We start from the raw sequence: 50380 nt of genomic DNA on the forward strand, positions 1-50380 counted from the left end.
AAGGCGTCCATCGAGATCGACCGTAAGGTTCTGGCTGATCTGGCAGTGAACGAAAAAGCGGCGTTTGCTGCGATTGTCGAGAAAGCTAAAGCCGTTCTGGCTTAAGTACCCACGACAATCATTCGCCGCTGAATCCGGCGGCGAATGTTAAACGTCATAAATAGGGGAAGAGCCTGTAAGCTCTTCCCCTATTTCGTATCTGGAGTCTGTACATGGAAAACCTGGATGCGCTGGTCTCTCAAGCCCTGGAGGCTGTGGAGCGCGCCGAAGACATCAATGCCCTGGAGCAGATCCGGGTTCAATTCCTTGGCAAGAAAGGCGAGCTGACCCAGGTGATGAAGACCCTGGGCAACCTGCCTGCTGAAGAGCGTCCGAAAGTCGGCGCCCTGATCAACGATGCCAAGGAACGCGTTACCGAAGTGCTCAATGCGCGCAAGACCGCCTTCGAAGAAGCCGAGCTCAGCGCTCGCCTGGCGGCTGAGTGCATTGACGTGACCTTGCCGGGCCGTGGCCAGACCTCCGGTGGTTTGCACCCGATCACCCGTACCCTCGAGCGCATCGAGCAGTTCTTCACCCATATCGGCTACGGCATTGCCGAAGGCCCTGAGGTCGAAGACGACTATCACAACTTCGAAGCGCTCAACATTCCCGGCCACCACCCGGCGCGGGCAATGCATGACACCTTCTATTTCAATGCGAACATGCTGCTGCGTACCCACACCTCGCCGGTGCAGGTGCGGACCATGGAGTCCTCGCAGCCGCCAATTCGTATCGTCTGCCCGGGCCGCGTCTATCGTTGCGACTCGGACCTGACACACTCGCCGATGTTCCACCAGGTCGAAGGCCTGCTGGTCGATCGCGACATCAATTTCGCCGATCTCAAAGGCACCATCGAAGAGTTCCTGCGGGTGTTCTTCGAAAAAGAACTGGCGGTACGTTTCCGCCCTTCGTTCTTCCCCTTCACCGAGCCTTCGGCTGAAGTCGATATCCAGTGCGTGATGTGCAGTGGCAAAGGCTGCCGCGTCTGCAAGCAGACGGGCTGGCTGGAAGTCATGGGTTGCGGCATGGTTCACCCGAACGTGCTGCGCATGTCTGGCATCGACCCCGAAGAGTTCTCGGGCTTCGCCTTCGGCATGGGCGCCGAGCGCCTGGCCATGCTGCGTTACGGCGTCAATGATTTGCGCCTGTTCTTCGACAACGACTTGCGGTTCCTTGCGCAATTTCGCTAGGTCGCGCACCCGTAACGAATCTTTCAGGAGAGCAGGATGAAATTCAGTGAAAAATGGCTGCGCGGTTGGGTCAACCCGCAGGTTTCCCGTGACGAGCTGGTAGCTCGCCTGTCGATGGCCGGACTTGAGGTCGACAGCGTGACTCCGGCCGCTGGCCAATTCAGCGGTATCGTGGTGGGCGAGGTGCTGAGCACCGAGCAGCACCCGGATGCCGACAAGCTGCGCGTTTGCCAGGTGAGCAACGGCAGTGAAACCTTCCAGGTCGTGTGCGGTGCACCAAACGTGCGCCCAGGCCTGAAAATCCCGTTCGCCATGATCGGCGCCGAACTGCCTGGCGACTTCAAGATCAAGAAGGCCAAACTGCGCGGCGTCGAGTCCAACGGCATGCTGTGCTCGGCTTCCGAACTGCAGATCAGCGACGACAATGACGGTCTACTGGAACTGGCGGCTGAGGCTCCGGTTGGTCAGGACATTCGTGAATACCTGGACCTGGATGACGCCAGCATCGAGGTCGACCTGACCCCGAACCGTGGTGATTGTCTTTCCCTGGCGGGTCTGGCACGTGAAGTTGGCGCGCTGTATGCCGCTCCGGTCACCCGTCCAGTCGTTCCTGTTGTGGCGGCGGTCCATGATGTGGTCCGTCCGGTCGACGTGCTGGCGCCAGCCGCTTGCCCACGTTACCTGGGGCGAGTGATTCGCAACGTCGACCTGTCGCGTCCGACCCCGCTGTGGATGGTTGAACGCCTGCGTCGCGCCGACGTTCGCAGCATCGACGCCGCTGTCGACATCACCAACTACGTGATGCTCGAGCTGGGTCAGCCGCTGCACGCTTTCGATCTCGCCGAAATCAACGGTGGCATTCGCGTGCGCATGGCTGAAGAGGGTGAGAAGCTGGTTCTGCTGGATGGTCAGGAAGTCACCTTGCGTGCCGACACCCTGGTCATCGCAGACCACAGCCGTGCCCTGGCCATCGCGGGTGTGATGGGTGGCGAGCACAGCGGCGTGTCCGCTACAACGCGTGACATTTTCCTGGAAAGTGCGTTCTTCGAGCCGATTTCGGTTGCTGGCAAGGCTCGTTCCTATGGCCTGCACACCGATGCCTCGCACCGTTACGAGCGCGGCGTTGACTCGCAACTGGCTCGCGAAGCCATGGAGCGTGCGACTGGCCTGCTGCTTGAAATCGTCGGTGGTGAAGCCGGCCCGGTCATCGAGACACTGAGCGAGCAGCACCTGCCACAGGTTGCGCCGATCACTCTGCGTGCCGAGCGGGTGACCCAGATGCTGGGCATGGAAATGCCTGATGCTGAAGTTGAGCAACTGCTCAACGCGCTGGGCCTGAAAACCACCGCCGGAGAAGGGCAGTGGCAGGTCGAAGTGCCAAGTCACCGCTTTGATATCAGCCTGGAAGTCGACCTGATCGAAGAGCTGGGTCGCCTGTACGGTTACAACCGCCTGCCGGTTCGCTACCCGCAAGCGCGTCTTGCTCCGCAGGCTCGCGCGGAGTCCCGCAGCGAGCTGCCAATCTTGCGCCGTCTGTTGGTTGCCCGTGGCTATCAAGAAGCGATCACCTATAGCTTCATCGATCCGAAGCTGTTCGAACTTTTCAGCCCTGGCGTCGAGCCGCTGCTGCTGGCCAACCCGATCTCCAACGACATGGCGGCCATGCGTGCGTCCCTGTGGCCGGGTCTGGTCAAGGCGTTGCAGCACAACCTGAACCGCCAGCAGGATCGCGTGCGTCTGTTCGAGAGCGGTCTGCGTTTCGTTGGTCAGCTCGACGGTCTGCAACAGCAGCCGATGCTGGCAGGTGTGGTGTGCGGTAGTCGCCTGCCGGAAGGTTGGGCAAATGGTCGCGATGGCATTGATTTCTTCGACGTGAAAGCGGATGTGGAAGCGCTGCTGAGCTCGTCGGGTTCGTTGGGTGACTTCACCTTCGTTGCCGGCAAGCATCCTGCGCTGCATCCTGGCCAGACCGCACGCATCGAGCGCAATGGTCATGAAGTGGGTTATCTGGGTGCGCTGCATCCTGAGCTGGTCAAGACTCTCGGCCTGGACCGTACTGTCTACGTCTTCGAGCTGGTGCTGGATGAAGTAGTGGAAGGGCGACTGCCGAAATTCCACGAACTGTCCAAGTTCCCGGAAGTGCGTCGTGACTTGGCCCTGGTGGCTGGTCGTGATGTGGCGTCGAATGCCGTCCTGGAAGTTATCCGTGATAACGCGGGTGAGTGGCTCACGGACCTCAGGCTGTTTGATGTCTATCAGGGTAAAGGTATTGATCCTGATAGAAAAAGCCTGGCCGTCGGCTTGACCTGGCAGCATCCATCGCGCACTCTTAACGACGATGAGGTGAATGCCACTACCCAGAATATCCTCACCTCGCTCGAACAAAGGTTGAACACCACGTTAAGGAAATAGCGGATGGGTGCTCTGACGAAAGCTGAGATGGCAGAACGGCTGTACGAGGAGCTGGGCCTGAACAAGCGAGAGGCCAAGGAATTGGTCGAGCTGTTCTTTGAGGAAATCAGGCACGCTCTTGAAGACAACGAGCAGGTCAAATTGTCCGGTTTCGGCAATTTCGACCTGCGCGACAAGCGCCAGCGTCCGGGACGCAACCCCAAAACGGGTGAAGAAATCCCGATCACTGCACGTCGCGTCGTCACCTTTCGTCCAGGGCAGAAGCTGAAGGCCCGGGTTGAGGCTTATGCTGGAACCAAGCCATAACGACGAACTCCCGCCTATCCCGGGAAAACGCTACTTCACCATTGGTGAGGTGAGTGAGCTTTGTGCGGTAAAACCGCACGTGCTGCGTTACTGGGAGCAGGAGTTTCCTCAGCTCAACCCGGTCAAGCGCCGTGGAAACCGTCGCTATTATCAGCGCCAGGATGTGCTGATGATCCGTCAGATCCGCGCCTTGCTGTACGACCAGGGTTTCACCATCGGCGGTGCGCGTTTGCGGCTGTCCAGTGATGAGGCCAAGGACGACACCACCCAATACAAACAACTGATCCGGCAGATGATTGCCGAGCTGGAAGATGTACTGGTGGTTCTGAAGAAGTAATCCTGAGTTGAATGCGGAAGGTGTTGTGAAAAATAATCCTTCCAAAATTCAAAAGCTTAAGGTAGATTCTTCAACGTTCTCAGCAATATCGAGAGCATCGTCGGGGCGTAGCGCAGCCCGGTAGCGCACTTGCATGGGGTGCAAGGGGTCGAGTGTTCGAATCACTCCGTCCCGACCAAAATACCTCAATAAAAAGGCCAGTTCTTATCGAACTGGCCTTTTTGTTTTCAGAGACTTTGTGAGCCTGAGCCGTTTCAGCGTTAGCCAAGAACCTTGACGAATTCTCCGACGACCTTGTAACTCGACAGCAAATCATCCTTCAACTCGATCGTTTCGAACGTCGTGTCGTAAGACCTGGGGATCAACAAGATCCTGCTGTGGCGCCAGCCACTTTCATCCTCTGCTTTGACGCTCTGGTACTCCTTGACGGTGTAGTGAGCGCCACCCGCTTCATCTTGCTGCTCCACCAGGACGATCTTGCCATTGCGGCTTCCGCCACTTTCCAGGCGAAACAGGCAAGTGGCCCCGTCCGCAATGATGGTGTTCATGGACTCGCCAACGACCGTGCAGGCGAAATAGCTGTCGTCTAGTCCGGGTTGTTCAACAACCTCAATCCATTTCTCTGGCTCGGCCTCTTGAGCCTCGCTGAAACCTCCAGCGGCGGCGTGCAGATTGTATAAAGGCACGGCGTTTACATAAGGAACCAGCGTCTCTGGTTTCTTGACCAGTTGGATCGGCTGGTGGGTCGGGACATGTTGTGCCAGGTAGTCGCGCAGGTCCTTATTGCATGCGTAAACGAACGTGCCCCTGATGCCACGGAGCATGATGGTTTTATAGATATTGAGGATGTATTTCTTCAGTGCGGCAGGGTGCTTGATGCCGTTCTTTCCGTTCTTGTCGAAGTACTGTTTTGCATCGATGGTGATTTCGCCGCGTTCTTTGTCGAAGCCGATCTCGTTTCCGAAAATGATTGCTGCGTAGTTCAGGTCATAGCCTTGGGTCGTATGGATGCAACCCACTTCCATTTCGGAGTTCTTGGCGTTGATCCAATCGGTGTTTTTGCTATTCCAGCGCAACTGGAAGCCTTCGATTTCGATATCGAACGCGTTGCTGTCTTTCTTCGACGCCCATGGCCAGGAGTAGCCAGCGATCAGTCGGGAGAGACCGAACTGGCGGTTTCTGTCCTGGGTAACCCGGATCATCTCGGCGATGCTGTCGAACAAGACCAGTTCGTAGTTCTTCGGAGAGAACAGGTTCCCCGCTGGCAGATCGACGTTCAACAGGTTGTTCAGAAACGTTACATACGGATTTCCCGCGCGAACACGGAACTGCGACACCAGTTTCTGAACTTGCGTCGTGCCAAGTGCTTTCAACTGGGCGAAGTCTTCAGCGTTGGCATCCGACGGTTTGACTGACTGGCTTTCGTCGTAGAAGAAGATGGCTTTGCCGGCTTGCTTGCAAACCCAATGCACTTCGCTGCACGTGTGCTTATCGAATCCCAGCGCTTCGGACGCTTTGTCGAATGCACCGAAGTACGAACCCAGATTGACCCGTTTGCGCAGGCGGTGGGACTCATCCACAAGGACAATGTCGTAGGCCTGATTGGCCAGCTCAGACGGGCCAATGACCATCTTGGGATCAAGCCCTGCAACGTTCTTGAAGGCTTTCTTCAGGGTCTGCCTGAACGACGCCATGGGCACGACCAGCGCCATTTTCGGCGTTCCAAAGCGCAGCTTCAGACGCACTAGCAGATCACGTAATTCGGCTTCTTCAGCATCGAAATCATGAAGATTCAGCCTGTCGACATCGGATTGAAGCAGCTTGAACAGGAAAATTGCCAGGATGGATTTTCCGGTTCCCGCGCCGCCCTGAATAATCAGGGTCTTGGTGTTTTCATCCAGCAGGGCATGAAGAATGCCGAGCAGCCCTTGGCGTTGATCGGACGAAAGTGATTTGTAGGGCGAGTATTTGAACAAGTCCGAGTTGTCGATGGACTCCAGGGAGTGTTGCACCAGACCGTCGCCACGCAGCTTGTTCCAGGTCTCCTTGAAGATCTCGGTGTACAGCTCGTTTCGCTGGTAGTAGTTGTGATCCACCAGACCCAGGTTGCTGTTGAGCAGCGAATACTTGCCGTCTGCGGCGATGTATTTGATCAGCGTGGACTCAATGTCGAGGGTCGCGGACTTGTTGAAGCGGTCACTGCTGATCAGGTGAACCGAGCGAAGCAGGTTTTTCTCGTCGTGCTTCAGGTGAGCATTCATTCGCGTGAGCGTATCGGTGGTTTCACCGATATACGCCTGCTTTCTAGCTTCGTCGCTGAGGATGTAGACCAGCGGCCAGTAGCCGGCCGCGTAGGCGTTGCCGCGGATGTCCTGTTCCAGGGCTTTTCGAGAGAAGGTGTAGCGGTGCACTTCAACAAGGTGTTTTGTACTCATAGCTCCGTGTACTTCTTGGCAGTTCCTTTGGCCTTGCTTACCGGGTACTTGCTGTCATTCAGTTTGATCTTGTCCAGGATAATCTGCTGCACGTCCAGGTCATATGCATCGGCCAGCAGCAGGGCATAGGCAAACACATCGGCCAACTCTTCCTTGACCTTCTCGACGTTCGCTTCTTCAGCGGACTTCCACAGGAAAACCTCCAGCAACTCGCTCGACTCGATGCTCAAGGCCAGCGCCAGATCCTTGGGGTTGTGGAATTTCTTCCAGTCCCGCGCATCACGGAACTCCCGCAGTTTTTTCAGTGCCTCTTCCATAATTCAGTCTTGCCGAGAGAGAAATGCGGCCATGATTGCTCACGAAACACAGCGAAACAAGGCTATGGGAAACGCTCGCCAGGATAATCCCGAGTTGACGCGTAGGCTTTTATGAATGAGCCTGTCTCCCGAATCACCCGTTTGCGCACCTTCAGCTTGCCCTCCTGTAATTTAGATAATATGTTAATAAAAAAATAACCCACCGGAGGCACCATGTTCCTGCCATCGAGCGAGCAGATTGGATTCGAACGCTGGTGCCACTCCTTGCGTAGCATCTGCGGCAATTTCAGTACCCTGCCTTCCAGTCTCACCCGTCACTTCATCGGCGAAATCCACAGCCAGACCATTGGCGCACTGGATACCGCGCACATCCGCACGAATGCCCGGTTGATCAGCCGCGAGCTGATCGGCGTCGACAGCGATGACAGTCATTGCTTCCTCATCTACCAACGCAGCGGTCGCCAGCGGATCCGCCAGGCCGGCATGGAAGTGGAACTGGGCCCGGAGGACATCGCGCTGGTGGACTCGGCGCGGTTGTTCGAGATCGAGCCGCTGGGGCTGGTGGAGAATGTCTCGGTGCATCTCTCCCGGGATATCGTCACTCGCCAGTTCAAGGGCGATAACCTCTTCGGAAAACTCTCACGAAATAATGTCTCCAGTCGCATGGTGCGCTCGCTGGTGCAGTCGATCGGCATGCTGGGTGACGGCGCCGCCAATGGTGAGGATGGCCAGGCGATCCAGAGTGCGCTGGTGAGTCTGGTGCTGCCGGCGATGTCGGGCCAGGCAGAAGGGCAGGAGCATCTGCTGCAGAGCAATAGCCTGTTTTCCACCGCCCTGAGACTGGTGGATGAGTCGCTGCAGGATATCGACCTCGGGCCGGCCTATCTTGCCGATCAGTTGCACACCTCGGTGCGCAGCCTTTACCGATTGTTCGAAGAGCACGGTGAAAGTGTGTCGCGCTATATCCTTCGCACGCGCTTGAGCAAAGTGGCCCATGACCTGTGCAGCCATCCCTTGCGCAGCCAGTCGATCACGCAGATCGCCTTCAAGTGGGGCTTTGTCGATGTGGCCCATTTCAGCCGGGCGTTCAAGCGTCAGTTCGATGTTTCGCCCCGCGATTACCGGGCCCATGCCTTTCAGGAGTGAGCCCTTCGTTACTGGCAGAAAATGCCAACTGGATTGGCGGTCACAGTCAAGCGCAGCCCTCCCGCAAAACTTCTAATACTCCTACATAGCGCAAGCTCTGCTATTGCGTGACCCGCGGGGGCGGCCTGCCTCGCGGGTTCATAAAAACAATAATGCGTCGCTGGAGTCCGAAACACATGAAAACCCTCTTTCTGCTGGCGGGTCTCCCGTTATTGCTGTCCTCCTTGCATGCCTCGGCTGTGGACAGCACGCACCCTGCCCAGGTCGATGCGAAACGCCTGACAAACGCCAATCTCGAACCCGGCAACTGGATGAGCCACGGTCGTACCTACGACGAGCAACGCTACAGCCCGCTCAATGCCGTCAACGACAAGAACGTCAGCCAACTCGGCATGGCCTGGACCACGCGCCTGGATATCGACAGCGGCACCGAAGCCACGCCGCTGGTGGTCGACGGAGTCATGTACACCACCGGCGCCTTCAGCATCGTCTATGCGATGAACGCGGCCACCGGCGAAATGCTGTGGAAATACGATCCGAAAGTCCCGCCCGAAAACCTCAGTCAGGGCTGCTGCGGTCCGGTCAACCGCGGTGTTGCGGTGTGGAACGGCAAGGTTTACGTCGGCAGCTTCGACGGTCGATTGATCGCTCTGGATGCAGCCAGCGGCAAGGAAGTCTGGTCGGTGGACACCATCCTCGACCGCTCCAAGAGCTACTCCATCACCGGCGCTCCGCGCATCGTCAAAGGCAAGGTGCTGATCGGCAACGGCGGCGCCGAGTTCGGCGTGCGCGGCTATGTCACCGCCTACGACGCCGAGACCGGCAAGGAAGCCTGGCGTTTCTACACCGTGCCGGGTGATCCGAAGCTGCCGCCGGAAAACCCGGCCATGGCCATGGCCCTCAAGACCTGGACCGGTGACGGCTGGGTGAAGTGGGGCGGTGGTGGCACGGCCTGGGACTCCATGGCCTACGACGCGGACCTCGATCTGCTGTACATCGGCACCGGCAACGGCTCGCCGTGGAACTACCAGTTCCGCAGCCAGGGCAAGGGCGACAACCTGTTCGTTTCGTCGATCCTGGCGCTGCGTCCGGACACCGGCGAATACGTCTGGCACTACCAGGTCACCCCGCAGGATCGCTGGGACTACACCGCGACCCAACACATGATCCTTGCCGACATCAAGGTCGACGGCCAGGTCCGCAAGGTGTTGATGCAGGCGCCGAAGAACGGCTTCTTCTATGTGCTGGACCGTACCAACGGCAAGCTGATCTCGGCGAAAAACTATGTGCCGGTGAACTGGGCCAGCGAGATCGACCTGAAGACCGGCCGCCCGGTGCTGACCGGTGCCGCGGACTACTCCAAGGAGCCGAAAGTCGTACAGCCAAGCTTCCTTGGCGGGCACAACTGGCACCCAATGTCCTATAGTCCCAACACCGGTTATGTCTACATCCCGGCCCAGCACACCCTGGCCGAGCTGAAGGCCGCGAAGGAGCCGATGTTCTTCCCGAACAAGTCGGTCTTGAACTTCGGACTGGACGTACCTGATCTGCCGGAAGATCCGAAGACCTTCAAGCAGATCCGCGATTCCTGGACCGGTGAGCTGATCGCCTGGGACCCGGTGAAGCAAGCGCCAGCCTGGAAGCAGGAATATGCCAGCGCCGGCAACGGCGGCACCTTGGCGACGGGCGGCAACCTGGTGTTCCAGGGCACTGCGGACGGCCGGGTGGTGGCCTACAGCGCCGACAAGGGCGAGAAACTCTGGGAGCATCGCGCCAACTCTGGCGTGATGGCCGGGCCGATTACCTACACCGTGGGCAACGACCAATATGTGGCGTTTTCCGTAGGTTGGGGTGGGATTCTTCCGCTGCTGACGGGCTCGCTGACCAACAAGGCCAAGGTGCAGTCGGAATCGCGGATTATCGCCTTCAAGCTCGGGGCGAAGGGCGAATTGCCGCCGCCGCGTCAGGCGCCGGTGTTCCCCAATGTTGACCTGGAGCTGACGGCGACCCCCGAGCAACTGGTTCAGGCACGCAGCATGTTCAACGGCCTGTGCGCGGGTTGCCATGGCCTCAATGCGGTCGCTGGCGGCGTGGTCCCGGACCTGCGCTACCTGACCAAGGACAAGCACGCGGCCTTCCCGGCGTTCGTCAGCGGTGCGTTGATCCAGCGCGGCATGCCGAACTTCTCCGACATCCTCAAGCGTGAGGACATGGAGTTGATCCGCCAGTACCTGGTCAAGCGCACCCATGACCTGCAGGCCGACCTGAAAGCCAGCGCCGCGCAGTAAACCCACCGTCACCGAACCCGCCTTGGTGGCCCCTGAAAAGGGGCCGCCCGGGACTCTTCACGCCAACAAAAACAACAACGAGAGTTCACCATGAAGATCATCAGCCCCTCGACCCTCACGGCCGGCCTGGCTCTGTTCGGCGTTTCCCTGTTCGCCCAGGCCGACGTCAAGCCTGACCCGGGCGACTACACCGCGCTGCCCAAGGGCACCGACGTGGTCGTGCTCTATCAGCAGAACCCGCGCGGCGACAAGGTCTACTCCGGCGGCAAGAAAGTCGCCGACGACCTCGACCTGGACATGACCGTCGGCGTCCTGCGTCTGATCCACTTCACCGATTTCTTCGGCACCGGATACACCTGGGACCCGCAGATCGTCATCCCCTTCGGCCAGCAGGACATCGGCGCCAGCCACAGCAAAACCTCGGGCCTGGGCGACATCACCTTCGGCGGCACCCTGTGGACCATCGGCGACCTGGAGCGCAACGAGCACCTCGGCTGGTCGGTGTTCTTCACCGCGCCAACCGGCAGCGACAAGAACCAGGGCTTCGCTCTTAGCAACAACCGCTGGGCCGTGGACTTCCAGGTGGGCTACATCAAGGGCCTGACCGACAAGATCAGTTGGGACGTGATCGCCGAAGCCGAGTTCTATGACGACCAGCGCTCCACCGACGCGAAAAAGGACACCCTGCTGCAACTGCACAACCACCTGCGCTACAACTTCACCCAGGACACTTATGCCGCCATCAGCTACCGCCACAACTGGGGCGCGCGCGAAACCCTCGACGGCCAGACCCTGGCCACCAGCCGCAACAACGGCACGGTCGGGTTCACTGTCGCGACCATGGTCGGCAAGCAATTGCAGTTGATGGGGCAGGTGATGCACGACACCACGGTGCGTGAAGGGGTGAAGATCGATAATTCGTTGCAGTTCAGGGCGGCGTATTTCTATTGAGTCGGATTGGGGCCGCTTTGCGGCCTCAATTTCCATCAATCTCCTACTTTCGAGTGACCCACCTTAGTACCGCGCACTTCTAACTCCTGCTTAGTAGCCATATGCCTATCAATTTTCGTATGGTCCGGCCTGACAAGCGTCCAGCCCAGGTGCCAATGCGGAGCCGGCACCCTGGAAAACTTCCTCGCGGGACCCAGTGGAACACTCCATGAAGAACAACGAGCGGCAACGGGCCGCACATCGCCGCGCAGCATTCGGCGCACTCTTGCTGACCACCACCGCCGCCCTGGCGGATTCCTCCGTCGAAGTCGAACCGGTCGAAATCACGGCCACTCGCACCGGTGACCAATGGGCCCAGGCCGCACTGTCGGCCAGCGTCGTCGATGCCGCCGACAGCCGCGGCGACCAGGCACTGACCTTGGGCAACATGCTCTCCGCCGTGCCCGGCGTAGTCGTGCAGAGTCGTTACAACGCCGCCCAGGGCCTGCGCCCGGCGATCCGCGGTTTCGGTTCGCGATCCAGCTTCGGCGTGCGCGGCATTCGCGTGCTGGTGGACGGCGTGCCGCTGACCATGCCCGACGGCCAGACCGAACTCGACGGCCTCGATATCGGCCTGGTGGAGCGCATGGAAGTCCTTCGCGGTCCCGCCGCCGTTCTCTACGGCAACGGTGCTGGCGGCGTGCTGGCGATCAACACCCGTGAACCGGGCGATCATCCGGGCGTTGCCGCTGACTTCAGCCTCGGCAGCTACGGCTATCGCCGGCAAAGCATCGAGGCCAGCGGCACCGAGGGCAATTTCGGTGCCCTGGTGGCCGTCAGTTCGACGACGATGGACGGCTATCGCGACCACGCCACCAGCGAAGCCAACAACCTCACCGGCAAACTGCGCTGGTGGGGCGATACCGGGCGTCTGGCCCTGACCATGCATGCCCTGGACAACCGTTCGGAAGATCCCGGCGGACTGACCCTTGCGCAGGTTCGCGCGGATCGCAATCAGGCGCGTCCGCAAAGCCTGAGCTTCGATTCCGATGAGCGCATCAGGCAACAGCGGCTGTCGCTGGTGTGGGACGGCGAGGCCGTGGGCGAGGATACCTATCAGCTCCGCAGCTACGTCGGTCAGCGCGACTTCACCAACCGCCTGCCGCTGGCCGCCAACGGCCAGACCAGCTACGAGCGCCTGTTCGGCGGGGTAGGCGGGCATTACAGCCATGTCGCCAATTGGTTCGGCCTGAATCACAAGCTGACCTTCGGCGCCGACCTGGAATCCCTGCGTGACGACCGCGACCGCAACAACAACATCATCGGTGGCGAAAAGGGCGCACTGACCTCACGCCAGCGAGAGGAAGCCACCAGCCTCGGCCTGTTCGTGGAAAACCAGACCGAACTGACCGAAAACTGGGTGCTCAGCCTCGGCCTGCGGCATGACGCCGTGCGCCTGAGCGTCGACGACCGCTTCCTGCGTGACGGCGACGACTCCGGTGATCGCACCCTGCGCGACCTCAACTACAGCGCCGGCCTCAGCTATCGCCTTGACCCGAACCACACCGTCTACGCCCGCGTCGCGACCTCGTTCGAGACCCCGACTGTCGCCGAAATGGCCAACCCGAGCGGTGGCGGTTTCAACAGCAGCCTGGAACCCGCCGAAGCACTCAACCAGGAAATCGGCTTCAAAGGCGAGACCGCCCACTGGCGCTACGAGGCGGTGGTCTACCGCATCGACACCCGCGACGAACTGGTGCCCTACGTCGACGGCCGCACCTTCTACCGCAACGCCGGCTCCACCCGTCGCGACGGCCTGGAGCTGAGCGCGCGCTGGCAGCCTGACGAGCACTGGCAACTGAGCACCGCCTACAGCCTCAACGACTACAGCTATCGCAGCTTCGACGGCGCCGACGGCAAGCGCCTGCCGGGTATTCCGGTGCAGAGCCTGTTTGGTGAACTGAGCTACAGCCGCGACAACTGGTACGCGCGCCTCAACACCTCGGTCTACGACCGCCAGTACGCTGACAGCGCCAACACCGCGCGGATTGGTGGCTATGCGCTCGTTAACCTGCGGGCGGGCATGCAGCTCAAAGGCTGGGCGGAGAATGTGGAGCCCTACGTGGGTCTGGATAACCTGACCGACCGGCGCTACTACGACAACCTGCGGATCAATGACAGCGGTGGCCGCTACTACGAACCGGCACCCGGCCGGACCGGATATGTGGGAGTGAAAGTCCGCTTCTGAGTGAAGGCTTAGTGCTATCACGCTGGCGATGAGTGAAGTAGTCTTGGCCGATATTGTCCTCACTTTCTTGCAAGGAGCTCGGATATGCGACTGTCCTCGACTGGTCTGGATTTGCTCAAGCGCCGCACCGGCTTGACCCTCGATGCTCGTCAGGACCCCGCGGGCCTGTGGTTTATCGGTTATGGGCACTATGGCGATGTCCATGCGGGCATGACCATTACCCAGGCCGAGGCGGAGGCCAAGTTGGAGCATGAGATCGGCCGCCATGAAACCCAGTTGGCCGGCATGCTTGAAGTGCCGGTAAGCCAGGGCCAATGGGATGCACTGCTATTGCTGGTGTTCGACTATGGGCTGATCCGTGTTCGTAGCTCGATCCTGATCCGCCACGTCAATGCCGGAGCGATCGACCGGGCCGCCGAGGAATTCCTGAAATGGATTCAAGTGCGCGGACGGCCGGACATGCAGATGGCGAGACGGCGCGCTATTGAGCGTGAGATGTTTCTTCAGGGCTCGCAATTCGCTTGAGAGAGAAGGGCAGGATGGCCTGCCCTTGGCTTCTCACCAGCGTTCGCAACTCACCCTCCGAAAAAACGACCCGCCATGGCACGCCACCGGCGGATCGTGTCTGTTTTATCGCTGTGCTGCGCGACGTCCGCAAAATCACCCAGGCGAATCCACGCTTCATTCTGCCAATACAGCAACTCCATCGATCCATTCCCGTACTGAACGACTGAAGTCGCGGGAGTGGTCTTATCGCCGCGGTGTTCATCCCGCAGCACCGCAATGACGTGATGCGTCAGCCAGCGCCGCAAATGGCGGTTTTCGGGAATATAGTGATGCGCCAGAACGGTGTAGGCGCCTGACTCGCTGATCATCACGTTATCGGTGACTTGGCCGTAACGAAGGAGTTGCACGGAACGGTGCTGGTCTTTGTCGAGCTTGCGCACGATGTGATCGTCCAGGTATCTGCCAATCAGACGCCCGAACTCGCGGGCGCAGAACCAGACTTGGGCGTCGAGCCAGAGGGCGTGGAGGGGGCGGTTGTGGCGGGTGAAGAGGGTGGGGGTGTGGAATTCAGTCATGGGCGATTCCTCCTCGAAGAGCAGGTAATGCATGGCTGTCGATCAGGTGCTCAGGCCCACGTATCCGGGGCGGATGAAGCTGGGACATGTCCATTTCCTCTGGTCGCTTTCTTAGGGCGTTAAGGGTGCCGGGAGCTAAGAAACCCACCAGAGACGGGCCGGACGTATTCCCCTTTCGGGTCTTGTATTAGCCCACTCCCGACATAACGGGTCTTTCTTGTGGGCGAGTGTTAGCCGCTGGCACAAAAAAGCCGCATTGCTGTCGGGTGCGGAAACCGCTCTGGTTGATGCGTTTCTTAGGCGCGAGGGTGAGGGTAGGGGGGTGGAGCCGATTGGTCAATAGATACCAAGTGACGTGTGCGAAGGGCTGACGGCTCGTTAGAGAGGCAGTTCCATGATTATCTTCAATAGCTTATGGGGAATTTTGGTTTCACATTCCCATATGATCACCACCTTCCAACCCATACCTCTAAGGGCTTCTTCGCTGCTTTTATCTCTTGCTACATTTCTTTCAAGTTTTGGAAGCCAAAATTCTTGGCGGCTTTTAGGTGTGTACGCGTATTTGCAGCCTTGGTGCCGATGCCAGAAACAGCCGTGCACAAACAGGCAAAGGCGGTGCTTGGGAAAAACGAGATCAGGAGAGCCTGGGAGGTCCTTTCGGTGTAGCCGAAAACGCAAGCCTAGCGAATGGCATAGAGAACGAACTAGTATTTCTGGCTTGGTGTTGCGTCCTTTGATCCTGGACATCATTAAAGAGCGAGCTTGAGGAGTGATAGTATCTGCGCACATGGCTTATGTCTTATTCGATTGGAAACTTGAAGTCAGCCATCGTTTGACATCCTCTTGGTTTTTTAGGTCGGACTCCTTTAGGAGTTCGACAATATCCCTGCCAGCGAGGATCATCACCGGATGACCATCATCGACTACTTCACTGTAAGCCTGATCATGCACCCAGGACGTGGTGATCAGTACACCAAATTGCCGATGGCGAAGACGTGAAATCAGCCTTGAGAGTTCGCGAACGCCAACGGAATTTTTGGTGCTATAGCATTTTGCTTCAATGGCAAAATCAACAAGGACAGATGAGTTGGCACGGCCGATGCGGAGCTTCCCCACACCGTCTCGGCCTCCATCTCTGAATGGACGGGTGAGGTCCAGTTCAACTGTAGTTGGCAGGCAACGTCGCACCAAGTGAGCTGCGCAAGCCTCGAAACCGTAGGGGTTCGCTTGGAAGTGTTCGTAAACCGCCGCCAGCATTTCTATTTCTATTTTGGATGAGGGAAGCTGCTCTTTTTTGGAGCGAATTGGCTGGGACCGCTTGGCTATCAAAGGAGTGTACTGCCCAGTGAGCAGCCATTTTTTCCACCCTGCCGGTGCATGGCTGCTGTCGCTTCCAGCAATCCCTTCATGGATGATGTCACGCAGCCATGCCCGGGGAACGAGTGGTAGATCAAGGATCGTAAACGTCGCTCGATAGTTTTGAAAGCGCTGCCCATTTGTCATATGCCACACCGCTACGAGGTCATCATTCTGTCCAGTGCCTATGGCTCCTGGGACTGCGAGACCGCGAAACATGACGTCTCGATACGTGCCAGCCTTGGTGAAAACGAGAATTGGCGGAATGTTTTGGCGTTCTCCGGCGTGTAGATGTTGGAAAACCAGCTCCAGAAGGTTGTTGCCATAACGGTTCGTTTCGTTCAGCCTGCGTCCCGGTTGTTTGTTATCTCCGTAGTAGGTAAAAACTCCCGTTGACAGGTCCAAATCATCTGGCCAGTCGTGGTCCTCCATGCTGGAAATCAAAGCGATGAGCCTTGGCGCCTCTCGTTTTCCGCGAATGCGGAAGCCGCCTTGATTGCTCAGGTTCAGGAGTTTGGTCAAGGCGTCGTCGCTGGCGTTGCCGTTGCGGCTTCCAGAGTAACGGGCATCGATAATCAAATCTGCGTTGTCAAGCTCCTCCATGGAGTAAACCAGGTTTTCACTCATTTGCTGTCCTTGGCAGAAATCAAAAGTTACATTCTGCCGAGAGCTTTGTGCTTAGCCAAGCAGATAAGAACGGAAGGTTGTTCAATGGATCAAATTCGCGCTTTTGACATGTTCTGTGGGGCTGGGGGGGCCAGCCTAGGAGCTAGGGAAGCGGGCGCTACGATTGTTGGAGGGGTGGATCTCTGGGGGCCGGCAGTAGACTCCTTCAGACTCAATTTTCCTGATGCGCATGTCTTCGAGGAGGACTTACGTATCCTTAGTCCCGAAGCTGTATTGGAGAAAACAGGTCCAATTGACCTTCTCATATCTTCCCCTGAATGTACTCATCATACTTGCGCCCGGGGCGCAAAGCCTCGCTCAAATGAAAGTCGTGACACCGCGTTCCAGGTGATTCGCTATGCCGAAGTTATGAAGCCTCGTTGGATAACTCTGGAAAACGTAATACAGATGAGACCATGGTACAGATATGATGAGTTGAAAGCAGAACTTACTCGTTTGAACTATACAATCCACGAGCAAATAATAGATGCGTCTCGTTTTGGTGTTCCCCAGCGCCGTCGTCGTCTTTTCATGATTGCGGAGTTGAACGGCCAAGCTGAAAAAATAGAACCTATTAATACAAAGCATCAAAGTGTTTGGGATATCTTAGCTCCTGAGGGTAAATATAAAATGACTCTTTTGAGGTCCCCTCGACGTGCTAAAGGTACACTTGAGCGGGCTGCGCGTGCAATATTAGAGTTAGGAGAAAGCAAACCTTTCCTTATTGTCTATTATGGCTCAGATGGTGCAGGAGGGTGGCAGCGAATGGATGAACCCTTGCGTACAGTTACAACTGTTGATCGCTTCGCGTATGTTAAGCCGACTATGAGCGGGCACATGATGCGGATGCTTCAGCCTGATGAATTACGTAAAGCCATGGGTTTTCCTGAAAATTATATTTTTCCGGCGGTCACGCGCCGGGAGAAAGTGAAGCTAATGGGGAACGCAGTTTGTTCGCCTGTAATGGAGGCGATTGTTTCTGATTTTTTTGTGCGTATGAAAAAAGAAAGTAAAAAGTCAGCAGCTTAATTTTGTTGGCTCCCCACCAAGCGTTAGGCTTGGTGGGGGGTAATTAAGAAAATCGCATGACCCCAGGGCGACGAGTATAGGTAGTATAGTGGTGCGAGAGCTCTTCGATAGTGGCCCGTCTTAGTCGCATCGTTGCTTCGAATGGTAGATTTTTGGCGGCACTAGACGGTATGGCCAGAAAGCGGCGGCAAGATGCGACTAGCATTTTTTCTTTTCCGTCATGATCAATAATGCCGATGCGATGCAACGCATCTCTAGCTAAATTTCCGTTATCAAATATGAAACGATGATAGTCTCTGTCGGCCAAGACGCCTAATAAATAGCGCTGTGTTACAACTTTTCCTTGGACGTCATCGCACTCGGGGGTTAGAGATATGAGGCACGGAACGACATGCTCTAATAATTTTACGTCCTTTCTCGCTTCATCTGAAATCACTCTATCTTTTCCTGGTACGATAAATTCATCAAAAAGAAGAGATCGCCACTTTGAAGCAAAACACGTCGCTATAAAATTATCAAAGTCGTCGGGCTTTATTGTGGATACAGTCCCTCTGAAATGATGTTGGGTGTTGTTTTTTTCCAAGTTTTCCACTAGGTAAAAAGAATGTAGCTTGGCTGTACTTACGCCCGATGGTAAAGAGAGTCTTTTTTGTTCATCTAACTTATCCTTTATTATTTTTATGGCGTTTGCACTTGGGTCGGGGAGCGAATATCTAAGCTGATCTTCAACTATTGGAAGGAGGGCGTTATCGAGGGCTTTGAAAGGGTCGTTTTTTGCCGCTGTGCGCCCAATGGCCTCTTGTGCTAAGTATGAAATAAGTTCTAGCCAGCGTTCATTCTGAACTGTGGTGTTTGGATCCCTGGAGAGTTTGAAGAGGCTGTTGGTTGCAAAGTTTGCAGCTAAAAAAGCACGCTCTTCCCATTCCATGACGGCTTTTAAAATTGGACATTTTTCAATTTCTGAGAAGATTAGATTTTTGAATATTTCTTGATTGTCGTCATCTACTTCTTCTGCGTAATCATCAAAACCAGTAAGAACATTTTTTTTATCAATAAATCCAAAGAAGACCGGCAGTTGGATGCCTAAATCATCTGCGCGATCTATCAAATTTTGAACGATCTCTTCTTCGTCATGCGCATTCTTTGACCAAAGAATCAATCCGTAAGGGCCATCCTGTACTACGTCCTTAAGAAATGGGCCAAGTATACCGACATTATCTACCCCGCTTATGGCGCTCATAGGAGTGAGGTGTATATCGGAAAAAACTAGCCTTACGCCATTACATGGTGAGGGTGGGGGGTTAATAATTCCGGCGTCAGTGTGATATCCGATTGCACCAAATCCGGCTCTTCCAAGTGCTCGGATGATGATATCGAGATGTTTTTGTTGGTCGTCAATAACAACAACTCTTGAAAAGGGCTTCATTTTTCTATTCCTTGAACTGTAGAACTATTGCAGCGCCGTCGTAATTCTTAGAGAACTTGAAGTCGTCACGAAGATCATCGGCAGAGCATACAAGTAGATTTCCTTGCATTGACTCCATTACAAGACGTGCATAGTAGATGCCAAGACCCATACCACCAGATTTGGTTGTTGCGAACGGTTTGCCGATTGACTCTTCGGGCAATTGGAAGCCAGGTCCATTGTCGATAACTGCGATTTGACCCTCTTTCGTCTCAGGGTCCCATGAGGAAAGAATTAGAATTGCAGCGCTAAGAGGGCTGCTGTCCCTTTCTTTTCTATATCGCGACCAGTAGATGGCGTTGTCGACAATATTTCCTAGTGCGCCCAGCATTAGGTTGATTGGTCCCTTCAAGTTGAAATTGATGGACTTTTCAATGTCAGCGAGCCAGTTGGAGACTACCACATCATGTCTAGGAAAACGGTGCTCATGTAGTTTGAGTACTCGCTTAACTAGTTCTTCTGCCGGTATGGATTTATTTTTTTCTCTCTTTAGTAGTGGCTTGAAGGTATCAAGTAAGCTTCTTAGATGGTTAACGGTTTTTTGTATTGCTTCAGGGTTCACATTTTTCTCTAGCTGGTAGACAATTTTATCTACTCCATGAACCATTTCATGGAAGGCTAGGTTGATATTCATGGCGGCTACGCCAGAACTTGCCATTACTTGGCGATAGTTGTCAAGTTCGAGCTTTATAGACTTTAATGCGGGCTCTATTTCTTTTTGGATTTTATGTTTGGTTGCAGTTTTCTTAATGCTCTCCAGTGCTTCCTCTAAAGGAGGTATTTTTTCTTCTCCCTTTATGGCGATATCAAGTGTTTTTCGGTCATCTGTGTGCTGGCGCTCGAATTTCTCGAACACGCTCAGTGTTATGCGTCTCAGTTTTTTATAATATTCATTTTCGTCAAAGCCTTCTCGGTTTGTTTTTTCTTTGAGATGGTTGCTTTGTTGTAGGTCCAAGTTTACGTAGGAGACTATGCTGTTGGTTCCGAATTTTCCACCTGGTGTGTTTATTCGCCGAGTATTCAGGCGTAGCCAATCGTCACCAGGTTCGCCGTAGTTAAATACCCGGATATTATCTCTGTAGACTCTGACCCCCGATTGAGTAATAAGCCAATTTTTTAGTAGCTGAGAATTGCCCAATAACTTTAGGATTTCGGATCTCTGGTTAAAAGCATAAATTCGCCCGCTTATAGGTCCAATACCTTTTAGCTCTTCCGGGCTTAAAAAAATATGCTTATCTCGTTTTGCTGCTGCTGCTGTGGAAAGCTCGTTTTTATCCTCGGGGGCGAGTTCGAGCTTGCCAGTGTAGCGCTTGGCATGGCCTTTAAGTCTTTTAAAGTTAGGTGGGTTGAATATGTATGCAAACCGTAATATTCCGTCTTTATTGATTTTAAAGCTGAATTTCCAGGTCGCCGTGTGAAGAAGCTCCCCTATGTCGGGGAGGTCTTCTATATCCGACTCTCTTCCGGGTAAGTTTAGATTTACGTCGAATGAGTCGTTAGTCAGGAAAGGGTTGGACAGTGACTTTACTAAACGATACAACTCTCGGAGGTCTCTTCTTGACCATTCATTATTATGTAGGTCAGTGATTTCTATGCGTGTTCCTGAACTGTTTTTAAAGTATTTTGGCTGGGTATTTTGTTTGACTTTGACTTTGATGTTTTTATCAAGGTACTTCGAGCTGCTTATCAGGGTGTCCCAGTTTATTGAGAATTCAACCTCGTTGCCTGGATGTTCTCTTGTTACTATCTTTAGGTGTTTCCCGAGTTTTTGAACGGCGAGCCGACCTACGCCTTTTTCGCCCAGTGGGCTTCGATTAAAAATAGGAGATCTTTTTTTTCCGAACTCTGACCGTTTGGAATCTGTGCCAACCTCTAGCCAAGCATTGACTATAGTATCAAAGGACATCCCGGAGCCATTGTCCTCGACAATTATTTTCGGGGGGTCCTCGAATAGGCTCAGCGTTACCGACACCAAACTCGCATCTGCATCATAAGAATTCTTTACAAGTTCGAATACGGCTAGTCGGTCGTGGCCGATGAGCTGATCTCCAAGTAATCTTAGTATATGGCTTTGAACTTTAAGTTGATGACTTGATTCCATGTTTAAGCCTAGGTTGTTTGTATGTGGTATCTCTGTTAGCTATATTTCTACTAGAGGTAATAGGATCGATTGTATTTGATCTTGCTCATGAGGATGACTGGCGTGGCAAGTGGCCATTAACTGTATCGCGAGTCTCATAAAAGTCAAAGGGTGCATCAGTGCTGTTGCGAACGATTGTTCAGCAGAGGAGACCATGCTAGAAAGCTAGCCTCTATTCGCTTTCTTAATGATCGTATGCCCCCCATTCCAAACCCCACTAGAACCCTCTTCGACCTCGACCTCCTTCGCGCGGTGGTCGTGGTCGCCGACTGCGGCAGTTTCACCACCGCCGCTTCCCGTCTGCATTCGACCCAATCCACCATCAGCCAGAAGGTCCGCCGCCTTGAGGAGATGGTCGGCCATCGCCTGCTGGAGCGTGGCAACCGCGAGGTTTTACCCACCGATGCGGGGCAGACGTTGCTCGGATACGCCCGGCATATGCTGGCGCTGAACGATCAGATGGCGGAGGCGCTGGCGGGGGCGACGGTGGGGGTGACGGTGCGGTTGGGGGTGCCGGAGGATTTTGTCGGCGGGCGGACGACAAATGTGTTGTCGGCGTTCAATCGCAAACATCCGCAGGTGAAGCTGGAGGTGACCAGTGGCCTGTGCCGGGATATCAGCCAGAGCTACGAGAACGGCGAACTGGACCTGGTGTTGCTGAAGCAGCGGCGCAATGGGCGCGAAGGGGTGGTGAGCTGGCCGGAGGAGCTGGCCTGGATCGACAGTGCGAAGAACCCGGCGCTGCAACTGGACCCGATCCCGTTGGTGACGTTTCCGCCCCGTGGTCTGTACCGGGACGAGATCATCAGCGCCGTAGAAAGTCTGGGGCGGCGTTGGCGGATTGCGTTCACCAGTTCGAGTCTCAGCGGGATTCAGGCGGCGGTGGCGGATGGCATGGGCATCAGCCTGCTGCCGCCGCGCGCAGTGAGCGGGGATCATCGGGTGCTCGGGGTAACCGACGGGCTGCCGGTGGTGGACAGCTATGAAATCGTGATCGTGCATCGGCCGACGGCGGAGCCGATGGTGAAGGAGTTGGGCGCGGTGCTGGGGCGGTTGCTGGATCAGCAGTGAGCGGCTGTGCAGCGCTCAACGTGTCTTGGCGGACAGGTAAGCTTCGCCGCGCTCGCGCTTGCCGACGGAGACTACTACAACGACCACTCGGTCATCTTCGACGCGGTAAACCAGGCGATAGCCAGATGCTTTGAGTTTGATCGTGTAATGGCTCGGCATGTCGCGCAGCGCATCAGCCTGAACGCGGGGTGATTCGAGGCGTTCTCTGAGCTTCTTTTTGAGTTGGTCGCGAAGGGTATGCCCAAGCTTTTCCCATTCCTTCAGCGCTGAAGGGACGAACTCAAGGCTATAGGTCATCCAGATTCACCGGGATGGTTTCTTCTCCTGCGCGGGCCTTGGCGATTTCTACCAGTTCCAGGTCTTCAAGGCGCTCCATCATTGATTCGTAGAGCTCAGCCGGAACCATATAGCCCATGACGCGGTTATGGTTGAGCACCGCCACTGGCATTCCAGAAGCATTTGCCAGGACTGCGGAGGGGTTTTTCTTCAGTTCTGACACGCTGACCGCGACGTCGGCAAGAATGTTTTGCATATCAAAGCCCTCAATTCAGGTCGATATTCTGGTCTTCTGTGTTTTTCCAGGCAAGCACTCATTCGCCCACAAAAAAGCCCGCCGGGGAGGGCGGGCTTTTTCTGTTCAGGCTGCGAGAGTCGCGAGCATTAACGCTTGGGGTTCAGCGTCAGGTGCACGTTGCGGTTCACATCCTTGTACAGCAGGTAGCGGAACGGGCCCGGGCCGCCGGAGTAGCAGGCTTGTGGGCAGAAGGCGCGCAGCCACATGAAGTCGCCGGCTTCCACTTCGACCCAATCCTGGTTCAGGCGGTACACCGCTTTACCTTCCAGGACGTACAGGCCGTGTTCCATGACGTGGGTCTCAGCGAACGGAATGGTGCCGCCCGGCTGGAAGGTCACGATGTTGACGTGCATGTCGTGGCGCATGTCGGCCATGTCGACGAAGCGGGTGGTGACCCACGCGCCATCGGTGCCCGGCATCGGAATTGGAGCGATGTCCTGTTCGTTGGTGACGAACGCTTCCGGGTGCGGCAGGCCTTCTACGGTTTCGTAGTGCTTGCGGATCCAGTGGAAGGTGACATTGGCGTTGCTGTTGTTGCGCAGGCTCCACTCGGCAGCCGGCGGGATGAAGGCGTAGCCACCCGGTTTCAGGGTGTACGGCTTGCCTTGCAGGGTGATGTCGACTTCACCTTCGACGACGAACAGTACTGCTTCGGCGTTCTTGTCCAACTCAGGACGCTCGCTGCCGCCTTCCGGGGCAACTTCGACGATGTACTGGGAGAAGGTTTCAGCGAAACCGGACAGCGGGCGGGCAATGACCCACATGCGCATCTTGTCCCAGAACGGCAGGTGGCTGGTGACGATGTCACGCATCACGCCTTTGGGGATGACCGCGTAGGACTCGGTGAACATCGCACGGTCTGTCAGCAGCTCGGTCTGAGCCGGGTGCCCGCCGTGAGGGGCGAAGTAGGTTTTGGACATGGGAAGTCTCGGGGGTGTTTGTTGTTGTGTCCGCGGGACCGCCGGTGAGGGCGGTTCTACCGGGCTTGCGCTCCTACAATAGGAACAATGCTTCGCATCCACAAATTAAATGTTGGAATTCGTCGTATTCATTTACTGAATGGGCTCCGTTGGCTCGTCCGTTGAGTGGATGCCTTGGCGTTCGGCCACGGCGCGCAAGGTCTTCAGGGTGATGGTCGGGGCATCGATAACGAAGCGGTTGGCCAGCCAGGCGGGGATGTCGCCGGCGGGTTCGGCCTGCAGTTCGTAGGTGACTTCGGTTTCCCGTTCGCCCTTGGGAATCATCCTCCAGGTGCCTTGCAACTGGGTGACACGGATTTGTCCGGATTCCCGCGGCACCATGCCGGGCACGGCCGAGAGGTGGCGGATCAGGCTGCCGTCATCCCTCCGCTCGGTCTGCACCTTGAGCACCATGTCGCGGGTGGCGGCGGGCCAGGGCAGGGCGGTGGTGAGGTAGACCCAGGTGTTGTCGTCCTCGACCTTCAGCAGGCGCATGTCGGCGCAGGCGTACAGCCATTTGCAGGCGACACGGAGGTTTTCCTGGAGGTCGCTGAGGGTGCGCACGTCGGCCTTGATCAGGGCGACGCCCCGGAAGCTTTGGTAGTTGGAGTGGGGGACGTCTTGCAGGTAGACCTGGATGCCGTCTTCGTTGCTGGCCAGGTGCCAGGGCTCGGCGGCCTGGGTCGGCAGGGACAGGAGGATAAGCAGCAGGGTGGTCGTGAGGCCAGGGAGGCGGGGCATGGTGGGGATCCTGGCTGAGTGGTTGATTGAGGATAGGTCAGGTTGGCACTGCAATCGTGACGGTTTGGCGTCCCGACAAGCTGGCTCCTGCAGAACAGGAGCGAGCTTGCTTGCCATCACGCTTGTGTCAGAACAACCACTGCACCCCCAGCGAATACCCCGCCTGGTTCCCTTCGTCATGGGCAAAGCGTGTATTGGCTTCCGCGAACACCCCCAGTTGCTCGGTCACCATCAATTGCGCGCCCAATTGCGCGCGGCCGAAGTTTTTGTCCACGTCGCTCAGGTTGGCCACGCGCACCAGGCCGTCGGCGCGGCTGGTGAGGTCGATCTCGTCCAGCCGGCCATCGGCCAGTTCCCGCACCCAGCGCACGCTGGCGTAAGGCTTGAGGGCCATGCCGCCGAGGCCGAGGCTGCCGTGCAGGCGCCAGCCGAGGCTGGCTTCGAGGGTGTCGTAATCCTGTTTTTCGAAACCCAGGGCGGTGCGCAGCGCTTCGTCTTCATTGAAGTCGTCGATGCGGTAGTGGACGTAGTCGAGCCCGGCCACCGGGCCGGTCTTCAGCCCGCCGAAGGTGAAGTCATAGCCGCCGTCCACCCGCGCGCCCCAGAACAGCGCCGAGGTGTCGCCGGACAGGCGTTGGTCCAGCAGCACCGGGCCGCCGTTGGCCTGGATGAACACCGAGCGCTGGGTGTCGAAGCGGGTGTGCCCGGCGCTCAGTTCGCCGGCCAGCCATTGCGGACCGCCATCGTTGAGCAGCGCGAACGCGCCGACCTGCCAGGCGTCGCCTTCGACACGGCCGCCATGATCGAGGCTGTCGCGGCTGCGCTCGAAGCTCAGGCTGGCGCCGACGGTGACGGCCTGGCTCAGGCGGTAGTCGCCCAGCACGTGAACACCAAGGCGCTTCGATTCGGGATTGCCCGGCGCGTCGAAGCCGCTGTCGGGTGATACCTCGCCCTCGACACCCACTTCGCCATCGAAGCTGCCCACCGCGCGCTCGCTGCCCAGCACGCTCAGCCAGCGGCGGTCGTGCAGGCGGGTCATGGCCTGATGCTGGCGCTGCAACTGATCTTCCATCTGCCGCGCCATGGCGCCGCCGGACGCGGTGGAGGCGAGCAGGTCGGCGTTGGTCAGTTCCAGCACGAGACGGGTCAGCAGGCGCGAGAAGTCGCGCAGGCGCTGTTCGATGCGGGCCTCGCCGAAGGCGTTGGTGAGCACGGTTTGGTTGTCTTCCGCCGGGTCGTGCCAGGTGGAACCGCCGGGGATCGCTGGGTTGACGGTCTGCTCGTAGCCGTCGCGGTCGCCCAGTTCCCAGTGGGTGGCTTCGATGAACAGCACCGGCACGTTCAGGCCGTTGAAGCTTTCCCCGTCGCTGCAACAACCGGTGCCGGCGGGGTAGCTGCTGTTGAGGCCGGGGTTGGTGAACAGGTCGATCTTCAGTTCGCTGGCGATGCGCAGCAACTGGTCGCGGTAGGCGCCGAGGGCCGGGTTGGCGACGGCATTGCTGCCGGCGTGGGCGTACATCTTGTCGCCGGTGATCAGGCTGTCGAGGTTGATCATGCCCAGCAGGTTGGCGCGCTGGCTGTCGCTGAGTGAGGCGACGTAGGCGCGGGAGCCGCGCAGGCCTTCTTCCTCGGCGCCGAAGGCGACCACTTCCAGGCCATTCTCGAGGGCGATGCCGCCCAGGTTGCGGGCGATCTCGGTGAGCACCGCCGCGCCCGAGGCGTTGTCGTCCAGCCCTTGCAGGGTGGGGCGGCCGTAATAGGTATCGAAGTGGGCACCGAGCACCACATAGGTGCTGTTGCTGCCGGCGGCGGAGGCGATGACGTTCTGCGAATTGCGGGTGCCGGCCCAGGTGAAGTCCTGGCGGCTGGTCTGGTAGCCGAAGCCCAGTTGCGACTGCATCCAGTCGGCGGCGCCGGCGAAGTTGGCGGTGCCACGGTAACGACCGGGGTAATCGTTGATCAGGCGGTCCAGGGTCTGTCCGGCATATTCCCCATACTCGTAGGCACTGGCGCCCAGAGGCAGCAGTGAAGATCCGAGGGCTACAGCGATGGCTAGCGGTTTGAACACGGCACTTATCCTTAGGTGTCGGTAGGCGTGTGCATCTTGAAGATGCGTCGGCGTACCTACAGCAGGAAGTGGGCCGTTTTGTGACAGGTGTGAGGGCGTTGCGGGTCTGGCTGTGGGATTTGGCGAGTGCATCGCAAACCGGCGATGGAGGTCTGAAGCAAATGTTCCCACAAGTTTCAGTCGATCCTTGTGGGAACATTTTTTGCCGGCGGCTCAGTCCTCTTCGCAGCTTGCCAGGATGTCCTCCAGCGACGCGCGGGTTTCCTCGTCGAGCCCCTCCATCAGGCGGTTCATTACCGCCTCGCTGAACGGGGCGTCGCCGAAGCTCAAGGAGAAGGCGATCGCTTCCTTGACCTCAAGACTGCTGTCACCCGCCAGCATCAGCAGGATTTCCTCGTTGCTGGGCGGTGCATGGCTGCCGAACAGCTTTCTGGCCAGGGCGATCCGCACCTCTTCGCTGGCATCGTTGGCCAGGGTCTTCTGCGCCACGATCAGCAGGCGAGGCCCATAGCTGCTGCTCTTGTCGATCAGCGCCTTGCGCACCTTGATGTCGCTGTCCCGGGCCAGCGCCAGTTGCACGTGAGGTAACAACTGGGCGTTGCCCGCCAGGGCCACGCGCACACTGATTTCGCTGTTTATCAGCAGGCGCAGTTGCACGTCTTCGCTGAGTGCCCGGCCCCAGCGATTGCTGGGTTGCGCGGCCAGGGCCTTGCGCACGGTGACGGATTCGTCCTCGGCGAGGTGGTTTTGCAGGGCGAGGCTCAGGTGCGGGTGTTCGGCCAGCAAGGCGCGAATCTCGAACTCGCTGTCCTGGGCGAGCAGACCCTGGGCCAGCAATTTCAGGGCGTAGCCCGGGTGACCGTTGGCCCGCTTGAGCAGTTCGGTACGCACCTCTTCATGATTGTCCGCGGCCAGCGCTTGTTGGGTCCGCTTGCTGAGGTGCGGGTTGGCCGCCAGGTCGACACGAACGCTGTACGAGTGGTCGTCGCACAGGCGCTCCTCGATATCGGCGGGCAGCGGCTGGCTGCCGATCAGTGCCGAGCGCACGGTAACGGTGGAGTCCTTGGCCAGTTTTTGCGCCACGTCCAGCGCCAGCTTCGGGTTGGCCGCGAGCTTCGCGCGGACGGTGTACTCGGTGTGTGTTGCCAGCTTCCCTTGCAGCGCTGAATCGAGCGCCGGGTTGCCGGCAAGCACTTCCATCAGCGGTGCCGATTTGACCCAATTGCTGTGGTAATCGCTTTGCAAGTTCGCTGGCAGTTTGGCATTGCCCGCCAGGGCCAAGTCGACCTTCGACGGCTCGGGAATCACATACCAGGCGCTGTGCAGGGCGGGCGCCGGCGTCGCCTGAGCAAGCTCGCGCATCACGTCTTCGCCGAGGCTGGTGTTGCCGGCCAGGGTTTGCCGTACCTCGTCGAACTCGCTTCTGACCAACTGCGCATATTGCCCTTGCGTCAGGCTGGCATGCCGGGCCAGTTCGATCTGCACCGCCTTGACGTCCTTCAGCAATTCGGCGAACACCGGTGCGGTCAGTTCCAGGTTGCCTGCCAGATCGACACGCACCGCAATGTCAGGATCTTCCGCCAGGCGTGCCTGGACCGGGCCGCCCAGACTCAGGTTTCGCGCCAGCGCGCGACGTACATCAACCTCGCCGTCGACGGCAAGCTGCTGCTGGATGCTGGTGCCGATGCGGTAGTTGCGTGCGAGGTTTTCGCGCACCTGCACCGTGTCGCCTAGCAGTTTCACTTGCGAGTCTTCGTTGAGTTCGCAGTGCCAGGCAAATTGCTCGCGGACGCTCGGCTCGGGATCATTGACGATGCGTTGCTGCTGTTCGGCGGACAGTGCCGTGCACCAGATCAGCATGGCTTCGCGCACCTCGGTGTGCGGATCCTGCAGCAGGGTGTCGATGATCTGCGCGTTGATGGCATCGTTGCTGACCAGTTTCTCGCGCACCGCCGGGTCCGGGTCGCGGGCCAGCAGGCCGAGAATTTCGATGCTGGCGTGATCGTTGCCGGCCAGCGCCGCACGGACATCAGCGGATTCGCTTTGCACGAGGCTGCGTTGCAGCAGTGTCGAACCCAGGTTGCGGTTGGCGGCCAGTTCGATCTGCACCGTTTCGCTGTCCTTGGCCAGGTATTGCAGGGTCGCGCTGGCCAGGGCGGGGTGGCGGGCCAGGGTCTTGCGCACTTCAATGTGGCTGTCCTGGGCCAGCAACAATTGCGCGGGCGCACCGATGGCCGGGTTGCTGGCCAGTTGCAGGCGCACGTCCATGCCGTCGTTGGCCAGTTCCAGTTGCACCGAGTCGGGCAACGCGGCTTCACCGCCGCGTGAAGCCAGCGCCAGGTGCACTTCGGCGTCCTCATCCCGGGCCAGGTTCAGTTGTACCGCCTCGTTCAAGGCCGGCAGCCTGGCGAGGGTTTCGCGGACATCGGCCTCCGCGTCCCGCGACAACAGCGACTGCGCTTCGCTGGACAGCAGCGGATTGCCGGCCAAGGCCAGGCGCACGCTGTCCGCGCTGTCCTTGCTGAGCTGGCGCTGCGTGTCGTTGCCGATATGGCGGTTCTGCGCCAGGGCGCGCCGAACTTCGGCGTCCTTGTCCAGCAGCATTTCTCGCAGCAGCGGTTCGTGGCTGCTCTTCAGCGCCAGCAGGCGCCGGTGTTCGGGCTTCAATTTGAGGCGATGGAATTCGCTGGCCAGCAGGTCTTGCGGTGCCTGCGGGTGAACACAGGCCAGGTGCAGCAGGTCGAGGTCGAAGTCGGGATGGTCGTCCTCGATATTGATCCGCAGGGTCAGTACGCGCTCCGGGCAATTGGGGTTGCTGTACACCGCGATGCGGATGTCTTCGACCTGATCGCCCGCGAGTTTTTCCAGCAGGTCGTCCGGACAATCTTCACTTCTGGCCACTTCTTCGCGGCGCAGTGCGTTGACGCTGTCCGCCATCTGGATCATCTGCGCCACGCTCAGGCCGTCGCAGGCCGAGGCCGGCTTGAGCTTGAGTTTTTCGAACAGATCCTCGTACTTCGCCACTTGCTCACGCAGGGTTTCGCGCAGCGGTACGGTCAATTCGATAGCGGCTTCGACGTCCTCGAACTTCAGCGCGCGGCTGTCGAGGAAGGCGGCTTCCCGCGCCTCGTTGATGGCGTTCTGGATATCTGCGCCGGCGTAGTCGCGGCACTGGGTGACCAGCGTGCTGCGCTGCTCGGGCGTAAGTTCCAGCTCCTCGCCCTTGAGGTGGATATCGAGAATCGCCCCGCGCTCGGCGGCGTTGGGGAAACCGACATAAAACACTTCGTCGAAACGCCCCTTGCGCAGCAGTTCCGGGGGCAGGGCGGTGATGTTGTTGGCGGTGGCGATGACGAACACCGCGCCGGTCTTTTCCTGCATCCAGGTCAGGAAATAGCCGAACAGCCGCGACGACACTTCCGAGCCGCTGCCGCTGGTCATGCCGACGAAGGCTTTTTCCAGTTCATCGATCCAGAGGATGCACGGGCTGACCGACTCGGCCATGGTCAGGGCGCGGCGCATGTTGTGTTCGCTTTCGCCGACGTATTTGCCCAGCAGCGAGCCGATATCCAGGCGCAGCAGCGGCAACTGGAACAGGCCGGCCGCGGCCTTGGCGGTCAGCGATTTGCCGCAGCCGGGCATGCCGGCGATCAGCACGCCCTTGGGCGCCTGCACCCGCGCTTCATGCGCTTCGCCGAGGCGGCGGAAAATCTGCGCGCGGCGTCCCAGCCACAGCTTGAGGTTTTCCAGGCCGCCGATGTCCGTGGCGTTTTCGCTGACCCGGAGCATTTCCAGCACACCGCTCTTGGCGATGATCTGTTCCTTTTCGTGCTGGATCAGCGCCAGCGCGGCATCGTTGATCTGTTCGTGCTGCAGGCGGACCATCGCCAGCGCCGAGCGGATTTCTTCCTGGCTCAGGCCGCTGCAGGCGGCGTGCAGGCGCTGCCGGAGGTGTTCCGGCACCAGCAATTCCAGGTGCTGGCAGACGCTGTCGAGCTGGCTGCCGATTTCCTCGCCGCGGGGCAGCGGCAACGGCAGCAGGGTGATCTGCGCTTCGATCGGTGGCGGGATGTGCAGGGTTTCCGACACCAGCACCACGGCGGCCTTGCCGCGATGATGGCGCTGGATACGGTTGAGCAACTGCTTCAACCGGGCCACGGCCAGGGGCTGGTTTTCCAGGGCGCTGCGGGCGTCCTTGATGATGAACAGCTTGCCGTCCAGGTCGTCGTCGAGCAGCGCCGGCAGGCTGTCGGCCAGCTCGGTCTTCGCGCCCTGGCTGCCACGCGGTTGCTTGTTGAAGAAGTCGACCCAGCCGTAGCCGAGGTTCCACTCCTTGGGGTGCAGGTTCAGTTTTGCGGCGACGTCCTGGAGCATGGTGTCGACCCGGGCCTCTTCGCCGGAGTGGATGTACAGCCCCGGATACCCGGCGATCAGGTGGGATTTGATCTTGTCCTTGAGTTCGAGCAGGTTCATCGGCGCTTACCAGCCAGAGAAAAGGGAAGAGGCGAAGTTGCTGAGGTTGCGTCCGATGGATTCCAGCGCCCGGCCGGCCCCTTCGACGACACGCGCCACGGTCTTGAGCGCGGTCTTGGCCACGGCCTTGCCGGCCGAATAGACCACCTCGCCGATCTGCCCGCCGGCGATACCGCCGGCCACGCCCCCGACGAAACCACCGACGGCAATCCCCACCGGGCCGAACACCGTGCCGATCGCCGCGCCCAACGAGGCGCCCTTGGTGGCACCGGCGATGGCCATGGTCGTGGTCACGGTGGTGTTGCCGATGGCGTCGACGGCCTCTTCGCCGGTCAGCTCGCCCTTGCCCAGTTTGTAGAGGATCTTGGCGTTCTGCAGGCCGACGCAGGCGATGTTGGTGATCAGCCCCGCCGGGGTGCCGCGCAGCGCTGCGCCGAGCCAGCCGTTTTTCACCGCGACCACCACGGCGCCGGAGACCGCCACCTGCGCGGCGGTGTTGGTGCCGGCGCGCAGGGAGCTGTCGAAGAACTCCTTGAGTTCGTCATTGGCGCTGGGGTTTTCCCGGCCGTTCAGCCAGTTCCAGGCGCGTCGGGCAAGGATCCGCGTGCCCTGCATACCCACCGCGATGCAGGCGCCGACCACCGCCTGCTTGCCGATCTGCTTGGCGATATCGATGCGGTTGGTGTCGTTCCAATCGTACTGGCGTGACTCTTCCTCGGCCTGGGCCTTTTCCTGCAGGGCCTTGGCTTCTTCCTTGGACAGCGGTTTGGACTTGACCCCGTCGACCTCGATCACTTCGGTGCTGTCGGGCACATCGGCGCTTTGGCCTTCGGGGACCAGGCGTTTCTGATCGCTGTAGTCACCGCCGTTCAGTTGGGTGTTGGTAGCCTTGGCGTCGGCGCCGTACTTTGACTGGTATTTGCCGACCACATTGCCGTTGCCGTCGACGATCTCGATGTCGACCGAGTTCAGTTCCTGAGAGCCGACCACCCGCGCGCGGTAGGGGCTGCCCTTGGCGGCGGCGTCGATATTGAAGGTGTCGACGTGATGCTGCTCGGCGATCAACCCGTTGAGGTTGGGGTTCTGGTTGATCGGCCCGGCCTGGGTGGTGATGATCTTCCGGGCGTTTTCGCTGGCGTCGGCCAGCGCTCGGTCGATACCGCCGGCGTACTGGCCGACGTTCACGGAGCCGGTGACGGCGGCGTTTTTCTCGATCTCGCCGGCCAGCCACGAAGCCTTGCTGCGGCCGGTGTCCAGATGCGCTTGCAGCGACTCGCGGGACTGGTTGAAGGCCGTGGTGGACTGGACCACCTCGCGGCTGGTCTGCAGCAGGTCTTGCTCGTCCTTCCACAGGTCCGGATATTTGCGGAACTCGTCACTCAGCCACAGCTCCAGCGGCTTCTCGCCACGCGCATTGCACGAAGCGACGAAAGAGGCGATCACCGCGGTGGTCTTGTTGGCGTTCTCGGTGTTTTCGAACAGCTCGCCTTCGATGCGTTTCGCCTGCTCCTCGGCGACCTGCTCGAAGTCGATGCTGTCGTCCTTGTCGTAGTCGTCGCCCAGGGGCTTTTCCATTTCGGTCATGGGGTGTCCTGCCTCAGTGCAAGTAGTCGGTCAGTTCGTCGCGCAGTTTTTGCTGCAGCCAGACGGGTTCGAGAATGCGTACGTGGGGAATCCAGTAGCGGATGATCGGCAGCAATTGGTTGGGGTGATTGACCTGGCAACGCAGCACCAACTGGCCATCGTCCTGCTGTTCGAGCAATTGCTGGTGCGGCAGCACGTTGCGCCGCAGGAAATAGTGGGCGTTGCTGGCGGCGACCCGCACGGTGACGTCAAGCCGGTCCTGGCCGAACCAGACGTCATCGTCGTTTTCGATCTGCGCCTGGATATCGGCGTTGGGCGCGAAGGTTTCATCCAGCACGCGCAGCTCGCCGAGGCGCCCGAGGGCGAAGCTTTTCAGGTGATCGTTTTCGGTGGCGGCGAGGTACCAGATGCCCTTGTTGTGGATCAGCCGGTAGGGCTCGACCCGCCGCAGCTTGCCGGTGTAGCTCAACTGGCAGCGCTGGCGCCGCTCGATGGCCTGGCCCAGTTGGCGGAACGCGTGGTGGTCGGGGCGGCTCGCGCCTGAATGGCCGTCGCGCACCAGGAAACTCGCCGGGCCCGGCTTGAGCAGGTCGAGCCAGGAGCGGCGGTCGCTGGCCGGAAACAACTGCTCGACGCCGCTGATGCGGGCGAAGGTCTGCAGGTCGGCGGGCGACAGGCTGCTGCGGTAATGGCTGGCGAGCTGATAGACGCCGTTGGCGCCGGGCTCGATGACATCGCCCAGGCGGTTGAGGTCGCGGTAGATGGTCCGCTCGCTGACGCCGAAGCGTTCGGCCAGTTGCAGGCGGGTAGGGCGCTCGCCCGATTGCATCAGACGGAGGATTTCCGCGAGGCGCAGGGCCAGGGTGTCGTGTTCGTGGGCCGCCATGACGGGTCCTGTGTCGGGTGGACGTTGGCGGCGACTCTAGCGTGGCGCACTGACAGGCTGTGTCAGTGGCACTGACAGCATTTCGAGCGCATCCCTGTCAGAAAAACGGCGACAATAACCCGGATGCTGGCGCGTGGCCACTTTCGCGAGTCTCGTCACGCGCTGTTACGACTCCGTTACGCAACTGCGACATCGGGTCGCATCCGCCGGGCGCTGTGCGCTGGCAGGGGTGTCAGCGACCGTGACAAAATGCCGCCTCGCAAAAAACCATGAAATGAACGGCTTCGCTGTGAGGCTCGTACCTTCCCGAAAGGACGGTTACATGAATGATTTACTGACCCGGCGCAAGGTTATCGCCGGGCTCAGCCTGCTGGGGCTCGGTGCCCTGACTGGCTGCGACACATCGCCAAAGCTCGACTTCAAGTACGGCAAGGACCTCAGCAACAAGATCCTCGGCCGCTCCTTCAAACTCAAGGACGTCCACGGCGACACCTACGCACTGTCGAGTTTCTACGGCTCGATGCCGATGGTGTTCTTCGGCTTCACCCAGTGCCCGGCCGTTTGCCCGACCACCCTCGCGCGTGCGGTGCAGATCAAGAAGCTGATGGGCCGCGATGGCGATTTCCTCAAAGTGGTGTTCATCACCCTCGACCCCGAGCGCGACACCCCGCAGGTGCTGGATGACTATGTGAAGGCGTTCGATCCGACCTTCACCGCGCTGTCTGGTACACCGGAACAGATCGCTGCCACCGCCAAGGAATTCGGCGTGTTCTACGAGAAGGTGCCGTTGGGCGACACCTACACCGTGTCCCATTCTTCCACCAGTTTCGTCTTCGATTCTCGTGGCCGGTTGTACCTTGGCCTGTCCCATTCGCTGAACGCCAAGGAATGCGCCGAAGACCTGCTGACCCTCATGGAGATTTGCTGATGCGTTCCCTGTTCAAACCTGCCCTGGCAGTGCTGGCCCTGTGCGCCGCTGCGTTGCCGGCGCTGGCGCAAACCCGCGTCGGCAACGCCTGGGCCCGCGCCACCGTCGCCAACCAGCAATCCTCCGGCGCCTTCATGACCCTCACCGCCGACAGCGACAGCAAACTGGTGGAGGTGCGTTCGCCGGTGGCGAAGACGGTGCAGATTCATCAGATGAAGATGAACGGCGACGTGATGACCATGGGCCCGGTGGAATTCCTGGCGCTGCCGGCCGGCAAGGCCGTGGTGCTCGATGCCAACGGCTACCACGTGATGCTGATGGGCCTGAACCAGCAATTGAAGGAAGGCGAGCAAGTGCCGCTGACCCTGGTGGTCGAGGATGCCAAGGGCAACCAGCAAGCCCTCGAAGTGCAGGCGCCCGTCCGCGCTCTCAACGATGCCGGCGGCCACGCCATGCATCACGATCACGGCAACATGTGATCCTCGCGGGGCGGCGTCGCTGCCCCGTGTTTTTCCTTTGTGATGAATCCCTTGGCGCGCCAAACAAGCGCCTGCGGTCATTTACTGCCACTTGTCCGGCAGTGCTCAAATAAACCGAATCCCTCCCGCCAGCCGTGCTCCTAATTCATGTACGGCATCAGCCGTGCACCCTTCGCTTTCCAATGAGGTGAAAGATCATGGCTAACAACGAAAAAAGCACTGGTCAGACAGGTAGCAAGCAGGGTGGCAACCCGGGCAACTTCGCCAATGACCGGGAAAAAGCGTCAGAAGCCGGACGCAAAGGCGGCCAGCACTCGGGTGGGATGAATCAGGACAAGCAAAAAACCACCGACACCAGCCGCAAGGGTGGTCGCTCCTGATTGCGGGGTCTTTCCGTAATCACAGCTTCCGTCATCACAGCAGTACCTGGCGGGGCATGAACAGTGCCCCGTCTGACTGGCGCATCGTGGCCTGGGTCCGATGCGCCGCTTTGTTTTTGCAGCGCTGTGGAGGGCACTGTCCATGAAAAGTGCATCGGTATTCCTGCTGTCTGGCCTGTTGCTGCTGGGCGGCTGTTTCGACAACTCCAACCACCCCGGCAAGGACTCCGACCCGAGCAAACCGTCGCTGCAGATGCAGCAGCCGGCGGAGAACCCGGCGTCGCAATTGGCGCCGAGCAAGGACAGTGACAACTGATCGCACGGATGTTTGGCAGAACAGCAACTTACTTTTCAGACGCGATCTAGATGGTCGCGTGGGTGCCAGGAGGATGATGGCTGTCGCAACTTTTTCTTGATGGCTTCTTGACATTGGTAAGGTGACCTTCTTTGCTCTAAGGGAGTCACCAGAAAGTATCCGAAAAGGTATGGCAGGGATTCAGCGTCGTCTCTAGACCCACGACTTTATCGAGCTGCAGCCGTTGCCGCCCCGGGCGGTGACAGCCTTTACGTGCCGCGTCAGCCTCCCGCCGAGGTGAGTCATGCAAATGGATTCGCATGCAGAGGGTGCACAGTGCATCAGAGATACCGGACTGATTTGTCTGGTGATGCTCGCCCGCTTCCACAACATCGCTGTCACGGCTGAACAGTTGGCTCACGAATTCGGCGAGGACGGTCGGTGCTTCGGCAAGACCGCTCTACTGCTGGCCGCCAGACATCTTTCGCTCAAGGCTCGCTACGTTTCCACTAGTGTCTCGCGCCTGACTCAGACACCTCTGCCCGCCATCGCGTTTGGCAAGGATGGCGAATTCTTCATCATTGCCCGCCTGGAACAAGGACGTGTACTGACCCACAACCCGTCAACCCTACGCCAGGAAGTCATCAGCCTTGAGGCGATTGAGCAACGCTGGACAGGTGAGCTGATTCTCGTGCGCACCCAGGCTTCATCCACGGGCGAAACATCACGTTTCGACTTCACCTGGTTCATCCCCGCAGTGGTCAAGTACCGCAAGTTGCTTGGCGAGGTGCTGCTGGTTTCGTTCGTATTGCAGATTTTCGCGCTGCTGACGCCTTTGTTTTTTCAAGTGGTCATGGACAAGGTATTGGTGCACCGCGGGCTCTCGACTCTTGATGTACTTGCCATGGGCCTGCTGGGCATCATGCTGTTCGAGACAGCTTTGAGCGGTCTGCGTACCTATGTCTTCGCACATACCACCAGCCGCATCGATGTAGAGTTGGGTTCGAAGCTGTTTCGTCACCTAATCAGCCTGCCGCTGGCGTGGTTTCAGGCGCGGCGCGTGGGGGACTCGGTCGCTCGGGTTCGCGAGCTGGAAAATATTCGCGGTTTTCTCACTGGTAACTCCATCACCCTCCTGCTCGACGTACTGTTCTCGGTGGTGTTTATCGCTGTGATGTTTCTCTACAGCGGGTGGCTGACACTTATCGTGGTGCTGTCATTGCCGTTGTATTTCCTGATTTCACTGCTCATTACTCCTCTGTTGCGCGCGCGCCTGAACGAGAGTTTTGCCCGCGGTGCGGAAAACCAGGCGTTTCTGGTGGAAACCGTCAACGGCATCGATACCCTGAAATCGTTGGCGGTAGAACCTCACTTCATGCGCAAGTGGGACAACCAGTTGGCGGGTTATGTCGCAGCAGGGTTCCGTACTCAGAATCTGTCGTCGATCGCCAGTGAATCGGTTGCCCTTGTAGGCAAGCTAGTGACGGTCGCAACGCTCTGGGCAGGGGCGCAACTGGTGATACAAGGGCAACTCAGCGTAGGCCAACTGATTGCCTTCAACATGTTGGCCGGGCGTGTCTCGCAGCCGATCATGCGGCTGGCTCAGTTGTGGAGCCACTTTCAGCAGACAGGTGTTTCAGTGCAGCGCTTGGGCGACATTCTCAATGCCCGCAGCGAGCTTACCCAGACCGCGCGTAGCAGCATGCCCATGCTGTCGGGGGGCATCGAGTTCGACCAAGTGGCGTTCCGCTATCGGCCTGAGGGGGCCGAGGTGCTGCGCGGTGTTAGCTTTTTGATTCAACCCGGCGAGGTGATCGGTATCGTTGGCCGCTCGGGGTCCGGCAAAAGCACCCTGACGCGGTTGATCCAGCGTTTGTTCAGCCCTGAGCGAGGGCGCGTATTGATCGATGGGATGGATCTGTCGTTGGTCGATGTGTCTTCGCTGCGTCGGCAGATCGGTGTGGTGCTACAGGACAACTTGCTATTCAACCGCAGCATTCGCGAGAACATTGCCCTCACCGATCCTGGAAAGCCGATGGAGGCCGTCATTGAGGCTGCCAGGCTGGTCGGTGCACATGAGTTCATACTCGAATTGCCAGAAGGCTATGACACCATCGTAGGTGAGCATGGCGCTTCGCTGTCGGGCGGGCAGAAGCAGCGTATAGCCATTGCTCGTACGCTGATCGATGACCCGCGCGTTCTCATCTTCGACGAAGCGACCAGCGCGCTGGACTACGAGTCGGAACGAGTGATCCAGAACAACATGCAAGGCATTTGCACTGGGCGCACCGTCCTCATCATTGCCCATCGGTTGTCATCGGTGCGTGATGCGCACCGGATTGTGGTGATGGACCGCGGGCAGATTGTGGAGCAGGGTACCCATGCCGAACTGCTGGCCCACCAGGCGGGCCATTATTCGCGATTGCATCGCCTGCAGCAGGGAGGTGGCGCCTGATGAAGCCGATGGCTGCCGACCTGTCGTTGCTGGAGCGTTACCGCGCGGTCTGGCGTCACGCATGGGCCAACCGCAAAGCCATGGCTGCGTCGCCGCGCCTCTCCCACGAGGTGCAGTTCCTGCCGGCGGCGCTGGCGCTACAAGAGCAGCCGGTGCACCCGGCACCGCGTTACATCCTCTGGACCATAATGCTGTTCAGTGTCTTGGCACTGCTCTGGGCTTGTGTCGGAGAGATCGACGTAGTGGCGACGGCCAGCGGCAAGATCATTCCCAGCGGCAAAACCAAAATCATCCAGCCCAGCGATGTCGCCGTGGTCAAAGCGATTCATGTTCGCGACGGTCAGCAGGTGCGTGCCGGTGAGGTGCTGGTTGAGCTGGATGGGCAAATCACCGGGGCCGATGTCGAGCGGATTGACAGCGATTTGCTTGCCGCCCAGATCGATAGCGCCCGGGCGGCGGTGTTTCTGCAGGCGATCGACAACAATCGTGAGCCTGCCTCGCTCGTCGGCTTGATCCCCGAGGCGGCGCCCGCGCGGCAGGTTGCCGCACAACGCTGGGTGCAGAGTCAGTACCAGGAAATGCGTGCCACTCTCGATCAGGGGGAGGCCCAGATCGAGCAACAGATGGCTGAAATCCAGGCAGCCCGGATCAATGTCGCATCGTTGAAGGAAACCTTGCCTATTGCCCGCCAACTCTCGGCGGATTACCGGCGCTTGCTGGACAAAGCAATCATTGGCAAGCACTTCTGGCTGGAGAAGGAGCAATCACGGCTGAACCAGGAGCGGGATCTGCAGATGCAGCAGGCCCGCGTGGTGGAATTGTTGGCTTCGAAAAAGGAGCTGGAGCGCCGGCAGGTCAGCGTTTTGGCACAGGCCCGGCGCACTGCCCTTGATCTGTTGCATGAGGCGGACCAGCGGGTTGCGTCGCTGACCCAGGAGTTACACAAAGCCGAACAGCGCAATCGTCTGACCCGGCTGGTTGCTCCTGTGGATGGCACAGTGCAGCAATTGGCCATTCACACCGAGGGTGGGGTCGTTACTGAGGCCCAGCCGCTGCTTGCCATCGTTCCGGCCAACCAGCCGGTGGAAGTGGAGGCCATGCTTGAAAACAAAGACATCGGTTTTGTTCGCCCTGGGCAAGCCGTGGAAATCAAGGTCGAAACGTTTACATTCACTAAGTACGGCGTTGTCCATGGCGTTGTTCATAGTATTTCCGGAGATGCCATCGAAGATGAAAAGCGCGGTCCGCTTTATAGCGTTCTTATTCATTTGAAGGAGGACCGCGTGCAGGTCGGAGGCACGCAGTTTCCGTTATCTGCGGGAATGGCGGTGCGCGCTGAAATTAAAACCGACAAGCGCAAGGTTATTGATTATTTTCTTAGTCCGCTTGAACGTCTTGTGGGCGAAAGTTTGTCGGAGCGCTGAGGTTTAGTTGAGTGCGGAGAAGATTATGACTCAGTTGTGTCGAAACGATATTGTCTGGTTTTGTTTGATTTCATTGATTGTTCCGTCGCTAGTTATGATATATGGCGATGCAATGTATGCGGGGCTTTATTATTACCTTGCAGTTCCTGCGGTTGCCCTGCTGATTACAATTTGGCTTTCACCAGGCAAAGGCTTCCTTGTCGGCCTGGGTGTAGCACTGGCCATCGAATTTATTCTAGTCTTACAGATCAACTGGCGTTCCGAGCATCAGGACGGGATGGTTGGCGTTTTGCATATGGCTTCATTGCCAGGAGCGCTCATTGCCATTGTATTCGCGGGTCGAAAGTTTAAACGGCGCCCCAAAGTATCACCGCTTGCAGCGACGCTGCTTGGCAGTGTGTACGTGTTGGCGGGGTGTACATTGACGCAAGTTCTTTTCTATCTATTTTTTTTTGCACTCGAAAGATTCCTGGTCGCGATATCGGGATGACCTGTCGACAGTATTTCATTAGATTCTGGATGATTAACCGTTACTTGACTGTAGAGAGTCCTGCCGATGCCTAGCGTAACTGTTAAGGTCACCTTGCCTGGAGCATCATTGACCAATGGTGGGAACTCATTTGGCGGACATATGTGGTTCGACTTGAAGAATGGCGCCGGTGAGACCGGGACCTACGGTTTTGGGCCGGAAACATCAGGTACGCCCGTAGGCCCTGGAAATATCACGCATTTAGATAACTCGACGTACGAGTATGTGGCTTACTCGCAGACGATAGAAATCTCTGATGCGCAGTACGCGGCAGTGAAGAAGTTTGTCAACGATCCCGCCGCGTACGGTTTTGATGTGAAAAACTACAATTGGTTAAACAATAGTTGTGTGGACTTTGTCTGGGGCGCCATGGGTGCTGGTGGAATTAACCCAGCGGGCTATGAAGGGAAAATACTGCCCATCGCCAATTTCGAAAGGTTGTTTTGGACCAAGCAGTTGTTCGACAAAGCCAACGAAACGGTTTCGCCCTTGATCCTCGACCTAGATGGCGATGGTGTCGAAACCCTCGGCAAGAGCTCCAATATCTACTTCGACCATGACGGCACCGGTTTCGCCGAGCAAACCGGCTGGGTCGGTGCGGATGACGGTGTGCTGGTATGGGATCGCAACGGCAATGGTCGGATTGACGACGGCAGCGAACTGTTCGGCAACCACACGGTGTTGGCCAATGGTCAGAAGGCGGCCAACGGCTTTGCCGCACTCGCGCAACTGGACAGCAACCAGGATGGCAAGGTCGATTCTTCCGATGGCGCTTTTGCCCAGTTGCGCATCTGGAAGGACAGTGACAGCAACGCTAGGCTCGGCGAGGGAGAACTGCTTACCCTCGACCAGGCCAACGTTGCCAGTATTGGCACTGCGTATATCAACCAGACCCAGGTCGATGTGCACGGTAACGAAATTCGCCAGGCCGGTTCGTACACCAACAGCCAAGGCGCTGTGCACGATGTGAAAGATGTCTGGTTCAGCGTGGACAACGCTAGGACCGTCGACCTCAATCTCGTGACTCTGAGGGCTGAAGTACAGGCGCTGCCTAACGCTGAGGGCTCTGGCAATGTGGCGAGTCTGCACCAAGCGATGGCCCGCGACGGCAGCGGCACATTGAAGGAGCTGGTTGAGGCTTTCGCGGGTGAGACCAACGCCACGGCCCGACAGACGTTGGTGGACAAGATCATTTTCGCCTGGAGTGGTGCCAGCCAATACGGCAGCAGCAGCCGGGGCGGCTACATCGACGATGGCCGGAAAATCTACGCGCTTGAGGCTTTCCTTGGATCATCGTTCATTCAGTCCTCGGGCACCAACGTCGGCACTGGCAATCCCGGGCCTAATGCAGCCGCCAAATTGATGCAGGCTTACGCGGTTTTGTCCGACTCCATTGCTGCGGAGTTGATGTTGCAGACTCACTACCAGCCGTTGGTCGCGGGGCTGCTGTGGACCTTCGACGGCAATCAATACTCATTCGATGTGGCTGCGCTGGTGCAAACCTTCAGAGCGTCCTACAACGCCGATCCGGTTGCCGGCAAAGATCAGTTGCTGGCGTTCGCGCACGCACTTGACGTAGCACCCGGCGTTTGGAACCAGGTAATGCTGAGCAGTCTGCGCAAAACCGCTGATCCTGCGGGGCAAGGTTTCGATCAATTGTTAGGGAATCTAGGGCATACGCTGGGCGGAGGCGGTAACGATGAGCTTTATGGGGATGTGCAGGCGAACGTCCTGGTTGGTTTGTCGGGCAACGACACCCTGTACGGGGATGCCGGCAATGATGCCTTGGACGGAGGCAGCGGGAATGACTATCTGAGCGGTGATGCGGGCTCCGATACCTATCACTTCAGCCGTGGTTGGGGGCAGGATACGCTCAACAACTTCGATAGTAGCAGTGGCAAGCAGGACGTCATCGTGTTCGATGCCACTGTTGCGACCGCTGATGTGCGTGCCAGTCGGGCGGGTGACAACTTGGTACTGTCGCTGGCGGGCAGCACGGATAAAGTTACGGTCGTCAATTTCTTCATCAACGACGGCGTCAATTTCTATCAGATTGAGCAAGTCCGTTTCAACGACGGCACGGTCTGGACGCCGCAGCAGATCATGGCCGCCGTTGCGCTCAGCACTGACGGCAATGACACGCTGTATGGTTACTCGGGGGCCGACACTCTTAGCAGTGGTACGGGCAACGATATCTTGTACGCAGCGCAGGGCAACGATGTACTCGTCGGTGGCAGCGGCAATGATCGCCTCGAAGGGGGCAGTGGTTCGGATACCTACCTGTTCAATCTTGGCGATGGCAAGGATGTCATTCTGGAGAACTCCACGGTCATTGGCGATATTGACGTGGTGCGCTTTGGGGAAGGAGTCCTTGCTTCCGACATCAGCGTCAGTACCCAGGGTGCCAACCTCTTACTGCGCCATGCCAACGGTCTCGACCAGATCACCGTGCTGGGCTGGTTCAACCAGACCGGCCCGCGCTATCAGATCGAGCGCATTGAGTTCGCCGACGGAACCCTTTGGACCGGCGCGCAACTGAGCAGTGCCTTGCTCAACCCCGTGGGGACGGAAGGCGACGACATACTAACGGCGGTGGATGTGAGCATCGGGCAATCGCTGGTGGGCAATGGCGGCAACGATACTCTGACTGGCGGCGATGGCGGTGACAGGCTGGAAGGCGGGCGGGGTAATGACCGCTTGAATGGTGGTCAGGGTTCTGACCGGTACGTGTTCAACCTGGGCGATGGCCAGGATGTGATCTTCGATGACAACTGGATTTCCTCAGACACTGATGTGTTGAGCTTCGGAGCCAGTGTCGCTGCGTCCGATATCACTGCCAGCCGCTCGGGCACTCACTTGGTTCTCAGTCATGCCAACGGCCAGGATCGGGTGACGATTATCGACTGGTTCTACCAGGCCGGTGGTCGTTACAAGCTGGAAAAGTTCGAGTTTGCGGACGGCACTGTCATTACTGGCGATCAGATGACCACGGCGTTGATGACCACGATGGGAACGGACGCGGATGACACCCTGGAGGGGGCCAACTCCGGCAACCAGACTATGTTGGGCTTGGGGGGCAACGACACCATCACTTCGGGTAGTGGTAGCGACATGCTTGAGGGGGGACTCGGCAATGATGTGTTGAGCGCTGGTGATGGCAACGATGTGCTGATCGGCGGGCGTGGCAATGATCGCTTGAACGGCGGTCGAGGTGACGACCGGTACGTGTTCAACTTTGGCGATGGACAGGATGTGATCTTCGATGACAATTGGATCTCCTCGGGCACCGATGTGTTGAGCTTCGGAGCTGGTATCGCCGCCTCCGACGTTACCGTCAGCCGTTCGGGCACCCACCTGGTCCTCAACCACGCCAACGGTCAGGATCGGGTGACCATCCTCGACTGGTTTTACGCCTCCAACGGTGCCTATCAACTGGAGCGTATCGAGTTCACTGATGGCACCCTTTGGACCCGAGCCCAAGTGACGGCGCCATTCCTTCAACAAAGCGGCACTGAAGGCGACGACGTCATCAACGGACTTTCCGCATCTTTCAACCAGGCGCTATTGGGCAATGGTGGCAATGACACGCTTACAGGCGGCGATGGAAATGACAGGTTGGAAGGTGGGAGGGGCAACGACCGTCTGAATGGTGGTCAAGGGGCCGACCGGTACGTCTTTAACCTGGGGGACGGCCAGGATGTGATCTTCGATAGCCATTTGCTCTCCTCGGATATCGATGTATTGGCCTTTGGAACCGGCATCGCAGTGTCGGATATCACCGCCAGCCGTTCGGGCACAAGCCTGGTTCTGAGCCACTCCAATGGCCAGGATCAGGTGACAATCCTAAGCTGGTTCTACGAGGCGGGTGGCCGTTACAAACTGGAACGGTTCGAGTTCGCGAACGGAACCGTCCTGACCGGCGACCAGATGACCGCGCCTTTGATGACTTCGATGGGGACGGAGGTCGATGACATTCTGGTAGGTGCCAACTCTGGCAACCAGATGATGTCAGGCCTGGGTGGGAACGACACCATCACTTCAGGCAGCGGCAACGACATGCTCGAAGGTGGTCTGGGTAACGATGTCCTTAATGCGGGAGAAGGCAATGATGTGCTCATTGGTGGGGTGGGCAATGACCGGCTGAACGGCGGTCAGGGTTCCGACCGGTACGTGTTCAACCTGGGCGATGGTCAGGATGTGATCTCCGATGACAACTGGATCTTCTCGGGAACCGATGTCTTGAATTTCGGGGTTGGTATCGCCGCATCCGATATCACAATCAGCCGCTCGGGTACCAGTCTGGTGCTGAGCCATAGCAACGACCAGGACCGGGTGACGGTCCTTAACTGGTTCGGCGACCCCGGCAGCCGCTATCAACTGGAACGTATAGAGTTCGCTGACGGCACCCTGTGGACCAGCGCCCAGGTGACGGCTCCGTTCCTTCAACAAAGCGGTAGTGAGGGCGACGATGTCATCACCGGACTTGCCGCTGGGTTCAGTCAGGTGCTGCTGGGCAACGGTGGGAATGACACGTTGACCGGTGGAGAGGGCAACGACCGCCTAGAAGGCGGGCGCGGCAATGATCGTCTGAATGGTGGTCAGGGTTCCGACCGGTACGTGTTCAACCTGGGCGATGGCCAGGATGTGATCTCCGATGACAACTGGACCTTCTCGGGAACCGATGTCTTGAGTTTCGGAGTCGGCATCGTCGCATCCGATATCACTACCAGCCGCTCGGGCACCAGCCTGGTACTGAGCCATGCCAATGGTCAGGACCGGGTGACGATCCTTAACTGGTTCTATGACCCTGGCACCCGCTATCAACTGGAGCGTATAGAGTTCGCTGATGGCACCCTGTGGACCAGCGCCCAGGTGACGGCGCCGTTCCTTCAGCAAAGCGGTGGTGAGGGCGACGATATCATCACCGGCCTTGCCGCTGGGTTCAGTCAGGTGCTGCTGGGCAACGGTGGGAATGACACGTTGACCGGTGGAGAGGGCAACGACCGGCTAGAAGGCGGACGCGGCAATGATCGTCTGAATGGTGGTCAGGGTTCCGACCGGTACGTGTTCAATCTGGGCGATGGCCAGGATGTGATCTCCGATGACAACTGGACCTTCTCGGGAACCGACGCCTTGAGTTTCGGAGTCGGTATCGCCGCATCCGATATCACCACCAGCCGCTCGGGTACCAGCCTGGTGCTGAGCCATGCCAATGGTCAGGACCGGGTGACGATGCTCGACTGGTTCTTAGAGGCCAGTAGCCGTTATCAAGTGGAGCGTATCGAGTTCGCCGATGGCACGCTTTGGACCAGTGCTTCACTGAACACCGCACTAATGTTGCAGCTCGGCACCGACGGCGACGACGTGATGGTCGGTGTTACTGCGGCCTATAACCAGACCCTGCTCGGTGGCGCGGGCAATGACCGGATCACTGCCGGCAGCGGCAGCGACCGCCTAGAAGGCGGTAGCGGTGACGATCGCCTCGACGGAGCGGCTGGAGCCGATACGCTTATTGGTGGTACTGGCAACGACACCTATGTCGTGGACAATGCCGGTGACTCCGTACAGGAAAACCTGGGCGAGGGCATCGACATGGTCGAAAGCTCCATCTCCCTGACACTCAAGGCTAACGTGGAAAATCTTTTGCTGCTCGGCAACTCTGCGTTGAACGGCACCGGCAATGAGCTCGATAACGTGCTAACGGGCAACAGCGCTGCCAACATATTGATTGGCGGTGGGGGGAACGACCGCCTGGACGGCAGGGCGGGTGCCGACACCCTACAGGGCGGGCTTGGTGACGATACCTATGTGGTTGAGCGAGCCACCGACGTGGTAGTGGAAAACGTCAACGAGGGTATCGACACCGTCGAGTCGAGCGTTTCGCTGACCCTGGGCAATAACCTGGAGCACCTTACGCTCCTGGGTAGCACCGCGCTTAACGGCACTGGTAACGCGTCAGACAACCGGCTGACGGGAAATAGCGCGGCTAACACTCTCACTGGCGGGGCGGGCAACGATTTTCTGGACGGTGGCGCGGGAGCTGATGTGCTGGTGGGCGGTGAAGGTCACGATACCTATTTGTTTGGCAGGTCGTATGGCAGCGATACGGTGGTTGAGAATGGCGTGACGGCGGGCAATGCCGACCTGCTTCGCTTCATGGACGGGATCGCCCGTGATCAGTTGTGGTTCAAGTCGGTCAGTGGTACCCAGAACCTGGAGATCAGTATTGTTGGCACTACTGACAAAATCACGGTCAAGGACTGGTATCAGGGCAGCGCCAACCGCGTCGAGTCGTTCGTGACGGCCAGCGGCGATGTGCTACTGGAGGCGCAGGTGCAAAATCTTGTGGACGCCATGTCCGCCTTCGCTCCGCCGCCGGCTGGGCAGACTTCGTTGAGCCAGTCCCAGCATGCCGCCCTTGATTTAGTGATCGCTGCCAACTGGCAGTCTTGAGCCGCGCAGCCTCGGCGTGCCGTCCGCGAAGGTCGGAGCGCCGGGACAGTTCGCAGGTTTGGTAGGCCCGGTGACAACCGACCGGTCGTTTACACATCCCGGCTAAACCTTTTCCACTTCCCGCGAGTCACTACCTGTAAGAGCCCGATTCACGGGTACCCGGGAGGTGGCCGATGACCTTCATCTGCCTGTTGCGTGGTTGCCAGTGGCGTTCGATGTCGAGCAGTGACGTCGAGCAAATGGATTGCCAGTGCTGTGAGCGCTGCGGTGCCGTGCGCTATCGCCGGCTTGGGATCACCCACTCTTAGGAGCGCGTTATGGCACGAGCAATCTGGAAAGGCGCGATCAGTTTCGGCCTGGTGCATATCCCTGTTGCGCTGGCGTCGGCGACGCGCAGCCAGCGGGTCGATTTCGACTGGCTGGACCAGCGCAGCATGGACCCGGTGGGCTACAAGCGGATCAACAAGGTCACCGGCAACGAGGTCAGCAAGGAAGATATCGTCAAGGCCGTTGAGTACGAGAAAGGCCGCTATGTGGTGATCAGCGAAGACGAGATTCGCAAGGCCCGGCCCGAGGCGACCCAGACCATCGATATTTTCTCGTTCGTGGCCGCGCAGGAAATCCCCTTGCAGCAGTTCGACACGCCGTATTACCTGGCCCCGGACAAGCGCGGCGGCAAGGTCTATGCGTTGCTGCGCGACACCCTCGAAAGCACCGGCAAAGTGGCGCTCGCCACTTTGGTGCTGCACACCCAGCAGCATCTGGCGATGGTGCGGCCGCTGGAGGATGCGCTGGTGCTGATCACCTTGCGTTGGCCGGATGAGGTGCGCGGCATCGACAGTCTGGAGCTCGACAGCAGTGTGACCACGGCCAAGGTCAACAAGAGCGAGTTGCAGATGGCCAAGCGCCTGGTGGAAGACATGAGCGGTAGCTGGACGCCGGATGAATACCAGAACGTGTTTCGCCAGACCATCATGGATCTGGTGGAGGAGAAGGCCAGCAAGGGCAAGATTTCGGTGGTGGAACAGGGCGAGGAAAGCGGCGGCGGCAAGGGCGCCGATATCATCGATCTGACCGAGCTGTTGAAACGCAGCCTGGGCGGGAAGGGTGGCAAGGTGGCGGAGCCGAAGAAGAAGGCGCCGGCGAGCAAGAGGACGGGGCGCAAGGCTTCGTGAGAGGCGTTATTGCTGCATGGGGATTTGAACCTCTCGCAAATCGTCGGCCGCTTGCCATTCTGTAGGAGCGGCCGTTAGCCGCGATGGGCCGCACAGCGGCCCCAAAACCATCCCGCACGAGTTAGCGGTGTGCATCCGGTATTTCTTTCGACCTTGAGCAGGCTTGAATGTGAGACCCAGACCTGCCAGAAGCAAGGCGCTGGATGGTTCTGGGGCCGCTATGCGGCCCATCGCGGCTAACAGCCGCTCCTACAGGGTTGCGCGTCAAGCCAAGGTGTTGCGTCACCCCCCCAACGATTTCAAATAATCCCCAAACCCACCCCGCGCCCGGCTGTCCAGCCGGCTGCTGGTGCTGACGCTGTTACGCGCGGTCCAGACGATATGGGCGCCGCTGGCCATCAGGGCGTTGACCAGTTCCACATCCTCGTTCAACGCCAACGGCGGGAACCCGCCCACGCGCTGGTACGCGCGGGCGCAGATGCCGAGGTTGGCGCCGTGGATATGCCGGTGATCTTCCCGCGCCTGATAACGGCTCAGGTACAGCGCCTGGAACGCCGCATTCTGTTGCGGTTGCCACTGCTCGACGTGCACCGTGCCGCACACCGCGTCCGCGGCGCAGTCCAGTTGGCACAGCAGCCAGTCCGGCGGCACGCAACTGTCGGCGTCGGTGCAGGCCAGCCAGTGCGCGCCGCGTTCCAGCATCAGCGCTGCCCCGGCCCGCCGCGCCTGGCCGACATTGCGCACATTCACTTCCAGCGTGCCCACGCCATGTGCCGCAGCGATGCGGGCGCTGTCGTCGTCGCAGCGGTCGAGGACCACGAGGATTTCCACCCGGTGTCCGGCCCCTTCTGCAGCGCGGGCTGCCAGTTGCACCGCGCTCAGGCAGCGCGGCAGGGCGTCGGCTTCGTTATGCGCGGGGATGATCACGGCAATCATGGGCAGGTCTCGTCCAGGTCGATTACGCTGGGCTGGCAGCTCCAGTACTCCAGCAAAAAGTCCGCTTCTTCATGGCGCACTACGCGGTACAGCGGCAGCCGTTGCTCCAGCAGCGCATGAACCTCACGGCCCTGCTGCGGGCAGCCGTCGATCGGGTGCAGCCAGTGGCAGGCGAGCAGGCCGCCGTCTTCGGTCAGGCTGGCGACCGACTGTTCGATCACCTGCAGCCACTGGCCGGGATCGAGGTAGTAGCCGATCTCGCTGAGAACGATGAGGTCGAAACTGCCACCCGGCCAGTCGCCGGGCAGCCGGCCCTGTTCGACCCGCGCATGCGGAAGTGGGGCCAGGCGCTCTCGCGCCAGCGTCACGGCTGTGGGGTCGAGGTCGTGACACAGCAGTTCGGAGCAACGCTCTGCAAGGGCGGCGCTGAGTTCACCGTTGGCGCAGGCCGGTTCGAAGATCCGCTCGTGAAACTGCCGCGGCAGGCTGGCCATGATCAGCTCGCGCTTGCGCCGTTCGTACCAGCGAGTGCGGAACGCCCACGGGTCGTCGCTGGCGGCGAACAGCCCGGCAAAATACTGCGCATCGACACTCATCGGAACACCAGTTCGAAAGGTTGCATCAGGCATTCGAGGGTCGCCGCCGGCAGCACCGGCGGACGGCCCTCATCGGTTTCCATCTGGCTGACATGCGCGGCGATGGCGTGCTGCTTGCGTTGCAGTGCATCGCTGCCGAGGCGCAGTTTGCAGGCCCGTTCCCACGGCAGTCGGCTGTCCTCGGGCTCGGCCCAGTACCAGGCCCACACCGGCACTTCCAGCAATTGGACGCCCTTGGCCTGAGCCGCCTGGGCACAGGCGCGGCCCACCGCTTCGTGGTCGCAATGGCCGTCACCGCGCCAGGTGCAGAGCACTTGGTCACCCGGCTGGAGAAGCTGGCTCAGGTGATTGACCAGGTAGGCTTCATCCCGCGCCACGGCGCTGTCTTTCAGGTTCAGGCGCTGCCAGGCCAAGGCCTGCACGTCGAGGCCGAGGCGTTGCAATGCATGGCGGCTTTCCTGTGGACGTTGGCGGCGCAGGCGGTGTTCGGTCCAGTGGGTGGAGCCGGGGTGGCTGCCCTCGCCATCGGTGACCGAGATCAGCAGCAGGTCCTGCTCACGCCCGCGCAGGCTGGCGAGCAGGCCGCCGCAGGCGAGGATCTCGTCGTCCGGGTGCGGCGCCACCACCACCAGGCGTTGGCCGGGCGGACAGAGTTGCTCGGGCTCGATCCAGGTCGCTCGGGCCAGGTGCGCCGAATGCTGCCAGTCGGCGGGCAGGGTGGCCGGCCGCTCGAACAGTTCGCGGCTCATAGCTGCCACGCTCCGGCCGGGAACTGCGCCAGTTGCCGGCCCAATGCCGCGAGGTCGCGCTCGGCGTGGCTCTGGCGCAGGAACACCGGCAAGTCGGCGCTGAGCCGGGCGAAGTGGCTGTTGTGGCAGTAAGGCGTTGCGCCGAGGGCGCGGCCGACATGCTCGATCACCTGATTGACCGCCTTTTCCACCTGCGCCCGCGCACGGCGCACCGGCAGTTCGGCGTTGCCGCCGGGGTG

Annotated in this window: 40 protein-coding genes, 1 tRNA gene and 1 pseudogene (1 of these 42 cut by a window edge); 23 read left to right on the forward strand and 19 right to left on the reverse strand. The window is 58.9% G+C overall.

Going from position 1 to position 50380, the window contains the following annotated elements; translation table 11 throughout:
* The 6 genes from rplT to NTD82_RS02765 form a co-directional block, all read left to right on the forward strand.
* On the forward strand, positions 1–105 hold the 3' portion of the coding sequence (rplT, locus tag NTD82_RS02740) for a 50S ribosomal protein L20 (RefSeq protein ID WP_095159233.1). 252 nt of this gene lie to the left of the window's left edge; the window shows 105 of its 357 coding nt (coding positions 253–357); its start codon lies off the left edge, out of view; its stop codon occupies positions 103–105.
* Between the two features lie 107 nt (positions 106–212).
* A complete protein-coding gene (gene pheS / locus NTD82_RS02745) occupies positions 213–1229 on the forward strand; it encodes a phenylalanine--tRNA ligase subunit alpha (protein WP_095159234.1) in 1017 nt (338 codons plus the stop codon).
* A 36-nt stretch (positions 1230–1265) separates the two neighbouring features.
* A complete protein-coding gene (gene pheT, locus NTD82_RS02750; RefSeq protein WP_262127649.1) occupies positions 1266–3641 on the forward strand; it encodes a phenylalanine--tRNA ligase subunit beta in 2376 nt (791 codons plus the stop codon).
* A 3-nt stretch (positions 3642–3644) separates the two neighbouring features.
* Positions 3645–3947, forward strand: a complete 303-nt coding sequence (ihfA, locus tag NTD82_RS02755; RefSeq protein ID WP_009394049.1) for an integration host factor subunit alpha — start codon at positions 3645–3647, stop codon at positions 3945–3947.
* On the forward strand, positions 3928–4284 hold the full coding sequence (locus tag NTD82_RS02760; RefSeq protein ID WP_043213594.1) for a MerR family transcriptional regulator: 357 nt from the start codon (positions 3928–3930) through the stop codon (positions 4282–4284). Before ihfA ends, NTD82_RS02760 begins: the two co-directional genes overlap by 20 nt.
* A gap of 101 nt (positions 4285–4385) precedes the next feature.
* Positions 4386–4462, forward strand: a tRNA-Pro gene (locus NTD82_RS02765).
* A gap of 82 nt (positions 4463–4544) precedes the next feature.
* Here NTD82_RS02765 and NTD82_RS02770 read toward each other — a convergent pair.
* Both NTD82_RS02770 and NTD82_RS02775 read right to left on the reverse strand, forming a co-directional pair.
* Positions 4545–6719 (reverse strand): DNA/RNA helicase domain-containing protein, encoded by a 2175-nt coding sequence (locus NTD82_RS02770; RefSeq protein WP_262127650.1) that lies wholly within the window; start codon positions 6717–6719, stop codon positions 4545–4547.
* A complete protein-coding gene (locus tag NTD82_RS02775) occupies positions 6716–7036 on the reverse strand; it encodes a nucleotide pyrophosphohydrolase (RefSeq protein ID WP_175651685.1) in 321 nt (106 codons plus the stop codon). Before NTD82_RS02775 ends, NTD82_RS02770 begins: the two co-directional genes overlap by 4 nt.
* 213 nt (positions 7037–7249) lie before the next feature.
* Between NTD82_RS02775 and feaR the strand changes: the two genes are divergently transcribed.
* The 5 genes from feaR to NTD82_RS02800 all read left to right on the forward strand — a co-directional run bounded on the left by feaR (position 7250) and on the right by NTD82_RS02800 (position 14173).
* Positions 7250–8182, forward strand: coding sequence for a transcriptional regulator FeaR (gene feaR, locus NTD82_RS02780; RefSeq protein ID WP_095159238.1), 933 nt, complete (start codon positions 7250–7252; stop codon positions 8180–8182).
* 176 nt (positions 8183–8358) lie between these two features.
* Positions 8359–10470 (forward strand): PQQ-dependent dehydrogenase, methanol/ethanol family, encoded by a 2112-nt coding sequence (locus NTD82_RS02785; protein ID WP_262127651.1) that lies wholly within the window; start codon positions 8359–8361, stop codon positions 10468–10470.
* A 90-nt stretch (positions 10471–10560) separates the two neighbouring features.
* The gene (locus tag NTD82_RS02790) at positions 10561–11421 is read left to right on the forward strand and encodes a transporter (RefSeq protein WP_175651687.1); all 861 of its coding nucleotides are present in this window, start codon (positions 10561–10563) and stop codon (positions 11419–11421) included.
* A 208-nt stretch (positions 11422–11629) separates the two neighbouring features.
* Entirely contained in the window at positions 11630–13648 is a 2019-nt protein-coding gene (locus tag NTD82_RS02795; protein ID WP_262127652.1) for a TonB-dependent receptor family protein, read from the forward strand.
* 84 nt (positions 13649–13732) lie between these two features.
* Complete coding sequence (locus NTD82_RS02800) at positions 13733–14173, forward strand: lysozyme (RefSeq protein WP_262127653.1); 441 nt, start codon at positions 13733–13735, stop codon at positions 14171–14173.
* Positions 14174–14223: 50 nt separating this feature from the next.
* Here NTD82_RS02800 and NTD82_RS02805 read toward each other — a convergent pair whose 3' ends face one another.
* From NTD82_RS02805 to NTD82_RS02815, 3 genes are all read right to left on the reverse strand, one after another.
* Positions 14224–14730 (reverse strand): Bro-N domain-containing protein, encoded by a 507-nt coding sequence (locus NTD82_RS02805; protein WP_262127654.1) that lies wholly within the window; start codon positions 14728–14730, stop codon positions 14224–14226.
* Between the two features lie 378 nt (positions 14731–15108).
* Positions 15109–15519, reverse strand: coding sequence for a very short patch repair endonuclease (locus tag NTD82_RS02810; protein WP_262127655.1), 411 nt, complete (start codon positions 15517–15519; stop codon positions 15109–15111).
* Positions 15520–15522: 3 nt separating this feature from the next.
* Positions 15523–16713 (reverse strand): restriction endonuclease, encoded by a 1191-nt coding sequence (locus tag NTD82_RS02815; RefSeq protein WP_262127656.1) that lies wholly within the window; start codon positions 16711–16713, stop codon positions 15523–15525.
* A gap of 84 nt (positions 16714–16797) precedes the next feature.
* Between NTD82_RS02815 and NTD82_RS02820 the strand changes: the two genes are divergently transcribed.
* A complete protein-coding gene (locus NTD82_RS02820; protein ID WP_262127657.1) occupies positions 16798–17781 on the forward strand; it encodes a DNA cytosine methyltransferase in 984 nt (327 codons plus the stop codon).
* 43 nt (positions 17782–17824) lie between these two features.
* On the opposite strand, the gene NTD82_RS02825 is transcribed toward NTD82_RS02820, so the two are convergent.
* Both NTD82_RS02825 and NTD82_RS02830 read right to left on the reverse strand, forming a co-directional pair.
* Complete coding sequence (locus tag NTD82_RS02825; RefSeq protein ID WP_262127658.1) at positions 17825–19207, reverse strand: hypothetical protein; 1383 nt, start codon at positions 19205–19207, stop codon at positions 17825–17827.
* Between the two features lie 4 nt (positions 19208–19211).
* Positions 19212–21347, reverse strand: coding sequence for an ATP-binding protein (locus NTD82_RS02830; protein ID WP_262127659.1), 2136 nt, complete (start codon positions 21345–21347; stop codon positions 19212–19214).
* A 234-nt stretch (positions 21348–21581) separates the two neighbouring features.
* Here NTD82_RS02830 and NTD82_RS02835 point away from each other — a divergent pair, with 234 nt between their 5' ends.
* Positions 21582–22457 carry a LysR substrate-binding domain-containing protein gene (locus NTD82_RS02835; protein ID WP_262127660.1) on the forward strand — a complete coding sequence of 292 codons (876 nt, stop codon included), beginning with the start codon at positions 21582–21584 and terminating at the stop codon, positions 22455–22457.
* A 15-nt stretch (positions 22458–22472) separates the two neighbouring features.
* Here NTD82_RS02835 and NTD82_RS02840 read toward each other — a convergent pair whose 3' ends face one another.
* The 8 genes from NTD82_RS02840 to NTD82_RS02875 form a co-directional block, all read right to left on the reverse strand.
* Positions 22473–22754, reverse strand: coding sequence for a type II toxin-antitoxin system RelE family toxin (locus NTD82_RS02840; RefSeq protein WP_262127661.1), 282 nt, complete (start codon positions 22752–22754; stop codon positions 22473–22475).
* A complete protein-coding gene (locus NTD82_RS02845; protein ID WP_095159245.1) occupies positions 22744–22989 on the reverse strand; it encodes a type II toxin-antitoxin system prevent-host-death family antitoxin in 246 nt (81 codons plus the stop codon). Before NTD82_RS02845 ends, NTD82_RS02840 begins: the two co-directional genes overlap by 11 nt.
* 128 nt (positions 22990–23117) lie before the next feature.
* The gene (locus NTD82_RS02850) at positions 23118–23951 is read right to left on the reverse strand and encodes a bifunctional allantoicase/(S)-ureidoglycine aminohydrolase (RefSeq protein ID WP_110970898.1); all 834 of its coding nucleotides are present in this window, start codon (positions 23949–23951) and stop codon (positions 23118–23120) included.
* Positions 23952–24083: 132 nt separating this feature from the next.
* The gene (locus tag NTD82_RS02855; protein ID WP_262127662.1) at positions 24084–24731 is read right to left on the reverse strand and encodes an START domain-containing protein; all 648 of its coding nucleotides are present in this window, start codon (positions 24729–24731) and stop codon (positions 24084–24086) included.
* A gap of 127 nt (positions 24732–24858) precedes the next feature.
* On the reverse strand, positions 24859–26799 hold the full coding sequence (locus tag NTD82_RS02860) for an autotransporter outer membrane beta-barrel domain-containing protein (protein ID WP_262127663.1): 1941 nt from the start codon (positions 26797–26799) through the stop codon (positions 24859–24861).
* 213 nt (positions 26800–27012) lie between these two features.
* A complete protein-coding gene (locus NTD82_RS02865; RefSeq protein WP_262127664.1) occupies positions 27013–31272 on the reverse strand; it encodes an AAA family ATPase in 4260 nt (1419 codons plus the stop codon).
* 6 nt (positions 31273–31278) lie between these two features.
* Entirely contained in the window at positions 31279–32856 is a 1578-nt protein-coding gene (locus NTD82_RS02870; protein ID WP_262127665.1) for a hypothetical protein, read from the reverse strand.
* Positions 32857–32869: 13 nt separating this feature from the next.
* Positions 32870–33742 (reverse strand): helix-turn-helix transcriptional regulator, encoded by an 873-nt coding sequence (locus NTD82_RS02875; protein WP_262127666.1) that lies wholly within the window; start codon positions 33740–33742, stop codon positions 32870–32872.
* A 322-nt stretch (positions 33743–34064) separates the two neighbouring features.
* Here NTD82_RS02875 and NTD82_RS02880 point away from each other — a divergent pair, with 322 nt between their 5' ends.
* The 10 genes from NTD82_RS02880 to NTD82_RS02925 all read left to right on the forward strand — a co-directional run bounded on the left by NTD82_RS02880 (position 34065) and on the right by NTD82_RS02925 (position 47860).
* Positions 34065–34670, forward strand: coding sequence for an SCO family protein (locus NTD82_RS02880; protein WP_110970904.1), 606 nt, complete (start codon positions 34065–34067; stop codon positions 34668–34670).
* Positions 34670–35149, forward strand: coding sequence for a copper chaperone PCu(A)C (locus tag NTD82_RS02885; protein ID WP_262127667.1), 480 nt, complete (start codon positions 34670–34672; stop codon positions 35147–35149). Before NTD82_RS02880 ends, NTD82_RS02885 begins: the two co-directional genes overlap by 1 nt.
* Before the next feature lie 197 nt (positions 35150–35346).
* On the forward strand, positions 35347–35529 hold the full coding sequence (locus tag NTD82_RS02890) for a general stress protein (protein WP_095159252.1): 183 nt from the start codon (positions 35347–35349) through the stop codon (positions 35527–35529).
* Positions 35530–35671: 142 nt separating this feature from the next.
* Entirely contained in the window at positions 35672–35845 is a 174-nt protein-coding gene (locus tag NTD82_RS02895) for a hypothetical protein (protein ID WP_175651696.1), read from the forward strand.
* 289 nt (positions 35846–36134) lie between these two features.
* On the forward strand, positions 36135–38279 hold the full coding sequence (locus NTD82_RS02900) for a type I secretion system permease/ATPase (protein ID WP_262127670.1): 2145 nt from the start codon (positions 36135–36137) through the stop codon (positions 38277–38279).
* Positions 38280–38287: 8 nt separating this feature from the next.
* Positions 38288–39703: an HlyD family type I secretion periplasmic adaptor subunit gene (locus NTD82_RS02905; RefSeq protein WP_262127671.1), complete on the forward strand. Its 1416-nt coding sequence runs from the start codon at positions 38288–38290 to the stop codon at positions 39701–39703.
* Positions 39704–39728: 25 nt separating this feature from the next.
* On the forward strand, positions 39729–40193 hold the full coding sequence (locus NTD82_RS02910; RefSeq protein ID WP_143502147.1) for a hypothetical protein: 465 nt from the start codon (positions 39729–39731) through the stop codon (positions 40191–40193).
* A 141-nt stretch (positions 40194–40334) separates the two neighbouring features.
* Positions 40335–46685, forward strand: a complete 6351-nt coding sequence (locus tag NTD82_RS02915) for a calcium-binding protein (RefSeq protein WP_159985328.1) — start codon at positions 40335–40337, stop codon at positions 46683–46685.
* A gap of 173 nt (positions 46686–46858) precedes the next feature.
* On the forward strand, positions 46859–46993 hold the full coding sequence (locus NTD82_RS02920) for a PSPA7_2676 family Cys-rich small protein (protein WP_256680117.1): 135 nt from the start codon (positions 46859–46861) through the stop codon (positions 46991–46993).
* Positions 46994–47002: 9 nt separating this feature from the next.
* Entirely contained in the window at positions 47003–47860 is an 858-nt protein-coding gene (locus tag NTD82_RS02925) for a Ku protein (RefSeq protein WP_095159255.1), read from the forward strand.
* Positions 47861–48142: 282 nt separating this feature from the next.
* Here NTD82_RS02925 and NTD82_RS02930 read toward each other — a convergent pair whose 3' ends face one another.
* The 4 genes and pseudogenes from NTD82_RS02930 to NTD82_RS02945 all read right to left on the reverse strand — a co-directional run.
* Complete coding sequence (locus NTD82_RS02930) at positions 48143–48796, reverse strand: glycosyltransferase (protein WP_095159256.1); 654 nt, start codon at positions 48794–48796, stop codon at positions 48143–48145.
* Positions 48793–49392, reverse strand: a complete 600-nt coding sequence (locus tag NTD82_RS02935) for a class I SAM-dependent methyltransferase (protein ID WP_095159257.1) — start codon at positions 49390–49392, stop codon at positions 48793–48795. The genes NTD82_RS02930 and NTD82_RS02935 overlap by 4 nt, the downstream gene beginning before the upstream one ends.
* Positions 49389–50141, reverse strand: a complete 753-nt coding sequence (locus NTD82_RS02940; protein WP_095159258.1) for a PIG-L deacetylase family protein — start codon at positions 50139–50141, stop codon at positions 49389–49391. Before NTD82_RS02940 ends, NTD82_RS02935 begins: the two co-directional genes overlap by 4 nt.
* Positions 50138–50380 (reverse strand): annotated as a pseudogene (locus NTD82_RS02945) (acyl-CoA dehydrogenase); the annotation flags it as partial. The gene NTD82_RS02940 and the pseudogene NTD82_RS02945, both read right to left, overlap by 4 nt.

The organism is Pseudomonas sp. 5P_5.1_Bac1, assembly GCF_025466015.1.
In the GTDB taxonomy this organism is placed as follows: domain Bacteria; phylum Pseudomonadota; class Gammaproteobacteria; order Pseudomonadales; family Pseudomonadaceae; genus Aquipseudomonas.

Coding starts and splice junctions, on each gene's coding strand:
- pheS (WP_095159234.1), top strand. CDS start 213: ATGGAAAACCTGGATGCGCTGGTCTCTCAAGCCCTGGAGGCTGTGGAG.
- pheT (WP_262127649.1), top strand. CDS start 1,266: ATGAAATTCAGTGAAAAATGGCTGCGCGGTTGGGTCAACCCGCAGGTT.
- ihfA (WP_009394049.1), top strand. CDS start 3,645: ATGGGTGCTCTGACGAAAGCTGAGATGGCAGAACGGCTGTACGAGGAG.
- NTD82_RS02760 (WP_043213594.1), top strand. CDS start 3,928: ATGCTGGAACCAAGCCATAACGACGAACTCCCGCCTATCCCGGGAAAA.
- NTD82_RS02770 (WP_262127650.1), bottom strand. CDS start 6,719: ATGAGTACAAAACACCTTGTTGAAGTGCACCGCTACACCTTCTCTCGA.
- NTD82_RS02775 (WP_175651685.1), bottom strand. CDS start 7,036: ATGGAAGAGGCACTGAAAAAACTGCGGGAGTTCCGTGATGCGCGGGAC.
- feaR (WP_095159238.1), top strand. CDS start 7,250: ATGTTCCTGCCATCGAGCGAGCAGATTGGATTCGAACGCTGGTGCCAC.
- NTD82_RS02785 (WP_262127651.1), top strand. CDS start 8,359: ATGAAAACCCTCTTTCTGCTGGCGGGTCTCCCGTTATTGCTGTCCTCC.
- NTD82_RS02790 (WP_175651687.1), top strand. CDS start 10,561: ATGAAGATCATCAGCCCCTCGACCCTCACGGCCGGCCTGGCTCTGTTC.
- NTD82_RS02795 (WP_262127652.1), top strand. CDS start 11,630: ATGAAGAACAACGAGCGGCAACGGGCCGCACATCGCCGCGCAGCATTC.
- NTD82_RS02800 (WP_262127653.1), top strand. CDS start 13,733: ATGCGACTGTCCTCGACTGGTCTGGATTTGCTCAAGCGCCGCACCGGC.
- NTD82_RS02805 (WP_262127654.1), bottom strand. CDS start 14,730: ATGACTGAATTCCACACCCCCACCCTCTTCACCCGCCACAACCGCCCC.
- NTD82_RS02810 (WP_262127655.1), bottom strand. CDS start 15,519: ATGTGCGCAGATACTATCACTCCTCAAGCTCGCTCTTTAATGATGTCC.
- NTD82_RS02815 (WP_262127656.1), bottom strand. CDS start 16,713: ATGAGTGAAAACCTGGTTTACTCCATGGAGGAGCTTGACAACGCAGAT.
- NTD82_RS02820 (WP_262127657.1), top strand. CDS start 16,798: ATGGATCAAATTCGCGCTTTTGACATGTTCTGTGGGGCTGGGGGGGCC.
- NTD82_RS02825 (WP_262127658.1), bottom strand. CDS start 19,207: ATGAAGCCCTTTTCAAGAGTTGTTGTTATTGACGACCAACAAAAACAT.
- NTD82_RS02830 (WP_262127659.1), bottom strand. CDS start 21,347: ATGGAATCAAGTCATCAACTTAAAGTTCAAAGCCATATACTAAGATTA.
- NTD82_RS02835 (WP_262127660.1), top strand. CDS start 21,582: ATGCCCCCCATTCCAAACCCCACTAGAACCCTCTTCGACCTCGACCTC.
- NTD82_RS02840 (WP_262127661.1), bottom strand. CDS start 22,754: ATGACCTATAGCCTTGAGTTCGTCCCTTCAGCGCTGAAGGAATGGGAA.
- NTD82_RS02845 (WP_095159245.1), bottom strand. CDS start 22,989: ATGCAAAACATTCTTGCCGACGTCGCGGTCAGCGTGTCAGAACTGAAG.
- NTD82_RS02850 (WP_110970898.1), bottom strand. CDS start 23,951: ATGTCCAAAACCTACTTCGCCCCTCACGGCGGGCACCCGGCTCAGACC.
- NTD82_RS02855 (WP_262127662.1), bottom strand. CDS start 24,731: ATGCCCCGCCTCCCTGGCCTCACGACCACCCTGCTGCTTATCCTCCTG.
- NTD82_RS02865 (WP_262127664.1), bottom strand. CDS start 31,272: ATGAACCTGCTCGAACTCAAGGACAAGATCAAATCCCACCTGATCGCC.
- NTD82_RS02870 (WP_262127665.1), bottom strand. CDS start 32,856: ATGACCGAAATGGAAAAGCCCCTGGGCGACGACTACGACAAGGACGAC.
- NTD82_RS02875 (WP_262127666.1), bottom strand. CDS start 33,742: ATGGCGGCCCACGAACACGACACCCTGGCCCTGCGCCTCGCGGAAATC.
- NTD82_RS02880 (WP_110970904.1), top strand. CDS start 34,065: ATGAATGATTTACTGACCCGGCGCAAGGTTATCGCCGGGCTCAGCCTG.
- NTD82_RS02885 (WP_262127667.1), top strand. CDS start 34,670: ATGCGTTCCCTGTTCAAACCTGCCCTGGCAGTGCTGGCCCTGTGCGCC.
- NTD82_RS02890 (WP_095159252.1), top strand. CDS start 35,347: ATGGCTAACAACGAAAAAAGCACTGGTCAGACAGGTAGCAAGCAGGGT.
- NTD82_RS02895 (WP_175651696.1), top strand. CDS start 35,672: ATGAAAAGTGCATCGGTATTCCTGCTGTCTGGCCTGTTGCTGCTGGGC.
- NTD82_RS02900 (WP_262127670.1), top strand. CDS start 36,135: ATGGATTCGCATGCAGAGGGTGCACAGTGCATCAGAGATACCGGACTG.
- NTD82_RS02905 (WP_262127671.1), top strand. CDS start 38,288: ATGGCTGCCGACCTGTCGTTGCTGGAGCGTTACCGCGCGGTCTGGCGT.
- NTD82_RS02910 (WP_143502147.1), top strand. CDS start 39,729: ATGACTCAGTTGTGTCGAAACGATATTGTCTGGTTTTGTTTGATTTCA.
- NTD82_RS02915 (WP_159985328.1), top strand. CDS start 40,335: ATGTGGTTCGACTTGAAGAATGGCGCCGGTGAGACCGGGACCTACGGT.
- NTD82_RS02920 (WP_256680117.1), top strand. CDS start 46,859: ATGACCTTCATCTGCCTGTTGCGTGGTTGCCAGTGGCGTTCGATGTCG.
- NTD82_RS02925 (WP_095159255.1), top strand. CDS start 47,003: ATGGCACGAGCAATCTGGAAAGGCGCGATCAGTTTCGGCCTGGTGCAT.
- NTD82_RS02930 (WP_095159256.1), bottom strand. CDS start 48,796: ATGATTGCCGTGATCATCCCCGCGCATAACGAAGCCGACGCCCTGCCG.
- NTD82_RS02935 (WP_095159257.1), bottom strand. CDS start 49,392: ATGAGTGTCGATGCGCAGTATTTTGCCGGGCTGTTCGCCGCCAGCGAC.
- NTD82_RS02940 (WP_095159258.1), bottom strand. CDS start 50,141: ATGAGCCGCGAACTGTTCGAGCGGCCGGCCACCCTGCCCGCCGACTGG.